This window comes from Streptomyces sp. NPDC047315 (assembly GCF_040643215.1).
Taxonomy (GTDB): Bacteria; Actinomycetota; Actinomycetes; order Streptomycetales; family Streptomycetaceae; genus Streptomyces.
The window spans coordinates 50,641-106,835 of the sequence record NZ_JBEYTZ010000001.1; the positions used below are offsets into that span (position 1 = coordinate 50,641).

53 protein-coding genes (1 of these 53 running past the window's edge) are annotated in these 56,195 nt (G+C 71.8%); 24 read left to right on the plus strand and 29 right to left on the minus strand.

Annotation, left to right across the window (positions count from 1 at the left end):
- Positions 1-224: 224 nt before the first annotated feature.
- On the minus strand, positions 225-497 hold the full coding sequence (locus ABZ842_RS00225; protein WP_361529032.1) for a hypothetical protein: 273 nt from the start codon (positions 495-497) through the stop codon (positions 225-227).
- Positions 498-603: 106 nt separating this feature from the next.
- Between ABZ842_RS00225 and ABZ842_RS00230 the strand changes: the two genes are divergently transcribed.
- A complete protein-coding gene (locus ABZ842_RS00230; protein WP_361529936.1) occupies positions 604-1,719 on the plus strand; it encodes a DUF5937 family protein in 1,116 nt (371 codons plus the stop codon).
- A 31-nt stretch (positions 1,720-1,750) separates the two neighbouring features.
- On the opposite strand, the gene ABZ842_RS00235 is transcribed toward ABZ842_RS00230, so the two are convergent.
- Entirely contained in the window at positions 1,751-2,434 is a 684-nt protein-coding gene (locus ABZ842_RS00235) for a response regulator transcription factor (RefSeq protein ID WP_361529035.1), read from the minus strand.
- A 112-nt stretch (positions 2,435-2,546) separates the two neighbouring features.
- On the minus strand, positions 2,547-3,740 hold the full coding sequence (locus ABZ842_RS00240; protein ID WP_361529038.1) for a sensor histidine kinase: 1,194 nt from the start codon (positions 3,738-3,740) through the stop codon (positions 2,547-2,549).
- A gap of 96 nt (positions 3,741-3,836) precedes the next feature.
- Between ABZ842_RS00240 and ABZ842_RS00245 the strand changes: the two genes are divergently transcribed.
- A complete protein-coding gene (locus tag ABZ842_RS00245) occupies positions 3,837-5,018 on the plus strand; it encodes an SAM-dependent methyltransferase (RefSeq protein ID WP_361529041.1) in 1,182 nt (393 codons plus the stop codon).
- 31 nt (positions 5,019-5,049) lie between these two features.
- Positions 5,050-6,192 carry an NADH-quinone oxidoreductase subunit D gene (locus ABZ842_RS00250; RefSeq protein WP_361529044.1) on the plus strand — a complete coding sequence of 381 codons (1,143 nt, stop codon included), beginning with the start codon at positions 5,050-5,052 and terminating at the stop codon, positions 6,190-6,192.
- Positions 6,193-6,431: 239 nt separating this feature from the next.
- On the opposite strand, the gene ABZ842_RS00255 is transcribed toward ABZ842_RS00250, so the two are convergent.
- From ABZ842_RS00255 to ABZ842_RS00270, 4 genes are all read right to left on the minus strand, one after another.
- Positions 6,432-7,616, minus strand: a complete 1,185-nt coding sequence (locus ABZ842_RS00255; protein ID WP_361529047.1) for a hypothetical protein — start codon at positions 7,614-7,616, stop codon at positions 6,432-6,434.
- Positions 7,617-7,902: 286 nt separating this feature from the next.
- Positions 7,903-8,901: an ABC transporter substrate-binding protein gene (locus tag ABZ842_RS00260; RefSeq protein WP_361529050.1), complete on the minus strand. Its 999-nt coding sequence runs from the start codon at positions 8,899-8,901 to the stop codon at positions 7,903-7,905.
- A 174-nt stretch (positions 8,902-9,075) separates the two neighbouring features.
- Positions 9,076-9,777, minus strand: a complete 702-nt coding sequence (locus ABZ842_RS00265) for an ABC transporter permease (protein WP_361529053.1) — start codon at positions 9,775-9,777, stop codon at positions 9,076-9,078.
- Positions 9,777-10,529, minus strand: a complete 753-nt coding sequence (locus ABZ842_RS00270) for an ABC transporter permease (protein WP_361529056.1) — start codon at positions 10,527-10,529, stop codon at positions 9,777-9,779. The genes ABZ842_RS00265 and ABZ842_RS00270 overlap by 1 nt, the downstream gene beginning before the upstream one ends.
- A gap of 143 nt (positions 10,530-10,672) precedes the next feature.
- Between ABZ842_RS00270 and ABZ842_RS00275 the strand changes: the two genes are divergently transcribed.
- The gene (locus tag ABZ842_RS00275; protein WP_361529059.1) at positions 10,673-11,860 is read left to right on the plus strand and encodes an ATP-binding cassette domain-containing protein; all 1,188 of its coding nucleotides are present in this window, start codon (positions 10,673-10,675) and stop codon (positions 11,858-11,860) included.
- A gap of 108 nt (positions 11,861-11,968) precedes the next feature.
- Here ABZ842_RS00275 and ABZ842_RS00280 read toward each other — a convergent pair whose 3' ends face one another.
- Positions 11,969-13,081 (minus strand): alpha/beta hydrolase-fold protein, encoded by a 1,113-nt coding sequence (locus ABZ842_RS00280; protein ID WP_361529062.1) that lies wholly within the window; start codon positions 13,079-13,081, stop codon positions 11,969-11,971.
- Positions 13,082-13,287: 206 nt separating this feature from the next.
- On the opposite strand from ABZ842_RS00280, the gene ABZ842_RS00285 reads away from it, so the two are divergent.
- From ABZ842_RS00285 to ABZ842_RS00310, 6 genes are all read left to right on the plus strand, one after another.
- Complete coding sequence (locus tag ABZ842_RS00285) at positions 13,288-15,243, plus strand: phosphatidylglycerol lysyltransferase domain-containing protein (protein WP_361529065.1); 1,956 nt, start codon at positions 13,288-13,290, stop codon at positions 15,241-15,243.
- A gap of 146 nt (positions 15,244-15,389) precedes the next feature.
- On the plus strand, positions 15,390-16,238 hold the full coding sequence (gene folP / locus ABZ842_RS00290; RefSeq protein WP_361529068.1) for a dihydropteroate synthase: 849 nt from the start codon (positions 15,390-15,392) through the stop codon (positions 16,236-16,238).
- Positions 16,235-16,852: a nuclear transport factor 2 family protein gene (locus ABZ842_RS00295; RefSeq protein WP_361529071.1), complete on the plus strand. Its 618-nt coding sequence runs from the start codon at positions 16,235-16,237 to the stop codon at positions 16,850-16,852. Before folP ends, ABZ842_RS00295 begins: the two co-directional genes overlap by 4 nt.
- 143 nt (positions 16,853-16,995) lie before the next feature.
- Positions 16,996-17,355 carry a dihydroneopterin aldolase gene (gene folB, locus ABZ842_RS00300; protein ID WP_361529074.1) on the plus strand — a complete coding sequence of 120 codons (360 nt, stop codon included), beginning with the start codon at positions 16,996-16,998 and terminating at the stop codon, positions 17,353-17,355.
- Positions 17,352-17,939, plus strand: coding sequence for a 2-amino-4-hydroxy-6-hydroxymethyldihydropteridine diphosphokinase (gene folK / locus ABZ842_RS00305; RefSeq protein ID WP_361529077.1), 588 nt, complete (start codon positions 17,352-17,354; stop codon positions 17,937-17,939). The genes folB and folK overlap by 4 nt, the downstream gene beginning before the upstream one ends.
- Positions 17,940-17,992: 53 nt before the next feature.
- Positions 17,993-18,505 (plus strand): DUF3180 domain-containing protein, encoded by a 513-nt coding sequence (locus tag ABZ842_RS00310; RefSeq protein WP_361529080.1) that lies wholly within the window; start codon positions 17,993-17,995, stop codon positions 18,503-18,505.
- A gap of 521 nt (positions 18,506-19,026) precedes the next feature.
- Here the strand turns inward: ABZ842_RS00310 and folE are convergent.
- The 6 genes from folE to dacB form a co-directional block, all read right to left on the minus strand.
- A complete protein-coding gene (gene folE / locus ABZ842_RS00315; protein WP_361529083.1) occupies positions 19,027-19,632 on the minus strand; it encodes a GTP cyclohydrolase I FolE in 606 nt (201 codons plus the stop codon).
- A gap of 142 nt (positions 19,633-19,774) precedes the next feature.
- Positions 19,775-21,799, minus strand: a complete 2,025-nt coding sequence (gene ftsH / locus ABZ842_RS00320) for an ATP-dependent zinc metalloprotease FtsH (protein WP_361529086.1) — start codon at positions 21,797-21,799, stop codon at positions 19,775-19,777.
- 195 nt (positions 21,800-21,994) lie between these two features.
- On the minus strand, positions 21,995-22,534 hold the full coding sequence (gene hpt, locus ABZ842_RS00325) for a hypoxanthine phosphoribosyltransferase (protein WP_361529939.1): 540 nt from the start codon (positions 22,532-22,534) through the stop codon (positions 21,995-21,997).
- 45 nt (positions 22,535-22,579) lie between these two features.
- On the minus strand, positions 22,580-23,806 hold the full coding sequence (gene tilS / locus ABZ842_RS00330) for a tRNA lysidine(34) synthetase TilS (protein WP_361529089.1): 1,227 nt from the start codon (positions 23,804-23,806) through the stop codon (positions 22,580-22,582).
- 206 nt (positions 23,807-24,012) lie between these two features.
- The gene (locus ABZ842_RS00335; protein WP_361529092.1) at positions 24,013-25,140 is read right to left on the minus strand and encodes a zinc-dependent metalloprotease; all 1,128 of its coding nucleotides are present in this window, start codon (positions 25,138-25,140) and stop codon (positions 24,013-24,015) included.
- A gap of 629 nt (positions 25,141-25,769) precedes the next feature.
- Entirely contained in the window at positions 25,770-27,185 is a 1,416-nt protein-coding gene (gene dacB / locus ABZ842_RS00340; RefSeq protein ID WP_361529095.1) for a D-alanyl-D-alanine carboxypeptidase/D-alanyl-D-alanine-endopeptidase, read from the minus strand.
- Between the two features lie 210 nt (positions 27,186-27,395).
- Between dacB and ABZ842_RS00345 the strand changes: the two genes are divergently transcribed.
- Both ABZ842_RS00345 and ABZ842_RS00350 read left to right on the plus strand, forming a co-directional pair.
- Positions 27,396-27,887 (plus strand): inorganic diphosphatase, encoded by a 492-nt coding sequence (locus tag ABZ842_RS00345; RefSeq protein ID WP_361529942.1) that lies wholly within the window; start codon positions 27,396-27,398, stop codon positions 27,885-27,887.
- Positions 27,888-28,162: 275 nt separating this feature from the next.
- Positions 28,163-29,905 (plus strand): threonine/serine exporter family protein, encoded by a 1,743-nt coding sequence (locus ABZ842_RS00350; protein WP_361529098.1) that lies wholly within the window; start codon positions 28,163-28,165, stop codon positions 29,903-29,905.
- 105 nt (positions 29,906-30,010) lie between these two features.
- On the opposite strand, the gene ABZ842_RS00355 is transcribed toward ABZ842_RS00350, so the two are convergent.
- Entirely contained in the window at positions 30,011-30,823 is an 813-nt protein-coding gene (locus ABZ842_RS00355) for a DedA family protein (protein WP_361529101.1), read from the minus strand.
- Between the two features lie 309 nt (positions 30,824-31,132).
- On the opposite strand from ABZ842_RS00355, the gene ABZ842_RS00360 reads away from it, so the two are divergent.
- The gene (locus tag ABZ842_RS00360) at positions 31,133-32,566 is read left to right on the plus strand and encodes a glutamate decarboxylase (protein ID WP_361529104.1); all 1,434 of its coding nucleotides are present in this window, start codon (positions 31,133-31,135) and stop codon (positions 32,564-32,566) included.
- Between the two features lie 43 nt (positions 32,567-32,609).
- Here ABZ842_RS00360 and ABZ842_RS00365 read toward each other — a convergent pair whose 3' ends face one another.
- From ABZ842_RS00365 to ABZ842_RS00380, 4 genes are all read right to left on the minus strand, one after another.
- Positions 32,610-33,239 (minus strand): SMI1/KNR4 family protein, encoded by a 630-nt coding sequence (locus ABZ842_RS00365; protein WP_361529107.1) that lies wholly within the window; start codon positions 33,237-33,239, stop codon positions 32,610-32,612.
- A 116-nt stretch (positions 33,240-33,355) separates the two neighbouring features.
- Positions 33,356-34,129, minus strand: coding sequence for an ABC transporter permease (locus ABZ842_RS00370; RefSeq protein ID WP_361529110.1), 774 nt, complete (start codon positions 34,127-34,129; stop codon positions 33,356-33,358).
- Positions 34,126-35,064, minus strand: coding sequence for an ATP-binding cassette domain-containing protein (locus ABZ842_RS00375; RefSeq protein ID WP_361529113.1), 939 nt, complete (start codon positions 35,062-35,064; stop codon positions 34,126-34,128). The genes ABZ842_RS00370 and ABZ842_RS00375 overlap by 4 nt, the downstream gene beginning before the upstream one ends.
- Positions 35,065-35,215: 151 nt before the next feature.
- Positions 35,216-35,860, minus strand: coding sequence for a PadR family transcriptional regulator (locus ABZ842_RS00380; RefSeq protein ID WP_361529116.1), 645 nt, complete (start codon positions 35,858-35,860; stop codon positions 35,216-35,218).
- 97 nt (positions 35,861-35,957) lie between these two features.
- Between ABZ842_RS00380 and ABZ842_RS00385 the strand changes: the two genes are divergently transcribed.
- Positions 35,958-36,704 carry a VOC family protein gene (locus tag ABZ842_RS00385; protein ID WP_361529119.1) on the plus strand — a complete coding sequence of 249 codons (747 nt, stop codon included), beginning with the start codon at positions 35,958-35,960 and terminating at the stop codon, positions 36,702-36,704.
- Between the two features lie 106 nt (positions 36,705-36,810).
- On the opposite strand, the gene ABZ842_RS00390 is transcribed toward ABZ842_RS00385, so the two are convergent.
- The 3 genes from ABZ842_RS00390 to ABZ842_RS00400 all read right to left on the minus strand — a co-directional run bounded on the left by ABZ842_RS00390 (position 36,811) and on the right by ABZ842_RS00400 (position 40,315).
- Positions 36,811-37,362: a DinB family protein gene (locus tag ABZ842_RS00390; RefSeq protein WP_361529122.1), complete on the minus strand. Its 552-nt coding sequence runs from the start codon at positions 37,360-37,362 to the stop codon at positions 36,811-36,813.
- 243 nt (positions 37,363-37,605) lie between these two features.
- Positions 37,606-39,063, minus strand: coding sequence for an aldehyde dehydrogenase family protein (locus ABZ842_RS00395; RefSeq protein ID WP_361529125.1), 1,458 nt, complete (start codon positions 39,061-39,063; stop codon positions 37,606-37,608).
- A 370-nt stretch (positions 39,064-39,433) separates the two neighbouring features.
- A complete protein-coding gene (locus ABZ842_RS00400; RefSeq protein ID WP_361529128.1) occupies positions 39,434-40,315 on the minus strand; it encodes a helix-turn-helix transcriptional regulator in 882 nt (293 codons plus the stop codon).
- 360 nt (positions 40,316-40,675) lie between these two features.
- On the opposite strand from ABZ842_RS00400, the gene ABZ842_RS00405 reads away from it, so the two are divergent.
- On the plus strand, positions 40,676-41,275 hold the full coding sequence (locus ABZ842_RS00405) for an ATP-binding protein (RefSeq protein WP_361529130.1): 600 nt from the start codon (positions 40,676-40,678) through the stop codon (positions 41,273-41,275).
- Between the two features lie 107 nt (positions 41,276-41,382).
- Here the strand turns inward: ABZ842_RS00405 and ABZ842_RS00410 are convergent, their stop codons facing one another.
- Together ABZ842_RS00410 and ABZ842_RS00415 are read right to left on the minus strand one after the other, a co-directional pair.
- Positions 41,383-41,622, minus strand: coding sequence for a DUF397 domain-containing protein (locus ABZ842_RS00410; protein ID WP_361529945.1), 240 nt, complete (start codon positions 41,620-41,622; stop codon positions 41,383-41,385).
- 549 nt (positions 41,623-42,171) lie between these two features.
- Entirely contained in the window at positions 42,172-44,244 is a 2,073-nt protein-coding gene (locus ABZ842_RS00415) for an FUSC family protein (RefSeq protein ID WP_361529133.1), read from the minus strand.
- Positions 44,245-44,405: 161 nt separating this feature from the next.
- Between ABZ842_RS00415 and ABZ842_RS00420 the strand changes: the two genes are divergently transcribed.
- The gene (locus tag ABZ842_RS00420) at positions 44,406-45,002 is read left to right on the plus strand and encodes a helix-turn-helix domain-containing protein (RefSeq protein WP_361529136.1); all 597 of its coding nucleotides are present in this window, start codon (positions 44,406-44,408) and stop codon (positions 45,000-45,002) included.
- Positions 44,999-46,339 (plus strand): MFS transporter, encoded by a 1,341-nt coding sequence (locus ABZ842_RS00425; protein WP_361529139.1) that lies wholly within the window; start codon positions 44,999-45,001, stop codon positions 46,337-46,339. Before ABZ842_RS00420 ends, ABZ842_RS00425 begins: the two co-directional genes overlap by 4 nt.
- Before the next feature lie 344 nt (positions 46,340-46,683).
- Here the strand turns inward: ABZ842_RS00425 and ABZ842_RS00430 are convergent, their stop codons facing one another.
- The gene (locus ABZ842_RS00430) at positions 46,684-46,908 is read right to left on the minus strand and encodes a DUF4287 domain-containing protein (protein WP_361529142.1); all 225 of its coding nucleotides are present in this window, start codon (positions 46,906-46,908) and stop codon (positions 46,684-46,686) included.
- A 111-nt stretch (positions 46,909-47,019) separates the two neighbouring features.
- Between ABZ842_RS00430 and ABZ842_RS00435 the strand changes: the two genes are divergently transcribed.
- From ABZ842_RS00435 to ABZ842_RS00445, 3 genes are all read left to right on the plus strand, one after another.
- Positions 47,020-47,475, plus strand: coding sequence for a GNAT family N-acetyltransferase (locus tag ABZ842_RS00435; RefSeq protein ID WP_361529145.1), 456 nt, complete (start codon positions 47,020-47,022; stop codon positions 47,473-47,475).
- 71 nt (positions 47,476-47,546) lie between these two features.
- Positions 47,547-50,906, plus strand: a complete 3,360-nt coding sequence (locus tag ABZ842_RS00440) for a S8 family serine peptidase (RefSeq protein ID WP_361529148.1) — start codon at positions 47,547-47,549, stop codon at positions 50,904-50,906.
- 207 nt (positions 50,907-51,113) lie between these two features.
- The gene (locus ABZ842_RS00445) at positions 51,114-52,040 is read left to right on the plus strand and encodes a toxin glutamine deamidase domain-containing protein (RefSeq protein WP_361529151.1); all 927 of its coding nucleotides are present in this window, start codon (positions 51,114-51,116) and stop codon (positions 52,038-52,040) included.
- 17 nt (positions 52,041-52,057) lie between these two features.
- Here ABZ842_RS00445 and ABZ842_RS00450 read toward each other — a convergent pair whose 3' ends face one another.
- The 3 genes from ABZ842_RS00450 to ABZ842_RS00460 form a co-directional block, all read right to left on the minus strand.
- Positions 52,058-52,450, minus strand: a complete 393-nt coding sequence (locus ABZ842_RS00450; protein ID WP_361529154.1) for a hypothetical protein — start codon at positions 52,448-52,450, stop codon at positions 52,058-52,060.
- Positions 52,451-52,558: 108 nt separating this feature from the next.
- On the minus strand, positions 52,559-52,765 hold the full coding sequence (locus tag ABZ842_RS00455; RefSeq protein ID WP_361529157.1) for a DUF397 domain-containing protein: 207 nt from the start codon (positions 52,763-52,765) through the stop codon (positions 52,559-52,561).
- Positions 52,762-53,601, minus strand: a complete 840-nt coding sequence (locus ABZ842_RS00460) for a helix-turn-helix transcriptional regulator (protein WP_361529160.1) — start codon at positions 53,599-53,601, stop codon at positions 52,762-52,764. The genes ABZ842_RS00455 and ABZ842_RS00460 overlap by 4 nt, the downstream gene beginning before the upstream one ends.
- A gap of 107 nt (positions 53,602-53,708) precedes the next feature.
- Here ABZ842_RS00460 and ABZ842_RS00465 point away from each other — a divergent pair, with 107 nt between their 5' ends.
- From ABZ842_RS00465 to ABZ842_RS00475, 3 genes are all read left to right on the plus strand, one after another.
- Entirely contained in the window at positions 53,709-53,930 is a 222-nt protein-coding gene (locus tag ABZ842_RS00465) for a hypothetical protein (protein ID WP_361529163.1), read from the plus strand.
- Between the two features lie 199 nt (positions 53,931-54,129).
- Complete coding sequence (locus tag ABZ842_RS00470; RefSeq protein ID WP_361529166.1) at positions 54,130-54,396, plus strand: hypothetical protein; 267 nt, start codon at positions 54,130-54,132, stop codon at positions 54,394-54,396.
- A gap of 4 nt (positions 54,397-54,400) precedes the next feature.
- Positions 54,401-54,694 (plus strand): hypothetical protein, encoded by a 294-nt coding sequence (locus ABZ842_RS00475; RefSeq protein WP_361529169.1) that lies wholly within the window; start codon positions 54,401-54,403, stop codon positions 54,692-54,694.
- Between the two features lie 23 nt (positions 54,695-54,717).
- On the opposite strand, the gene ABZ842_RS00480 is transcribed toward ABZ842_RS00475, so the two are convergent.
- Positions 54,718-55,989: a serine hydrolase domain-containing protein gene (locus tag ABZ842_RS00480; RefSeq protein ID WP_361529172.1), complete on the minus strand. Its 1,272-nt coding sequence runs from the start codon at positions 55,987-55,989 to the stop codon at positions 54,718-54,720.
- Between the two features lie 194 nt (positions 55,990-56,183).
- Between ABZ842_RS00480 and ABZ842_RS00485 the strand changes: the two genes are divergently transcribed.
- Positions 56,184-56,195, plus strand: the 5' end (the start) of a protein-coding gene (locus ABZ842_RS00485) for an SMI1/KNR4 family protein (RefSeq protein WP_361529175.1). Its footprint extends 678 nt past the window's final position; only the first 12 of its 690 coding nucleotides appear in the window; it begins with the start codon at positions 56,184-56,186; its stop codon lies beyond the right edge, outside the window.

The following is a 56,195-nucleotide window of genomic DNA, read 5'->3' on the forward strand; positions in this document are numbered from 1 at the left end:
AGGAGGTCCCCCGTGCCCGCAGGCACAGGGGTGGAGGTCCCCCGTGCCCGCAGGCACAGGGGTGGAGGTCCCCCGTGCCCGCAGGCACAGGGGTGGAGGTCCCCCGTGCCCGCAGGCACAGGGGTGGGGGTCCCCCCGTGCCCGCAGGCACAGGGGGAGGACGGCGCGACCAACCCGCCCCCGGCTGCAAAGACCAGCGTGCCTGCGGAGCAGCGGCGGGAGCGTCAGGTCGCGCTGGGGTCTTCCACGCGTTCCCCGAAGCGCGGGGTGGGTGTTCCTCGGGTCTGGCGGACGGTCGGTGGTCGGCCCGCCAGGCGGCGCAGTGCGGCACGCAGTCGGCGCCCGGGGCGAGGCGCCCGGGTGCGGGCCGGGGCCTGGGCCTGGGAGACGAGTTCGCGGGCGGCCTGCCAATCGTGGCGGCCCGGCTGCGGCGGGATCCGAGTGCCGTGCTGGGTCGCCCGGTAGGCGTCGATCATGTGCTGGTGCATGGCGTTCATGCCGTTCACGCTGCGACCCAAGCCCCGGGCGGGTCACGTCGATTGACGACCCTCGTCAACTGGCCTCGGGTCGCGGTCGGGGGACGCGCAGAATGGATGTGTGAGCGTGACCATAGACATCAGCGGGCTCCCCCAGGAGCGCATCGTCTTCGAGATCTCCCCCTTGGCGGAGCTGGGCCTCGCGCTGCACGCCCTCTCGGAGCCCGGGCACCATCCGGGCCTCCACGGCTGGGCGACCGCCACCGCGGCGAGCCTCAAGCCCGACCTGGCCGACCGGCTGCACGAGGCGGACTTCCTGTGGCGGACGACGCACTCCGACGTCCTCGCGCCGTTCGCCGGGCTGACGACCTGCGCCGGTGCGATGGGCAAGCCCGGGACGACGCTCAAGGAGGACCTGGACCTGCTCGACCGGCTCGACGACGAGCGCTTCGTGACGGCCGCCCTCGACTTCACCTGTGCCCTCACCTACGGGGACGCGGACGTGCTCGGCAGCGCGAGCATGCGGGAGCGGACGTTGGCGCTGGCCGCCACCCGCGGTCCGCACGTGATGGAGGCCGCCACCCGGCTGCTGGACGACCCCGGCCCGGTGCGGGTGTGGCTGCGCAGGCTGTTCGAGGACTGCGACGAGGCGTTCTTCGCGGACGCCTGGCGGCGGGTCGCACCGGAGCTCGCCGCCGACGCCCGGCACAAGACCGAGCTGCTGCGGCACAAGGGGGTCGCCGAGGCGCTGCACGCGGTGTCGCCGGCGCTCTCGGTGGACGAGGACCTGACCCGTATCACCGTCGACAAGCTCACGACCGGCCGGACGTCGGCCGTGGACCCGGACATGGGCGTCGGGTTGACGCTCGTGCCGTCGAGCTTCGGCTGGCCGCATCTGCTGGTGCTGCACGCGCCGGGCTGGCGGCCGGCGATCTGGTACCCCGTCGGCGCGCCGTCCCCCTCCGATCCCGCCTCCGTCGAGCTGTTGCAGCGCCGTATGGAGGCCCTGGCCCACCCGATGCGGATGAGGCTGTGCCGCAATCTGGCGCGCTCGCCGCACACCACCAGCGAGTTGGCCGACGCGTACGGCATCACCGCGCCGGAGGTCTCCCGGCACGTGGCGGTGCTGAAGAAGGCGGGACTGATCTCCACCCGGCGGCGCGGGCGCTACGTGCTGCACCAGTTGGACATCACCGCGGTCGCCCGGCTGGGCAGCGAATTCCTGGAGACGGTCCTGCGGTAGCGCGGCGGGCCCCGGGACGGGCCCTGGGGTGTCAGCGCGCGGGGCCCGCGCCGCCGCCCGCGCGGACCAGCCCGGACTCGTACGCGAGGACCACGACCTGCACCCGGTCGCGCAGCCCCAGCTTGGTGAGGATCCGCCCCACGTGCGTCTTCACGGTCGCCTCGGACAGCACCAGCCGGGCCGCGATCTCACCGTTCGACATCCCCTGCGCGACCAGCAGCATCACCTCGCGCTCCCGGTCGGTGAGCCGGTCCAGCTCCTTGCTGCTCGGCTCCCCGCCGGTGCTCGGCAGCATCGGCGAGAAGCGGTCCAGCAGCCGCCGGGTGGTCGAAGGCGCCACCACCGCGTCCCCGCTGTGCACGGAGCGGATCGCCGCCAGCAGCTCGGCGGGCGGCACGTCCTTGAGCATGAAGCCGCTGGCCCCGGCCTTCAGCCCGGAGAAGGCGTACTCGTCGAGGTCGAACGTGGTCAGGATGAGCACCTTCGGCGGGTTCGGCGCGGCGCAGATCCGCCGGGTCGCCTCCACCCCGTCCAGCCGCGGCATGCGCACGTCCATCAGCACCACGTCCACCGCCGTGGAGCGCAGGATGTCGATCGCCTCGGCGCCGTCCCCGGCCTCCGCGACGACCTCCATGTCGGGCTGGGCGGCGAGCACCATGCGGAACCCCGTCCGCAGCAGGACCTGGTCGTCGACGAGCAAGACCTTGATGGACATCTCAGCGGTTCCTTCATCTGTCGGGGCGGTCGGGGCTGTCGGGGTGGGTCGGGGTGGTTGAGGGCTTTCGGGGCTGCCGCGGGGGCCGCCGCAGGTGGTGCCGTGGTGCCGGTCAGGCCGTCTTGAGGGGCAGCAGGACGCTGATCCGGAAACCGCCGCCCGGCCGCGGTCCGGCGTCCAGCGTGCCGCCGACCATACCGACGCGCTCGCGCATGCCGATGAGGCCGTGGCCCTGCCCGTCCGCTCCCCCGTCCTCGTACAGCTCGTGCGCCGCGCCCCGGCCGTCGTCCTCGACGAGCAGCCCGAGGCCGTCGTCGAAGTAGACCAGCCGCACGCTGGCGCCGACGTCGGGCCCGCCGTGCTTGCGGGTGTTCGTCAGCGCTTCCTGCACGATGCGGTACGCGGTGAGCTCCACGCCGCTCGGCAGCGGCCGGGGCGTGCCCTCGATCTTGAAGTCCACGGTCAGCCCGGAGGTGCGCACCTGCTCCACCAGGTCCTCGATCTGCTGCACGTCGGGCTGCGGCACGTACTCGCCGCTCTCCGGTCCGTCACCGGTGCGCAGCACGCCCAGCAGCCGGCGCATCTCCGCCAGCGCCTGACGGCCGGTCGACGAGATCGTCTCCAGAGCCTGTTTCGCCTGGTCGGGGGCGGCGTCCAGGACGTAGGCGGCGCCGTCGGCCTGCACCACCATCACCGAGACGTTGTGCGCGACGACGTCGTGCAGCTCGCGGGCGATCCGGGCGCGCTCGGCGGCCACCGCGACCTTCGACTGCGCCTCGCGCTCCTTCTCCAGCCGCCGCGCGCGCTCTTCGAGCTGGGCGAAGTAGGCCCGGCGGGTGCGGACGGAGTCGCCGAGGGACCAGGCGAGGGCGAACGGCACCGTCAGGATGATCGTGATGAAGATCTGACGGAGCGCGCTCTGGTCGGGCGTGGGCCAGCGGATCTGTGCGCAGGTGGCCGCGGCCAGGCCGCCGACCAGGGCGGCCCGGGAGGCCCAGCGCGAGGTGGACTGCACCGCGACGGTGTAGATGATCACGAGCATCGCGAAGTTCGCCGCGCCCGGGGGCACGTCGAACACCAGCTGGGCGAGGCCGATCACCCCGGCGAGCACCAGCATCTTCTCCGGCATCCGACGGCGCAGCGCGATCACCGCACCCAGCCCGACGACCACCGGCACGGCGGCCCACAGGGGCCCGCTGTCCATGTCACCGACGAACCTCAGGGCGGCGAGGCCCATGACGAAGACCGCCCAGAAGCAGTCGACGCCCGTGGGGTGTCGGCGGATGAAGTCGTAGAGGCGCTGCACGTAACCCAGCGTAGGGAAAGTGGACAGGTGTATGGGTCAACCGCCAGAGCGATCCGAACGGCCGGTCAGTACTCCACAAGGTGGAGACTGATGGTCGTGACGGACGACACGGAATGCGCCGGGACGGATGAGACGCCTGGTCACGGTGGTGTGGCGGGGGACGACGGAACGGGCTGCGGGGGCAGCGCCCGCGCCGGTGCGGGCGGGGTTCAGGGGGCTGAAGGGGCAGCGGGTTCTCATGCGCCCGAGGCCGGTCCGGAGCACTCGGAGGACGGTGCGGAAGACGGCTGGCGGGGCTGGCGTGCCGCCACCGAGCAGGCCCTTTACGGCTCCCCCGACGGCTTCTACCTGCGGCCCGAGGGCCCCGCCGGCCACTTCCGTACCTCCGTGCACGCCTCGCCCCTCTTCGCATCGGCGGTCGCGACTCTCCTGCGCACCACCGCCGACGACCTCTCGGACGCCGGCCACGAGGGACCGGTCGCCTTCGTCGACATGGGATCGGGCCGCGGGGAACTGGTGTCCGGCGTGCTGGCGGCGCTGCCGGACGACTTCCCCGTACGTGCGTACGCAGTGGAGCGCGCCGACCGCCCGGCCGGCCTCGACCCCCGCGTCACCTGGCTCGCCGCACCGCCCGCCGGGGTCAGCGGCCTCCTCTTCGCGAACGAGTGGCTGGACAACGTGCCCGTGGACGTCGCCGAGGTCGACGAGGACGGGGTGGTGCGCCAGGTGCTCGTACGCCCCGACGGCACCGAACGCCTCGGTCCGCCGGTCACCGGGGCGGACGCGGAGTGGCTGGCGCGGTGGTGGCTGCTGACGGAGCCCGGCTGCCGGGCGGAGATCGGCCGCCCTCGCGACGAGGCGTGGGCGGCGGCGGTCGGCACGCTGCGGTCGGGGCTCGCGGTGGCGGTCGACTACGGGCACCTGGCGCAGGCGCGTCCGCCGTACGGCACCCTGACCGGGTTCCGGGCGGGGCGCGAGGTGGCGCCGGTGCCGGACGGGAGCTGCGATCTGACGGCGCACGTGGCGGTGGACGCGTGTGCGCTGCCGGGGGCGCGGTTGGTGCGGCAGCGCGAAGCGCTGTCCGCACTGGGTCCCTTCGCCGGGTTCCGGCGCCCGCCGCTGGCCCTGGCCAGCACCGACCCGGCGGCGTACCTACGGGCGCTGTCGGCGGCGGGGGAAGCGGCGGAGTTGACGGGACGCGGGGGGCTGGGGGACTTCTGGTGGCTGCGGCAGGAGGTGGGGCGGAGTCAGGGCCTGTCCGGGCCGACGGGGGGCTGATCGTGCAGTTCGCGCGGGGGATACTGATGACATGACGGAGACCACGTTCAGCGTCGGCGGGGCCGCGGAGCGGACCGACATGGTGCTCAACATCGGGCCCCAGCATCCCTCCACGCACGGGGTGCTGCGGCTGCGGCTGGTGCTGGACGGCGAGGTGATCCAGCACGCCGAGCCCGTCATCGGGTACATGCACCGCGGCGCGGAGAAGCTGTTCGAGGCGCGGGACTACCGGCAGATCGTCATGCTGGCGAACCGGCACGACTGGCTGTCCGCGTTCTCCAACGAACTCGGCGTCGTCATGGCCGTGGAACGCATGCTCGGCATGGAGGTGCCGGAGCGCGCGGTGTGGACGCGGACGCTGCTCGCCGAGTTGAACCGGGTGCTCAACCACCTGATGTTCCTCGGCTCGTACCCGCTGGAGCTGGGCGGGATCACCCCCGTCTTCCACGCGTTCCGCGAGCGCGAAGAGCTCCAGGCCGTCATGGAGGAGGTCTCCGGCGGGCGGATGCACTACATGTTCAACCGGGTCGGCGGGCTGAAGGAGGACCTGCCGGCGGGGTGGCTGGGACGGGTGCGGCACGCCGTCGCCGACGTGCGGTCGCGGATGGACGTGTACGACCGGCTGGTGCTCGGCAACGAGATCTTCCGGGGGCGCACCAGCGGCGTGGGCGTGCTGTCCGCGGACGCCGTGCACGCGTACGGCGTGAGCGGGCCCATCGCGCGCGCCTCCGGCGTCGACTTCGACCTGCGGCGCGACGAGCCGTACCTCGCGTACGGGGAGCTCGGGGACGTTCTCAAGGTGGTCACGCGGCCGGCGGGCGACTGCCTGGCGCGGTTCGAGGTGCTGTTGGAGCAGACGCACAACTCCCTCGACCTCGCGGACGCGTGCCTCGACCGGATCGCGGACCTGGCGCCCGGGCCGATCAACCAGCGACTGCCGAAGGTGCTGAAGGCCCCGGAGGGCCACACGTACGCCTGGACGGAGAACCCCCTCGGCATCAACGGCTACTACCTGGTGTCGAAGGGCGAGAAGACGCCGTACCGGCTGAAGCTGCGTTCCGCGTCGTACAACAACATCCAGGCGCTGGCCGTGCTGCTGCCGGGGACGCTCGTCGCCGACATGGTGGCGATCCTCGGCTCCCTGTTCTTCGTCGTCGGCGACATCGACAAGTAGCCCCGAGCAAGTCGGTTGGCGCGCTGGCGCCGTGGGTGGCTCAGCAAACGTGGCGACCTCGGCCCGGTGGTGGGTTACTCGCGCAGTTCCGTCCCCTATGCCCGCAGGGCATAGGGGACGGAACTGCGCGACAAGCCACAGACGGGCCGCAGAGACCAGACCTCCGCAGGGAAACCGCGGCTACGTCCCAAGCCGCAGGGAAGCGGGCGGGACCTTCCGGGCGCGCCCCAGCGCGTTCGTCAGGAGCTGAGCGCGTTTCGGAGGGGTGCCAAGTCCAGCTTCTCCGTGTCGTCGTGCGCGGTCAGGTCGATGACCTCGCCCGCCGCAGCGACCGGGGGGCGGACCTGGCTCGGGGCCGTCGGCTGGCGGCGGGCGTTCTGCTCGTGCTCGGCCAGGGCCTCTTCCCCGACGACGTCGGCGAGGTCCTCCTGCTGGGCCGCCTCGATGGCCTTCGCGGTGCCGCCACCGGACGCGTTCCCGTTCCCCGCCCCCTGGTGGCCGAAGAAGTCGAACGTCCCTTCCGGGCGGCGCTTCGCGGTGTCGGGCCGGTCGGTCCGCGGGCCGTACGGCACGATCGCGGCCGTCAGCGCCGCGGGCCGGGCGTCGGCCGCCGCGGTACGGTCCTCGGGGCTTCGGCCGCCGCCCGGGCCACCGCCGTCGCCCGGTCCTTCGGGGCCCTTGTCGCCCTGCTGGGGCGGGGCGGACACGGCTTCCCTGGCGGCCATGGCCCCCGCGACCCCGGCCACCGCGGCCGACTTGCCCGACTCGATCGCCTTCGCGGTCCCGGCCGCCTGGATCGCCTTCCGTGCGACTTCGACACCTTCGACACCGTCGGTGCCTTCGGTACGGGTCTGCTCGCCCGACCGCTGCGCCGCGGCGTTGCGCGCCAGGGCGTCCAGCGCCTGGGCGGCACGCAGATACGCCGCAGCCGTCGGCGAGACGCCGGCCCCCGGCAGCGCCTTGGGGTCGGCCACCTCGATGGCGAGCTGCCGGCGGCCCTCCAGCGCGCTCGCCCGCCCGGTCTCGGCGGCGGCGTAACGGCGCAGCAGTTCGGCGTGTTCGTTGCGCAGGGCGGCCAGCTCGACGCGCTTGGCCCGGAGCTTCGTCTCCAGCTTGCCGCGCAGCTCGCGCGACTCCTCGACGTCCGACTCCAGTTCGGCTATGCGCTCCTCGCTCTGCCAGGCGTCGCTGGCGCGGCCCCGGACGAGGTCGGCCACCCGGCGCCCCGCGGACCGGTCCCAACGGCGCATCAAGAACGCGCCGCTGAGCGCGGCTCCGGCCGCCACCGCGGTCAGGGTGCGCAGCAGGACCGGCTCCGTGAGGAACCACGCGCCGGCCGCGCTCAGGACCGACGCTCCGGCGACCGCCGACGGCGGCAGCAGCCTGTGCAGGGGAGGTGAATGGCGGTGACGTCCACGGGGCATGGCCCGAAATTTACCGTGCGTAGACGGCGAATGGGATGGCGGGTCAGCAAATAACCGGAACGGAACCCGGAAGGAGCGCGGAAACTCCCCAACATCTCCCGATCCGCGCTCTCTTACCCACTTCTTCAAGCCACTCACCGGTGATACGGGCGGGATACCCGTGACGGTAGTGGCCCCGGGGTACGACCGACCTCCGCCCCGACGCCCATCCGATCAGCTACCCGATCACCCACCTGAACAGGCACCTCAACAGGCACCTCAACAGGCAGGTGATCAGCTGCCCGAACTACTTCTTCGCCAGCCCCTTGGACTGGAGATACTCCTTCGCCGCGTCCTCCGGCTTCGCCCGCTCGGCATCCACCTTGCGGTTCAATTCGGCCAGGTCCTCGGTGGTGAGCACCTGCGTGAGCTTGTCGAGGGCGGCGACGATCTCCGGATCGCCGGCGTCCTTGGCATTGACGACCGGCAGGACGTTGTCCGCGTTCTGGAGCTTCTTGTCGTCCGCCAGGAAGACCAGCCCGTCCATGACCGCGTCGGTGGTGGTCGTCAGGACCAGTTGGACGTCGCCGTCGCGCACCGCCTGCTTGGACTGCGGGGTGCCGACGCCCTTGGGGTCGATGCCGGTGACGTCGATGCCGTACTTCTCCTTCAGCCCGGGTGCGCAGTACGGGCGCACCTCGCACTCGTCGCCGGCCGCGATCTTGACCTTGAGCTTTGCCTTCCCGAGGTCGGAAAGCGTCTTCAGACCGTTCTTCTCGGCGAATTCCCGGCTCACCGCGAAGGCGTTCTGGTCGACGGCTCCGCCGGGCTTGAGGACCTTCAGCCCGCGCGGCTCGGCCAGCGCGGTGAGCGCGTTGACGGTGGTGGTGACGTCGCTGGTCGCGACGGGCTTCTCGATGGGCGCCTTCGGGCCGTTCGCCTTCGCGTTCAGGAATTCGGCGAGGGTGGCGGCGTATTCCGGTACGACGTCGATCTCGCCCTTCTCCAAGGACGGTTCGTACAGCTCGCGGTTCTTCACGGTCGTCACGGAGGTCTTGTAGCCGGCGTCGGCGAGGACCCGGGCGTAGAGCTCGGCGAGGACCTTCGACTCGGTGAAAGCCGCGGCGCCGACGACGAGCGATCCCTTTCCGCCCGAACCACCTCCTGATCCTGATCCGTTCTTCGAATCCTCCAGGCTGTCGCCGTCACCGCAGGCGGCGAGGACACCGGCGAGGGCGACCACCGCGACGCCGACGCGGGCGGCCCGGGCAACGCGGGCGCCACGGGGGGACTTGGGCAGGGACATGAGGTGTCTCCGTTCGAACGTACTGCGGCTCTGAACTGAACTGCACTGCGATGAAGCGCCGGACTGCTCCCAACTGCGCCGAACTGCACTGCACTGCGCCGAACTGCGCTGATCCACGTGGAAGGACATGCGCGGCGAAATCGTCAGGTCTCCAAGGCTCCGGCGCCGGGACGCTCACGCCCGCGCCCCGGCGGCCCGCCCCTTCGCGGCGACGGACCTCCTGCGCGGGTCGACCAGCCGGTCCACCGCCACGAACAGGCCCTCCACCGCCAGCGCCAACAGCGCGGCGAGCAGCGCACCGGCGACCACCTGCGGGGTGTCGTACGTGTTGAAGCCGGCGGTGATGATCCGGCCGAGCCCGCCCTGGCCGACCATCGACGCGATGGTGGCGGTGGCCACCACCTGCACGGCGGCCGAGCGCACTCCGGTCATCAACAGGGGGTACGCCAGCGGCAGCTCGACGCGGCGGAAGAGCTGCCAGCCCGACATCCCCATCCCCCGGGCCGCCTCCACCACGGCGCGGTCGACCTCCTGCATCCCGACGTACGCATTGGTCAGCAGCGGCGGCACCGCGAACAGCACCAGCGCGATGATCGTCGGTGCGTACCCGGCGCTGCGCAGCGGGGTGAGCATGAAGAGCGCGAGGACGGCGAAGACGGGGATCGCCCGGCCGGCGTTGGAGATGTTGACCGCGAGGGCGCCGCCCCGGCCCAGGTGTCCGAGGTACAGCGCGATCGGCAGGGCGATCGCGGCGGCGACCGCGAGGGCGACCCCGCTCACGTACACGTGCTCGCCCAGCCGGTGCCAGGCGCCGCTCTCCCCCGACCAGTTCGCCCCGGTGGTGAGCCAGGTGAAGGCGTCGGCCACGACCTGCATCAGAGAGCCTCCCCCGAGGTCCGTATTCGAGCCGTGGCCCTACGGGCGCGGCTCGGCGCCCCGCCGGCGCGCAGCCGGGTCCAGGGCGTGAGCAGCCGCTGCACGGCGAGCAGCAGCAGATCGGCGACCGCGGCCAACAGCACGCACAGCACGGACGCGGTGAGCACCTGCGCCTTGAACGTCGTCTGCACGCCCTCGTCGATGAGGTTGCCGAGGCCGCCCTTGCCGACGAGGGCGCCGACGGTGGTCAGCGCGATCGTGGAGACGGTGGCGATGCGCAGGCCGGCCATCAGCGCCGGCAGCGCCAGCGGCAACTCGACCTCCCACAGCAGCCGCGCCGGGCCGTACCCCATCCCACGGGCGGCCTCCCGCGCCTCCGCGGGCACCGCTTCCAGTCCCGCCATGACGTTCCGCACCAGGATGGTGAGCGAGTAGAGCACCAGGCCGGTGACGACGAGGGCGGAGGAGAGTCCGAAGACCGGCAGCAGCAGCGAGAACATCGCCAGCGACGGGATCGTGTACAGCAGGGTGGTCAGGCCGAGGACGGGGCCGGCGAAGGCCGGCTTCGCCCGGGCGAGCAGGGCCAGCGGGAAGGCGACGGCCAGCCCGATCAGCACGGAAACGGCGGTGATCCAGACGTGTTCCACCGTCGCGTCCGTCAATTCCTGGCTACGGCTGCGGAGGTATTCCCCACAGATCCAGTCGTTCGCCGCCAGACAGCTCTGCGCGGCGACGCTCACACTCGCACTCATGCTCCCCCACCTCCCCACCCGCACCGAACGTATGACCGTATTCCTGAGGTTCTTCGACCCTAACCCTGACCACTGACAATCGCCGAGGACCGCCACACGGAGGCAACATGGCCTTCACACGACACCCGCCACAATGGGGACCCATGATCCGTTTCGAGCACGTCACCAAGCGCTATCCGGACGGGACGACAGCGGTCGACGACCTGTCGTTCGAGGTCGAGCAGGGCGAACTGGTCACGCTCGTCGGCCCGTCCGGTTGCGGCAAGACCACGACCATGAAGATGGTCAACCGGCTGATCGAGCCCAGCAGCGGCCGGATCTTCCTGGACGGAGAGGACATATCCACCGTCGATCCGGTGCAGTTGCGCCGTCGCATCGGCTACGTCATCCAGCAGGTCGGCCTCTTCCCCCACAAGACCGTCCTCGACAACACCGCCACCGTCCCCCACCTCCTCGGCTGGCCCCGCGCCAAGGCCCGCGCCCGCGCGGCCGAACTCCTCGACCTGGTGGGCCTGGACCCCGCCGTCCACGGCGAGCGCTACCCCGAGCAGCTCTCCGGCGGTCAGCGCCAGCGCGTGGGCGTGGCCCGGGCGCTCGCCGCCGACCCGCCCGTGCTGCTGATGGACGAGCCGTTCGGCGCGGTCGACCCGGTGGTGCGCGAACACCTCCAGAACGAGTTCCTACGCCTGCAGTCCCAGGTCCGCAAGACCGTCCTGTTCGTCACCCACGACATCGAGGAGGCCGTCCGCCTCGGTGACCGCATCGCGGTGTACGGGCACGGCCGCATCGAGCAGTTCGACGCGCCCGCCGCCGTCCTGGGCGCGCCCGCCACCCCGTACGTCGCCGACTTCGTCGGCGCGGACCGCGGCCTGAAGCGGCTCTCCGTCACCCCGATCGAGGAGAGCGACCTGGAGCAGCCGCCGGTGGTCCACCTCGACGACCCGCTGCCGCGGGAGTTGGGCTCGCGCTGGGCCGTCGTCCTGGACGGCGAGGAGAACCTGCACGGCTGGATCTCGTCCGAGCACGCCCGCTCCGGCCCGGCCGGGACCGTACGGGACAAGGCCCGCCGGATGGACGCCTGGCTGCCGCTGGGCGCCTCCCTCAAGCAGGCGTTCGCCACCATGCTCCAGCACGACGCCGGCTGGATCGCGGTGATCGACAAGGAGGAGACGGGACGTTTCCTCGGGGTCCTGACCCCGGGGCGGCTGCACGAGGCGCTGCGCCGCTCGATCGACGCGGACGGGCGGGACGTGCCCCGTACGGAGGTGGACCTGGAGTCCATCGAGACCCTGCCCGCACTGGCGGCGGACGGACCGCGCAAGCGCGGCTGAGACGTAGCCGAGGCCCTGCTGGGACGCGGCTCAGATCGCGCCGGGACGCACCGCGGATCACGCCGAGACGTGCGCTGGGACGCACCGCGGATCACGCCGGGACGCGGCTCAGGTCGCGCTGAGGCGACCGCTCAGCCACTCCAGCGTGGGCGGGATCTCCCGGCGCCAGGTCGTGAAGTTGTGCCCGCCGCTGTCCAGCGTGATCGACGAGACCCGGGCGGGCGCCTTCACCTTCTCAATGAAGCGGAGCGTGCCCTTCAGGTTCGACTCGCCCTGCTTCGACGTGGTGACCAGGAACGAGGACTTCGCCGCGGGCCGGTTGTCCAGGCTCCACAGCAGGTCCGCCCGGTTGCGCAGGGACTGGTCCCCCTGGAAGAGGTTCCCGGTCGTCGCGTCCTCCGCCGCCTTGTAGTACGCGGACAGCCCGGCGCCGGCCGCGAACCGGTCCGGGTGGTGCAGCGCCACCTTCAGCGCGCAGTAGCCACCGGTGGAGTTGCCGACGAAGCCCCAGTTCTGCGGCTTCGTACCGACCCGGTACGCCTGCGAGACCGCGGTGGGCAGGTCGTCGGCGAAGAAGGTCTCCGTCTGCGGACCGCCCGGGACGTCCACGCACTCGGTGTCCCTCGGCGGCGCCACCGTCGGCCGCAGCATCACCAGCACCATCGGCTGCGTCCGGCCCTTCTTGGCCAGTTCGTACGCCGTCCGCGGATACTTCAGGCCCTTGATCAGGTTCTCGGCCGTGCCGGGGTAGCCGGTGAGCACGACCGCGGCGGGGAAGTTCTTCTTCGCGTACGCCGGCTGGAAGTACTCCGGCGGCAGATAGACGTACGCCGGGCTGTCGATCCGCGACTTCGCGCCCGCGACCACCACCTTCTGGATCTGCCCGGCCCGTTCGGGGCGCTCGCCGCCCGGCACGTCCAACTGCTGCGTGCCGACGACCTTCACGCGCTTGCCGCCCGCCGAGTGGTCGACCACCACGCCAAGGTCCTGCTCCTGGCCGAAAAGGTCCGCCCACGAGCCGTAGAAGAGGAACGACTTGTTGGCCGCCAGGCCCACCGTGGCGAAGATCGCGAGCTGGGTCGCGAGCAGCAGGCCGACCCGCCCCACGAGTGGCCGCCAGCCGCGCCCGGCGAGCCGGGGCCACAGCCAGATCGTCGCCGCAAACAGCAACACCGCCGCGGCGACGGCGAAGGCCAGGACGGAAGTACTGGTCAAACCCATGGGGTGGGTGCTCCTTGTCTGGACCCGACGGGTCGGCCGGGGTGTGCGGGGTCTCCGAGAAACCCGAGGACTTTCTGGGCACGGGAGTGAACCGACGTCCCGGGACTCCCGTCCTAGAGGGCGCATATCGCCCGGAGCCGACCTGACCACCGGCTCGCGGACGAACACCCGACCTTCTCGCGGAAGCACGGAAACTCGACATCGCCATGCCTGCACCTGTAGATGGGGACAATTCAGGAAAGGTTCCGGTTCGGACCGGCCACGATCAGCCACCCGGGAACCGGGGGCTGCGGGATCGGCTGTCCGACCGGGTGCCCGAGGGCGTGCGCCGCGTGCTGCGCGGCCCCCGCCCCGAAGCCGTCCCGTCGGTGGTCGGCACCGCCTGCACCCTCGTCGGACTGATCGACGTCGCCGCCGGAGTCGTCCCCCGCTTCCGGCACAGCCGCGCGCACGCGCTCGTCGAGGTGCTCCCCGGCACCACCGGACCGCTCGCCGCCGCCCTCTCGCTCAGCGTGGGAGTCCTCCTGCTGCTGCTCGCGCACGGCCTCAAGCGCCGCAAGCGGCGGGCCTGGCGGGCCGCGGTGGTGCTGCTGCCCGTCGGTGCCGTCGTGCAGTTCGCGTACCGCAACTCCGTCGTCGGGGTGCTGGTCTCCCTGCTGGTGCTGGCCCTGCTGCTGCGCCACCGCGCGCAGTTCGCCGCGCTGCCCGACCCGCGCAGCCGATGGCGGGCACTCGCCAACTTCGTCCTGATGGGCGCCGGCTCGATCGGCCTCGGACTGGTCGTCGTCAGCGCGCACCCGGACAACGAGATCGGGGACCCCGGCCTCGTCGACCGCCTGGAGCACACCCTGTACGGGCTCTTCGGCGTCGAAGGCCCCGTCGACTACGCCGGCAGCGACGCCTGGACCGTCGGGTACTCCCTCGGGGCGCTCGGGTTGCTGACCGCCGTGACCACCACGTACCTCGCCTTCCGCCCCGAGCACCCCACCGCGCTGCTCACCGAGGACGACGAGCGGCGGCTGCGCGAACTCCTCGCGCTGCACGGCCAGCGCGACTCCCTCGGCCACTTCGCGCTCCGCCGCGACAAGGGCGTGGTCTTCTCGCCCAGCGGGAAGGCGGCGGTCTGCTACCGGGTCGTCTCCGGAGTGATGCTGGCCAGCGGCGACCCGATCGGGGACGTCGAGGCGTGGCCCGGCGCCATCGAGCGCTTCATGGACGAGGCGCGGGCGCACTCCTGGACGCCGGCCGTGATGGGCTGCTCGGAGACCGGCGGCCAGGTGTGGACCCGGGAGACCGGACTGGACGCACTGGAACTCGGCGACGAGGCGGTGGTCGACGTCGCGGACTTCTCGCTCTCCGGGCGCTCGATGCGCAACGTCCGCCAGATGGTCAAGCGCATCGAGCGCAACGGCTACACCACCCGCGTACGGCGCGTCCGCGACCTGTCGGCCGAGGAACTGGCCCAGGTCAGGCGCGCCGCGGCGGATTGGCGGGGCACGGACACCGAGCGCGGATTCTCCATGGCCCTGGGGCGGATCGGGGATCCGGCGGACGGGGACGCGGTGATCGCCACCGCGCACAAGGACGACACCGCGGACGCGGACGCGACGGCCCCCGACGGACCCGGGGAGGCCGGCGCGAAGCCGTACGGGGACCTGAAGGCGATCATCCACTTCGTGCCGTGGGGCGACGACGGCATGTCCCTGGAGCTGATGCGCCGCGACCGCTCGGCCGACCCCGGCATGAACGAACTGCTGATCGTGGCCGCGCTCCGGGCGGCCCCCGACCTCAAGATCACCCGGGTCTCGCTCAACTTCGCGATGTTCCGGGCGGCCCTGGCCCGCGGCGAGAAGATCGGCGCGGGACCGGTGCTACGGATGTGGCGGGGGTTGCTGGTGTTTCTGTCCCGCTGGTTCCAGATCGAGTCGCTGTACAAGTTCAACGCCAAGTTCCAGCCACGCTGGGAGCCCCGGTTCGTCGTCTTCCGCACCACCCGGGACCTGCCGCGCATAGGCTTCGCAGCCATGCGGGCGGAGGGCTTCGTCACCCTCGGACTGCCCCGCCCGTTCGCCGCCCGCCGCGCCCCGCGCCCGGCGCGTCCCTGCACCCACGCGATCTCCGGGCCCCCGCGCACCCCGTCCCGGGTGAGCCGCGCGGCATGAGCCGTGCCGCCGGAGCGGAGCCGTACCGTCCGCGCGGTGCCGTACGGGTCGTACGGGCGTACGGCGCCGGGCGCACCGCACGAGGCCGGCCATCCCCGGCCCCGGCCCCCGATCGCGTGCCGCGGGCGCGGGCCTACGCTGGGCGTATGAGTACGTTGCATGGGTTGCCGGAGTGGGGCCGCTGCGCGGTCATGGGAGTCGTCAACGTGACGCCGGACTCCTTCTCCGACGGCGGGCGCTGGTTCGACACCGCCGCCGCCGTCAAGCGCGGCATCGACCTCGTCGCCGACGGCGCCGACCTCGTCGACGTCGGCGGGGAGTCCACCCGGCCCGGCGCCAGCCGGGTCGACGAGGACGAGGAGTTGCGCCGGGTCGTCCCGGTCGTGCGCGGGCTCGCGGCGGAAGGCATCACGGTCTCCGTCGACACCATGCGCGCCAGCGTCGCCGAGCGCGCCCTCGCCGCCGGCGCCGTCCTCGTCAACGACGTCAGCGGCGGACTCGCGGACCCGGCGATGGTGCCCGCGGTCGCCGCCGCCGACGCCCCCTTCGTCGTCATGCACTGGCGCGGCTTCAGCCACGACATGAACGACCGGGCCGTGTACGCGAACGTGGTCACCGAGGTCGTCGACGAGCTGCGGGCCCGGATGGACGCCGTCGTCGCCGGCGGCGTCGCGCCCGAGCGGATCGTGCTCGACCCCGGCCTCGGCTTCGCCAAGGACGCCGAGCACGACCTCGCGCTCGTCGCCCACCTGGGGGACCTCAACGCGCTCGGCCGCCCGCTGCTCGTCGCCGCCTCCCGCAAACGCTTCCTCGGCCACGTGCTCGCACAGGACGCCAAGGACGGCCGGCCCCCGCGCGCGCGGGAGCGGGACGCGGCGACGGCCGCGGTGTCCGCGATCGCGGCGCACGAGGGCGCGTGGGCCGTACGCGTGCACGAGGTGCGGGCCACGGCCGACGCCGTACGGATCGCCCACGCCGTCGAGGCCGCCCGGTGAGCCGTTCCCGCTACGACGGCGACGACGACCAGCCCGGCGACGAAGAACTCGACCCCGTCGAAGCCGCGGCCCGCGCCGAGGTCGAGGCGGCGAACACGGCGTACTACGAAGCCATGGAGCGCGGCGACACCGTCGCGATGGCCGAGCTGTGGCTGCCCGCCGACGACGTCTCCTGCGTGCACCCCGGCTGGCCCGTGCTCCAGAGCCGCGGCGAGGTGCTGCGCTCCTACGCCGTGATCATGGAGCACACCGAGTACATCCAGTTCTTCCTCACCGACGTGCGCGCCAGCGTCGCCGCCGACACGGCGGTGGTGACCTGCACGGAGAACATCCTCAGCGGTGGCCCCGCGGAGGAGGCCGGCGAGCTGGGCCCGCTGGTGGGACAGCACGTCGTCGCGACGAACGTGTTCCGCCGCACGGCCGCGGGCTGGCAGCTCTGGTCGCACCACGGCTCCCCCGTGCTCGCGGAGGGGTACGCGGAAGAAGACGGTTTGGGCGGCGCCGACGGTGCGGACGGCGAGCGGGGCGGCGGTCCGGGGGCCGCCGGCGGCCCCGCGGACGGCCGCGGCCCGGGAGGGGGACCGGGAAGGGGACCGGGGGGCTTCACCCCGTGACCGCGGCCCCCGGCCCCCAGGACGACCCGTCCGTGAGGGCTGTCGGTGGTCGCAGGTAGATTCGAAGAGGGCAAGGAAGCCGTTGTGACACGGTCAGGTGCCCGTTCCGCCCGTCAGACTTTCGGACATCAGGAGTGATTCGCGTGGATCGTGTCGCGCTGCGCGGCCTCAAGGCCCGCGGGCACCACGGCGTCTTCCCCAGGGAACGGGAGGAGGGCCAGACCTTCATCGTGGATCTGGAGCTCGGACTCGACACCCGCCCCGCGGCTGCGGACGACGACCTGGCGAAGACCGTGCACTACGGCATCGTGGCGGAGGAGGTCGTCGCGATCGTCGAGGGCGAGCCCGTCGACCTGATCGAGACGCTGGCGGAGCGGATCGCCCAACAGTGCCTGAAGCACGACGGGGTGGAGCAGGTCCAGGTGGTCGTCCACAAGCCGGACGCACCGATCACCGTCCCGTTCGACGATGTGACCATCACGATCACGCGGAGCAGGGTATGAGCGATCCCACAGTGCAGCCGGTGCCCACGTCCGTGGTCGAGCAGGTCGACGCGGCCGACGTCACCCTCTCCAACCCCCGGCGGGCCGTCCTCTCCCTCGGCTCCAACCTGGGCAACCGCCTCGACACGCTCCAGGGCGCCGTCGACGCGCTGGAGGACACCCCCGGCCTCCGGGTCACGGCCGTCTCCCCGGTGTACGAGACCGAGCCCTGGGGCGTCGAGCCCGGCTCCCAGCCGACGTACTTCAACGCCGTGATCACGGTGAAGACGACCCTGCCGCCCGGCTCCCTGCTGGAGCGCGGCCAGGCCATCGAGGAGGCGTACGACCGGGTGCGGGACGAGCGATGGGGCCCGCGCACCATCGACGTCGACATCGTGGCGTACGCGGACGTGGTCTCCGACGACCCCGCGCTCACGCTGCCGCACCCGCGGGCCCACGAGCGCGCGTTCGTCCTCGTGCCCTGGCACGACATCGACCCGGAAGCGCAGCTTCCGGGCCGCGGGGCGGTCGCCGGGCTGCTGGCCGCGATCGGTCGGGAGGGCGTGGAGCCACGGCCCGACTTGGAACTGCGCCTGCCGGAGTAGTCGTTAGGCTGCTGACGGCGGTGTCGACGACAGTGGAAGGACGTGTGCTCCCGGTGAAGCAGCTACGCCTCGCGGTGCTGGCCGGTCTCTTCGTCGGGACGGGGGTGCTGTCCTGGGCCGCGGCGCGCTTGTGGGACGCCTTCGGGACGCTGCCGGCGGTGCCGCTCGCGGCGCCGATCGTGCTCGCCGTCATCGCGGTGATCCTCATGGCGACGGCGCTCTCCCTGCGCTCCCGGCTGAAGGCCCAGCGCGAGCGGCGGCCCGGCGCGAAGGGCGTGGAGCCGCTGATGGCTGCCCGAGCGCTGGTGTTCGGCCAGGCGAGCGCGCTGGTCGCGGCGCTGGTGAGCGGGGGGTACGGCGGCGTCGGCGTGTTCCTGCTCGGCTCGCTGGACATCCCGGCCCGCCGGGACCAGGCGATCTACGCGGGGTTCTCGGTGCTGGCGGGGGTGGCGGTGATCGCGGCGGCGCTCTTCTTGGAGCGGGTGTGCCGGCTTCCGGAGGACGGCGACGACGCGGGCGGCGGCGCGACGGGCGGCGCGGGCGGCCCAGGCCGCGCCCACGCCTAGCCGCCTGCGGCTGGCCCACCCGAAGCAACCTCCCCCACGCAGCGGCCTGTGGCCCCCTGTAGCGCGCCCCGACACACCCGCCATGGCCTTCCCGGCACATTGGCCTCTGCGACCCGGTGGTGGGCTTGTCGCGCAGTTCCGCCCTATGCCCAGGGACCTGGGGGGGGACCCCAGCGCCCCAGACACCCCCATCTGCCCCTGCGGGCCCATTGGTCTCTACCGGCCCGGTGTGTGGTTGTTCGCGCAGTTCCCCGCGCCCCCAAACTCCCTGGCCCCTGCCGGCAGGCAAGTGACGGGAGCAGCGAAACAGGGGCGCGGGGAACTGCGCGACAAGCCCACCACCGGGCCGCAGAGGCCAACGCTCCCGGCAGGGCAACGGCGGGCACGCCCGCACGGCAACGGCAACGGCAACGGCAACCAACCGCAGCGCTCCCGCAGCGGCAGCGCATCCGCAGCGCAACGGCGGGCAGTCAGCCCCCAGCTCACCCGCAGGGGCAACGTCAGGGGCGCGGGCCGGACGGTCAGCGCGCCATGATGAGACTCATCGCCTCGTTGCGGGTCGCGGGGTGCCGCAACTGCCCCCGCACCGCAGAGGTGATCGTCTTCGCGCCAGGCTTCCGCACACCCCGCATCGTCATGCACATGTGCTCGCACTCCACCACCACGATCACCCCCCGCGGCTCCAGGATCTCCATCAGCGAGTCCGCGATCTGCGTCGTCAGACGCTCCTGCACCTGCGGGCGGCGGGCGTAGACGTCGACGAGGCGGGCCAGCTTCGACAGGCCGGTGATCTTCCCGTCCGAGGACGGGATGTACCCCACGTGCGCGACCCCCACGAACGGCACCAGGTGGTGCTCGCAGGAGCTCATCACCTCGATGTCCTTGACCAGCACCATCTCGTCGTGGCCCAGGTCGAACGTGGTCGTCAGCACGTCCTCGGGCCGCTGCCAGAGCCCGGAGAAGATCTCCCGGTACGCCCTGGCCACCCGCGCCGGCGTCTCCCGCAGGCCCTCGCGGTCCGGGTCCTCACCGACCGCGATGAGCAGCTCGCGGATCGCGTCCTCCGCGCGCTTCTCGTCGAACTCGCCGATCGAGCCCTCGCCGTCCAGCGTCACCGGGTCGGTCATCTGTGCCTCGTTCCTCTTTGCTGCGCGCGGTCGTCCGAATGCGGTCGTCCGGATGCAGTCATACGAATGCCGCGTCCCCCCAGGCTAAAACCTGGGGGGACGCGGCAGCCATCCCGTTAGGGGTGTGACGCAGGAGACACCGTCAGGTGGTCTCCGGGCGCTCCTCCGGTGCGACCTCGATGCCGGGGACGGGGGTGTCCGTCGGCGTGCCGTTCGCTCCCACGGCGCCGTTCGTCAGGGCCAGCTCCTTGGGGGAGAGGACCGGCGGACGGGTCGAGGGGGTGCGGCGGGCGGAGCCGGTCCACGCGGGGCGGGCCGGGCGCTTGACGATGGGGGCGAAGATCTCGGCGATCTCCTCCTTGCCCAGCGTCTCCCGCTCCAGGAGCTGGAGGACGAGGTTGTCCAGGACGTCGCGGTTCTCGACGAGGATCTCCCACGCTTCGTTGTGCGCGGTCTCGATGAGCTTCTTGACCTCCTCGTCGACGAGCGCGGCGACTTCCTCCGAGTAGTCCCGCTGGTGCGCCATCTCCCGGCCCAGGAAGGGCTCGGTGTTGTCGCCGCCGAACTTGATCGCGCCCAGGCGCTCCGTCATGCCGTACTGCGTGACCATCGCGCGGGCCGTGGCGGTGGCCTTCTCGATGTCGTTCGCAGCGCCGGTGGTCGGGTCGTGGAAGACCAGCTCCTCGGCGGCACGACCGCCGAGCATGTACGCGAGCTGGTCCAGCATCTCGTTGCGCGTGGTGGAGTACTTGTCCTCGTCGGGCAGGACCATGGTGTAGCCGAGGGCCCGGCCGCGGGACAGGATCGTGATCTTGTGGACCGGGTCGGAGTTCGGCGAAGCCGCCGCGACCAGGGCGTGACCGCCCTCGTGGTACGCGGTGATCTTCTTCTCCTTGTCCGACATGATCCGGGTCCGCTTCTGCGGGCCCGCGACCACCCGGTCGATCGCCTCGTCCAGCGAGTGGTTGTCGATGAGCTTCTTGTCGCTGCGCGCGGTGAGCAGCGCGGCTTCGTTCAGCACGTTCGACAGGTCGGCGCCGGTGAAGCCGGGCGTGCGCCGGGCGACGGCGCCCAGGTCGACGTCCGGGGCGACCGGCTTGCCCTTCTGGTGGACCTTGAGGATCTCCAGCCGGCCCTGCATGTCGGGACGGTCGACCGCGATCTGGCGGTCGAAGCGGCCGGGACGCAGCAGCGCGGGGTCGAGGATGTCGGGGCGGTTGGTCGCCGCGATCAGGATGACGCCGCCCTTCACGTCGAAGCCGTCCATCTCCACCAGGAGCTGGTTCAGCGTCTGCTCGCGCTCGTCGTGGCCGCCGCCGAGGCCCGCGCCGCGGTGCCGGCCGACGGCGTCGATCTCGTCGACGAAGACGATCGCGGGAGCGTTCGCCTTGGCCTGCTCGAAGAGGTCACGGACCCGGGAGGCACCGACACCCACGAACATCTCGACGAAGTCGGAGCCGGAGATCGAGTAGAACGGGACGCCCGCCTCGCCCGCGACGGCGCGCGCGAGCAGCGTCTTGCCCGTACCGGGCGGGCCGTACAGCAGCACGCCCTTGGGGATCTTGGCGCCGACGGCCTGGAACTTGGCCGGCTCCTGGAGGAACTCCTTGATCTCGTGGAGTTCCTCGACGGCCTCGTCCGACCCCGCCACGTCGGCGAAGGTGGTCTTCGGGGTGTCCTTGGTGATCAGCTTGGCCTTGGACTTCCCGAAGTTCATCACTCGGGAGCCGCCGCCCTGCATCTGGTTCATCAGGAACAGGAAGACCAGCACGATCAGCACGAACGGCAGCAGCGAGAGCAGGATCGACAGGAACGGGCTCTGCTTGGAGGGCGAGACCGTGTAGCCCTTCTCGATGTCGCCGGCCTCGAACTTCTGCTGCAGCTTGTCGGCGAGGTCGGCGCCCTGGCTGCCGATGTAGCTCGCCTGGATCTTGGAGCTGCCCTTGATCTTCTGGCCGTCCTTGAGCTCGACCTTGATGATCTGGTCGTCGCCGGTGGTCAGCTTGACTTGTTCGGCCTGGTTCTTGTCGATCGCCTGAATGACCTGGCCGGTGTCCACCGTCTTGTAGCCGCCCGAGGAGCCGACGACCTGCATCACCACGACCACGGCAAGGACGGCCAGCACGATCCACATGACAGGCCCACGGAAGTATCGCTTCACGTCCATCCATACGGGGCGGATTCGCCCCGTTCCTCCTGCCCGTAGGTAAATGCTGCTGTGAGAAAAGACTGTTCTTCGGACGGTACCTCAGCTCGACAACCGTGACCGAACGGTACGGTCGACAAACCTGTCCTCCCATGCATCAACGGGGGGAGGGCCCGCTTGGTTCCCCGCCTCGAACCCGGGTCGCCCCCGGCGGGGTCAGCCGCCGTAGACGTGCGGCGCGAGCGTCCCCACGAAGGGGAGGTTGCGGTACTTCTCCGCGTAGTCCAGGCCGTAGCCGACGACGAACTCGTTCGGGATGTCGAAGCCGATCCACTTCACGTCGATCGAGACCTTTGCGGCATCCGGCTTACGCAGCAGGGTGCACACCTCGATGGACGCCGGCTCGCGCGACCCCAGGTTGGACAGCAGCCAGGACAGGGTCAGTCCGGAGTCGATGATGTCCTCGACGATCAGGACGTGCCGGCCCTTGATGTCGGTGTCCAGGTCCTTGAGGATCCGCACGACGCCGGAGGACTGGGTGCCCGCGCCGTACGACGAGACGGCCATCCAGTCCATCGTGACGGGGTTGGACAGGGCGCGCGCCAGGTCCGCCATCACCATGACGGCACCCTTGAGGACCCCGACGAGCAGCAGGTCCTTGCCCGCGTACTCCGCGTCGATCTTCGCGGCCAGCTCCGCCAGCTTCGCGTCGATCTCTTCCTTGGTGATGAGCACCGACTCAAGGTCGGTGCCCATGTCCTTCTCGTTCACGCGGTCGCTTTCTCTCGCCGGGGGCCCGGGTCAGGCTTGCCGAATGACAAGTCTGCCACTCTGCCGCCGCGCCTCGACGCGGCCCGGCAGATTGATGGCTCCCTGGCCGCGCCAGCCGGTGATCAGCCGGTCGACCTCCTCGACGTGGCGGGCGAAGAGCGACCCGGCGGGCGAGCCGGCGTCGATCACGGCCCGTCGCAGCACGCGGCGGCGCACCGCGGGCGGCAGCGCGTGGAGCTTGGCGCACTCCAGCTCCCCGGATTCGTCGCGTACGGCGGCGTCCGCGTCGGCGGCCCAGGCGTCGAGGGCGTCGGCGTCGTCCCGGGAGAGCTGTGCCGTGCGCGCCAGGGCCTCCACGACGCCCTTGCCCAGCGCCTTCTCCAGGGCGGGCAGGCCCTCGTGGCGCAGTCGGGAGCGGGTGTACGCGGGGTCGGCGTTGTGCGGGTCGTCCCATACGGGCAGTGCCTGGACCATGCACGCCTTGCGGGCGGTCTGCCGGTCGATCTCCAGGAAGGGGCGGCGGTAGCGGCGGTGGGCGCCGGAGACGGCGGCCATGCCGGACAGCGAGCGGATCCCGGAGCCGCGGGCGAGCCCCAGCAGCACGGTCTCGGCCTGGTCGTCGCGGGTGTGGCCGAGCAGGACGGCGACGGCGCCGTGCCGTTCGGCGGCGGCGTCGAGCGCGGCGTAGCGGGCGTCGCGGGCCGCGGCCTCGGGTCCGCCGTCGCGGCCGACGCTCACGGAGACGGCCTCGACGGGGTCGAGCCCCATCGCGGCGAGCCGGCCGGCGACCTCGGCGGCGCGCAGGTCGGAGCCGTCCTGGAGGCCGTGGTCGACGGTGATGCCGCCGGCGCGGACGTTGAGTTTGGGGGCCTCGAAGGCGAGGGCCGAGGCGAGGGCCATGGAGTCGGCGCCGCCGGAGCAGGCGACGAGGACGAGGGGGACTCGCGCGGTGTGGTGGCCGCCGGTGTGGCGCGCGGCGGAGGGGATGAAGGCGGTGGCGGGGCGGGGCGGGGCGGGGGCGGCGCTGGTGGCGCTCGCGGCGTTCGCGTCGCGGAGTCGGGCGGCGGGGGCGGTCCGGCCCGGGCGCACTGCCCGTTCGGGGAGGCCGGCCTCGGGGCGGCCGGCGGGTACTGCCGGTTGTCCGGTCTGCGCGGCGGAGGCCGCGTGGTCGGCGAGTTCGGCGTACTCGGTCAGGAGGTCGTTCAGGACGCGGCGGACCGCCAGGCGTATCGCCGCAACCGAAGGATGGGGACCCATGTCGGTGCCCTTCGTGGAGAGGTTCTTTTAGTGGCCTCTGCGTGGCTCGGGCGTCGTCACTCAGAGTGCGTCGATGGTGACAGAAGCGAGCCGTTCCCCGAGCATTGCACGCCTATCCCGACGCCTACGGTCCCTCGGACGGGTGATGCTGTGCCGTCCAGGGGGGCGCCTCCCGCCCACCTGGACGGCGTACGCCCCCCGAATGCTCACGGTTCCGCCCTGCGGTGCACCCGCGCCACCCAGTCCGCCGGTTTGGCGATCTCCGCCTTGGTGGGGAGGGTGTTCGGGGACGTCCAGACGCGGTTGAAGCCGTCCATGCCGACCTCCTCGACGACGGCGCGCACGAAGCGCTCGCCGTCGCGGTACTGCCGCAGCTTGGCGTCCAGGCCCAGCAGCTTGCGCAGCGCCAGGTCCAGTCTGCTCGCGCCGCGGGCCCGGCGCTGCTGGAACTTCTCCCGGATCTCGGTGACGGACGGTACGACGGCGGGGCCGACGCCGTCCATGACGAAGTCCGCGTGGCCCTCCAGGAGGGACATCACGGCGGTGAGCCGGCCCAGGATCTCGCGCTGTGCGGGCGTCTGCACCAGTTCGACGAGGGAATTGCCGCTCTCGTTCTCCTCGCCCTCCGGGCGGGCCCCGGACAGCGACTGGGCGGCCTCGCGCAGCCGCTCCAGGACGGTCATGGGGTCGACCTCGGTCTGGTCGAGGAACTCCTGGATCTCGCCTTCGAGGTGGTCCCGCAGCCACGGCACTCCGGTGAACTGGGTGCGGTGGGTCTCCTCGTGGAGGCTGACCCAGAGGCGGAAGTCGTGCGGGTCGACGTCCAGCTCGCGCTCGACGTGGACGATGTTGGGCGCGACGAGCAGCAGGCGTCCGCCGCCGTTGCCGGCGGGCAGCTCGCGGGTGGGCGGGGCGAAGGTCTCGTACTGGCCGAGCACGCGCGAGGCGAGGAACGACAGCAGCATGCCGAGTTCGACGCCGGTCACCTTGCCGCCGACGGCGCCGAGGACGGCGCCGGTGGGGCCGCCGGGGCGGCGGTCCTGCATCTTCTCCAGCAGCGGCTTGAGCAGCTGGCGGAAGCCGGCGACGTTCGCGCGGATCCAGCCGGCGCGGTCCACGACGAGGACGGGGGTGTCCTCGGGTTCGTGCCCGTCGGGGATCATCCGGGTGAAGCCCCGGACGTGCTCCTCGGACGCCTTGGCGTGCCGCCGCAGCTCGGCGACGACCGCGCGGGCCTCGTCCTTGCTCACGTCGGGGCCGGGCCGCACGAAGCGGGTCGCGGTCGCGACGGCGAGGTTCCAGTCGACCATCTCGGCTCCACCGATGCTCGTCATGCGTCAACGGTACGTGGTGCCCGCGTGCAGCGGGTGACCTCGCCCCTCGGGCCTGGACGCATCCGCCGTTTCCCCGCGGGAGCGTTGCCCCCTGCGACCTGGTGGTGAGCTTGTCGCGCAGTTCCCCGCGCTTGGCCCCGGGCTCCCTGACGTACCCGCCGTAGCCCTGCGGGCCCGTTGGTCTCCACCGGCCGGTGGTGGGTTGCCCGCGCAGTTCCCCGCGCCCCTGAAACCCCCGTCCGTCTGCAGACCGTGCATGGTTCTCGCTCCCCCAGACACCCCCGTCTGCCCCTGCGGGCCCATTGATCTCCACCGGCCGGTGGTGGGTTGCCCGCGCAGTTCCCCGCGCCCCTGAAACCCTCTGCCCCGCAGGTGGGTGACAAGGTGAGCGAAACAGAGGCGCTGGGGCCCCCATGCCCTCTGGGCATAGGGGGCGGAACTGCGCGAACAACCCTCCGCGGCCCGCAGACGAACAGGGGGTTAGGGGCGCGGGGAACTGCGCGACAAGCCCACCACCGGCCGGTGGAGACCGACGCTCCGCAGGGGTACGGCGGGCATGTCAGGGGTGCTGGGGGTCCCCCAGGCCCCCTGCGACCCGGTGGGGCAGCGCTCTCGCGAGGAAGTGGCGGCTACGTCGTCAAGGACGTCGCCAGGGCGTCGAGGGCGCGTTGGGCTTCCGTGGGGGAAGGGGTTTCCGACGCCAGGAAGGCGAAGGCGAGGACCCGACCGGTGGGGGTGACCGCCGTGCCCGAGAGGGCGTTCACGCCCGTCAGCGTGCCCGTCTTCGCGCGCACGACGCCCGTCGCGGGGGAATCGCCGCCCCGGTACCGGGACTCCAGCGTGCCGGTGAAGCCGGCGACCGGCAGTCCGGTGAGGACGGGGCGCAGGCCCGGGCGGGCGGGTTCCGCGGCGCGGGTGAGGAGGGACGTGAGCAGGCGCGCGGTGACCCTGCCCGCGCGGTCCAGCCCGCTGCCGTCCGCGAAGTGCGCGCCGGCCAGCGGGACCTTCAGCACGGCGAGTTGCTTCTGCACCGCCCGCCCCGCGCCCGCGAAGCTCGCCTCCTCGCCCAGGGCGACCGCGGTGTGCCGGGCGAGCGACTCTGCGATGTCGTTGTCGCTGTTGGTCAGCATGCGCTCGACGACCGCGGACAGCGGCGCGGACAGCACCGTGGTGAGCGGCTTCGCGCCGGCGGGCGGGCGCTCGTGCGCCGGCGCGCCCTCGACCCGTACGCCCCTGTCCCGCAGCAGCGCGGCGAACGCGCCGGCCGCCTCGCCCGCGGGGTCCGCGACGCGCTCCGCGGAGCCGGTGGACTTCGGGTCGACCCGGCCCTGGTCGACCATGAGCGGGGTGACCTTGGCGATGTTGCCGTTCACTCCGATGGGGTGGAGGTCGGGCCCGCGGTAGCGGGAGGTGTCGTAGCCCAGGCGCACCGAGGTGACCTTGCGGGATCGCAGGTCGGACGCGGTGCGGTCGGCGAGGGTGCCCAGCCGGGCGCGGTCGAGCGTGGCGTCGCCGCCGCCGACGAGGGTGAGGGTGCGGGCGTCCTCGGAGGCGACGACGGTGGTGGGGACGCGGTGGTACGGGCCGAGCGCGGAGAGCGCCGCCGCCGCGGTGGCGATCTTGACGGTGGAGGCGGGGACCACGGAGCGGGTCGCCTCCGCGCCGTACAACTCCCGCCCGGTCGCCACGTCCACGACGGACGCGGCGGGCAGCTTCCCGAGGCCGGGGGCGCGCAGCAGCGGGTCGAGTGCGCGGGCGAGGGTGTCGGGCGCGCCGCCGCCGACCTCGCCCCGGCCGGCCGCGTCGTCCGGAGCCGTACCCAGCGCGGAGAGCACTGCGGGGGCGCTCGGCGCCGGCGCGGGCCCCCGGTCGGCTCCCCCGCGCCGGCCGGCGGGCTCGCCCCGGTCGGCGTCCGCGGCCCAGGTGCGTTCGGCGGAGCGCTGTCCGGAGTCCCACGGGCCGGCCGCGGTGACGGCGCCGGCGGCGAGGGCCAGACCCAGGACGGCGGCACCCGCCGTGAGCTGCCAGGTTCCGAGCTGTCGCACCCGGCACCAGCCCCTTTCGCGATCACACACGTGCGTGAGGGACACTTAATCACCAGAACTGCGTCTTGCCGCGAGCATGGCACCCCGATCGGAGGCGATTGCCCACCGCCCGGGGGTCCGGGGTACCCCAGATAGCCACGGTGGGACACAGCTCGGCACAGCATGACCCTGACGTACCTGCCGTATGTGTTGATCTTGGAGGAGCCACCCGTGGAGTTCGACGTCACCATCGAGATCCCGAAGGGGTCGCGGAACAAGTACGAGGTGGACCACGAGACTGGTCGGATCCGTCTGGACCGTCGACTCTTCACCTCGACCAGCTACCCGGCCGACTACGGCTTCGTCGAGAACACCCTGGGCGAGGACGGCGACCCGCTGGACGCCCTGGTCATTCTGGACGAGCCGACCTTCCCCGGCTGCCTGATCAAGTGCCGTGCCATCGGCATGTTCCGGATGACGGACGAGGCGGGCGGCGACGACAAGCTGCTCTGCGTTCCGGCGTCGGACCCGCGCGTGGAGCACCTGCGCGACATCCACCACGTCTCGGAGTTCGACCGCCTGGAGATCCAGCACTTCTTCGAGGTCTACAAGGACCTGGAGCCCGGCAAGTCCGTCGAGGGTGCGGACTGGGTCGGCCGCACCGAGGCGGAGGCCGAGATCGAGGCGTCCTACAAGCGCTTCGAGGCGCACGGCAGCCACTGAGGCTTCACGCCTTCGCACCGTGCTGCGGGCGGGACACCCACCGGGTGTCCCGCCCGCAGTGCGTTCCGGCCGCAGTACGTTCCGGCCGCAGTGCGTTCCGGCCGCCGCGCGTTCGCAGTGCGTTCCGGCCGGCTTCCTCCGCCGTAGGTGTTCCGCGGGCGCCCTCGGGGCAGACGCGGACACGAAGTCGTACGCACGCGCGTCGCCGCACATACTGATCGAGTCACCAATCTGATGGGACACCGACAACAAGACGGCAGAGGAGCGAGCAGGAGATGGTGGCGGAGGAAGGGCCCGAGGAGCCCGAGCCGCAGGACGCGAAGCCCCGCTCGGACGAGGCACGCAGCGGATACGAGCTGCGCCCGTCCGGCCCGCGCCCCGACGTGCCCGCGGACGAGCACCCCTCCTCCGAGTTCGCCGTCCCCGACGGCATCGCACCGCCCGACGCCGTCGAGGAGGACCAGTCGACGTCGGAGTTCGCCGTCCCCGACGGCGTCGCCGAGCCGGCCCCTCCGGAGCAGGAGGGCTCCGCCTTCGCCACTCCGTCGACCTACCGGGCCCGCGAGTCGCCGGTCGCCTTCACCCCCGCCGAGGGCCTGCCGCAGATCAAGCTGACCAAGGACGCGCCCTGGCAGGACCGGATGCGCACGATGCTGCGCATGCCGGTCGGCGAGCGGCCCGTGCCGGAGGTCGTGCAGCGGCACGACGACACCGGCCCGGCCGTGCCGCGCGTGCTGGACCTGACCCTGCGCATCGGCGAGCTGCTGCTCGCGGGCGGCGAGGGCGCCGAGGACGTGGAGGCCGCGATGTTCGCGATCTCCCGCTCGTACGGCCTGGACCGCTGCGAGCCGACGGTCACCTTCACACTGCTGTCGATCACGTACCAGCCGTCCCTGGTGGACGACCCGGTGACGGCCAACCGGACCGTGCGCCGCCGGGGCACCGACTACACCCGACTGGCCGCGGTGTTCCGGCTGGTGCACGACATCAGCTCGCCGGAGACCGAGATCACGCTGGAGGAGGCGTACCGCAGGCTCGCGGAGATCCGACGCAATCGGCACCCCTTCCCCACCTGGGCGCTGACCGTCGCGGGCGGGCTGCTCGCCGGCTCCGCTTCCGTACTGGTCGGCGGTGACTACCTGGTGTTCCTGGCCGCGGCGATCGGGGCGATGGCCGGCGACCGGCTGGCGTGGCTGTGCGCCGGCCGCGGACTGCCGGAGTTCTACCAGTTCGTGGCGGCGGCGATGCCGCCCGCGGCCATGGGCGTGGGGCTGTCGCTGTCCCCGCTGGACGTGCGCGCCTCCGCCGTCATCACCGGTGGCCTGTTCGCGCTGATCCCCGGGCGGGCGCTGGTCGCCGGCGTGCAGGACGGCCTCACCGGCTTCTACATCACCGCCGCCGCCCGGCTGCTGGAAGTGGGCTATCTGGTCGTCGGGATCGTCACCGGCGTGCTGAGCGTGCTCTACCTGGGGATCGCGCTGGGCGCTGCGCTGACGCCGGAGACCGCGCTGCACACCGTGGAGCGCCCGGAGGTGCAGTTGCTTGCGGCGATGGGGCTCTCGCTCTGCTTCGCCGTACTGCTCCAGCAGGACCGGGACACGGTGCTGCTGGTCACCTTGAACGGCGGCATCGGCTGGTCGGTGTACGGGGCGCTGGCGCTCACCGCGGACATCCCGGCGGTGGCGGCGACGGCGGTCGCGGCCGGGCTTGTGGGCCTGTTCGGGCAGATGCTGGCGCGGGCGCAGCACCGGTCGGCCCTGCCGTACATCACGGCCGCGATCGGCCCGCTGCTGCCCGGTAGCGCCACGTACTTCGCGCTGCTGTCGATCTCCCGGGGCGAGCTGAACGCCGGTCTGGCGTCGCTGTCTAAGGCGGCGGCGCTGGCGCTGGCGATCGCGATCGGGGTGAACCTGGGGAGCGAGCTGTCCCGGCTGTTCCTGCGGGTGCCGCCGGTCGTGGGCGGGCTGCCGGGGCCGGCGCTGCGGCGCAAGGCGGCGAAGCGCACCCGCGGCTTCTGACCCGGCGACCGGGCGACCTGGCAACCCGAACGGCGAAGGAGCCGCGTCCACACGGGACGCGGCTCCTTCGCCGTTGCGTACGTCAATCGGTTCAGCCGGCGGGGCTCAGCGCTTGGCGTGCCGCCCGCGCGGGTCCTGCCCGTCGGCCGCCGCGGACCCGGCGTCGAGCTGCGCCGCCGCCCGCCCCTCGTCCGGATGTCCCGGGTGTTCCGGGTGTCCCGGGTGTTCCGGAAGCCCCTGGAGCGCCGCGCCCGGCCCGTCGCCCCCGCCGCCGTCCGTGCGCCCCTGCTGCTTCTTCGCCTGCGAACGGGCCCGCAGCAGCTCGATCACGATCGGCAGCACCGAGAGCAGCACGATCAGGATCAGGATCGCCTCGATGTTCTTGTGGACGAACTCCACGTTCCCGAGGGCCGCGCCCAGCAGGGTGACGCCCGCGCCCCACAGGACGCCGCCGACGATGTTGTACGTGATGAACGAGCGGTAGTTCATCCGGCTGACCCCGGCGATGATCGGGGTGAACGTCCGCACGATGGGCACGAAGCGCGCCAGCACCAGCGACTTGGGCCCGTACTTCTCGAAGAAGACGTGCGCCTTCTCCACGTTCTCCTGCTTGAAGAACCGGGAGTCCGGCTTCTTGAAGAGCGCGGGCCCGACCTTGCGCCCGAACAGGTAGCCGACCTGGTCGCCCGCGATCGCCGCCAGGACGATCAGCACGCACACCGCCCACAGGGGCAGGGTGTCCAGCTTGCCGCTGGTCACCAGCAGGCCGGTGGTGAAGAGCAGCGAGTCACCCGGCAGGAAGAAGCCGATGAGGAGGCCGGACTCGGCGAAGACGATGACCAGGACGCCGATCAGGCCGAAGGTGCCGATCAGATGGTCCGGGTCGAGCCAGCTCGGTCCGAGCGCAAGGGTAGTCACGAGGTCCGGGCTCCTGTGAGAGGTGGGAACGGACGGAGTCGAACGGCCTGCGGTCGAGGGGGCGGTGCGGTCGACCGGCCGTCTTCCAAAGCTATCAACGCATCGGCGCCGAGCCGGGTCTTCCCGCCCTCCGCCGGCCGCGCTGTGACGGCACTGGTACGTACGGACGACGCGTGTGGACGCTTACGGACGGGCACGGACGCGCGGCGCTCGCGTTGCGGGGTGCTGCGGCCCGTACGAGCCTGGGCACACGGCGACGGGCGCGGCCCGGCCCCACCCCGGCACGGACGCGGAAGGCGGCGACGGCGAATGCCACTCCACAAGGGCGCGGACCCCACGGACCGGGACGAACCGCGCGAGCGCGAGCGGCGCAGGCTGTCGATGAACCCCTTCTACGGGGAGGCCAACCCGGTCAGCGGAATGCAGGAGGCGCCGCCCACGCAACGGCTGCCGGACGGGCCGCTGCCGCCGATGACCGCGTACCAGCTCGTCCACGACGAACTGCTGCTCGACGGCAACTCACGGCTGAACCTCGCCACCTTCGTCACCACCTGGATGGAGCCCCAGGCGGGCGTCCTGATGGGCGAATGCCGCGACAAGAACATGATCGACAAGGACGAGTACCCGCGTACGGCCGAGTTGGAGCGCCGCTGCGTGGCGATGCTCGCGGACCTGTGGCACGCGCCGGCCCCGGCCGCCGCGGTGGGCTGTTCGACCACCGGATCGAGTGAGGCGTGCATGCTGGCCGGCATGGCGCTCAAGCGCCGCTGGGCGAAGCGGAACCCCGATCGCTATCCGGCGACCGCCCGTCCCAATCTCGTCATGGGCATCAACGTGCAGGTCTGTTGGGACAAGTTCTGCAACTTCTGGGAAGTGGAACCTCGGCTGGTGCCCATGGAGGGCGACCGTTTCCACCTCGATCCGCAGGCCGCGGCGGACCTGTGCGACGAGAACACCATCGGCGTCGTCGCCGTGCTCGGCTCCACCTTCGACGGGTCGTACGAGCCGGTCGCCGAGGTGTGCGCGGCGCTGGACGCGCTCCAGGAGCGCACGGGACTGGACGTCCCGGTGCACGTCGACGGCGCTTCGGGGGCGATGGTCGCACCCTTCCTCGACGAGGACCTGATGTGGGACTTCCGGCTGCCCCGCGTCTCGTCGATCAACACGTCCGGGCACAAGTACGGCCTGGTGTACCCGGGGGTGGGGTGGGCGCTGTGGCGGTCGGCGGCCGAGTTGCCGGACGAGCTGGTCTTCCGGGTGAACTACCTGGGCGGCGACCTGCCGACGTTCGCCCTCAACTTCTCCCGGCCGGGCGCGCAGGTCGTCGCGCAGTACTACACGTTCCTGCGGCTGGGGCGGGACGGCTACCGGGCGGTGCAGCAGTCGGCGCGGGACATCGCGACGGGCCTGGCACGGAAGTTCGGGGAGTACGACGACTTCCGGCTGTTGACGAAGGGGGACGAGCTGCCGGTGTTCGCGGTGACGACGGCGCCGGACGTGCGGGCGTTCGACGTCTTCGACGTGTCGCGGCGGCTGCGGGAGCAGGGCTGGCTGGTGCCGGCGTACACCTTCCCTAAGAACCGCGAGGACCTGGCCGTGCTGCGGCTGGTGTGCCGCAACGGCTTCTCCGCGGACCTCGCGGAGCTGCTGGTGGAGGACCTGGACCGGCTGCTGCCGGAGCTGCGGCGGCAGTCGGGCCCGCTGACGGACGACGCGACGAAGGCGACGGCCTTCCACCACTGAGCCGTACGGGCTACGGGCTACGGGCTACGGGTCAGGGTGCCCGTCACTCCTCAGGGCCGTCCTCGGGGGTGCCCGCCGCCACCAGTTCCGTCAACCAGCGGTCGAATCCGACGGGTCCGCCGTCCCGCTCCAGCGGGAGGATGGTCCCGCCGATCTTCCGGGCGTCGAGCCACATGGTGCCCCGTTCCGCTCCGGTGACCACCAGCAGCGTCGCCAGTCCGTACCCCTCGTCCCTGAGCACCACCGCGCCGGCCGTCCGCCGGTGCTCGAACGCCTCGGTCTCGGCGTCGGCGCCGGCGTCGGCGCCAGTCTCGGCCGGATTCGGGTAGGTGTCGGGGTGCGGGAAGTCGACGTCCAGCAGCCCGTACCGGGTCTTGTCGGCGTCGTCCCAGCGCCAGCGGCCCGCGGTGCGCTCCAGTGCGTTGACGGGGCCCACGGGCAGGGGGTGGAGCAGGTACGCGCGGTACTCGGCGGGGAAGGTGACGCCGTGCTCCGCCTCGGCCGCCCGGACCTCGTCCTCGGTGAGCAGGCGTTGGGGCTTGCGGTCGCGCCGCTTGCGGGGCTCGTCCTTCTCGTCGTCGCCCTCGAACAGGTCCAGCCACTCGACGAGTTCGACGGCCCCGCGGCCGACCCATCCGGCGGCCCGTACGACCGCCCCCACCAGCTCTTCCACGCTCTCGGCTCCCCGTTCCCCCGGAATGCGCCGGCCCCTCGGTCGGGGGGTCCGGACCGGTCCAGCGTATCCGGGGGTCGGGGCTTCCCGGCCGGCCGTGGGCAACGGCTCCCCGGCTACCGGCTGAGCTTCCGGAACCGGCCGACGGCCAGCGGGAAGAAGACCGCCAGCAGCACCAGCGGCCAGCCGACCGCGAGCAGCACCGCGTGTTCCGCGGGCCAGGAGCCTCCGACGGGCAGTCCGCCCAGGTCGCGCATGGCGTTCGCGGTCGCGGACAGCGGGTTCCACTCCACGACCGCGCCGAGCCAGCCGGGCATCGAGTCGGGCGAGGCGAAGGCGGTGGACAGGAAGCTGACCGGCCAGACGAGGATCTGGACCGCCTGGATCAGCTCCGGGCGCCCCGCCACCATCGCCAGGTGGATGCCGATCCACAGCATCGCGAACCGCATCAGCAGGAGCAGTGCGAAGCCGGCGACGAACGCCGGCCCGCTCCCGTCCCAGCGCCAGCCGAGCGCGAACCCGATGCCCGCCAGAAGCAGCAGCGACACCGTCGACTCCAGCATGTCGGCGAGGCTGCGGCCGACCAGGACCGCGGAGTCGGCCATCGGCAGCGAGCGGAACCGGTCGATGACGCCCTTGTTGAGGTCCTGCGTGACGTTCGTCATCGTCGATTCGAGCCCGAAGGCGACGGTCAGGGCGAGGATCCCGGGCATCAGATACGTGAGGTAGTCCCCCTGGACGCCCCGTCCGCCGCCCATGAGGTAGGCGAAGATGAAGAGCATCATCACCGGGAAGACGAGCGCGATCGCCACCTGCCACGGCATCCGGGCCCAGCGGGCGAGCTCGCGCCTGGTCATGGTCCAGGAGTCGGTCAGGAACGTCGACGTCATGCGGTGGCCTCCTTGGTGAGGTGCAGGAACACCTCGTCGAGCGTGGGGCGGCGGACGGTGATGTCCTCGGCTTCCAGCGACGCCCGCTCAAGGGCCCGTACGACCTCGGTGAGCGCGGCCATCCGGTCGGGGACGGGCGCGCTCAGCAGCCGGCGGTCCTCGTCGAGGGTCAGCCCGGCGTCGAAGGGCAGCAGGGCCGCGAGGACGGCGAGGTCGGCGGCGTCGCGCAGGACGACGTCGATGCGGTCGCCGCCGAGTTCGGCCTTGAGCTGGTCGGCGGTGCCCTCGGCGATCACGCGGCCGGAGTCGACGACGCTGATGCGGTCGGCGAGTTGATCGGCCTCCTCCAGGTACTGGGTGGTCAGCAGGACGGTCGTGCCGCCGCCGACCAGGGAGCGGACCGCGCCCCACACCTCGGTCCTGCCGCGCGGGTCGAGCCCGGTGGTGGGCTCGTCCAGGAACAGCACGTCGGGGTCGGTGATCAGGGACGCGGCCAGGTCGAGCCGGCGGCGCATGCCGCCGCTGTACTTCTTCACCGCCTTGGCGCCGGTGTCGGCGAGGCCGAACCGCGCCAGCAGCTCGTCCGCCCGCGCTCCGGCCCGGCGCGCGCCGAGGTGGTGCAGGCGGCCGAACATCTCCAGGTTCTGCCGGCCGCCCAACTCCTCGTCCAGCGCGGCGTGCTGGCCGAGCAGCCCGATCCGGCGGCGCACGGCGCCGGCCTCGGTCCGTACGTCGTGGCCGGCGACGCGCACCGTGCCCGCGTCGTGGCGCAGCAGGGTGGACATGATGCGGACGGCGGTGGTCTTGCCCGCGCCGTTGGGGCCGAGGACGCCGTGGACGGTGCCGCGGGCGACCGCGAGGTCCAGGCCGTCGAGGGCCTGCTTGTCCCCGTACCTCTTGCGCACTCCCTCGACGGTGATCACGTCGCCTGTCATGCGTCCGTACGTCCTTCCGGCAGGTGGCGGCGGTCCGCGCCGGCCAAGTAGTCAAACTTGACCAGCGGCGCACACCGTAACTACCCGAGGGGCTTCTAGTCAAACTTGAATAGAGAAAATCCCGGGATCGCCACCCGCTGCTGCTGCTTGACTACTTGTCGTCACCCTCGTGCGGAACGCCCGTCGCGTACGGGTTCACTTCGCCGTCGCCGAGCACCCCGACGAAGGGTTCGCCCTCACCTTTGAAGCTGTACGCGCCGCCTTCGATGCGTGCGATCAGATCGAGGGTCCACTCCTTGCCGAAGTCGGCGGAGGCCAGCCAGAAGTTCATGATCTCGCCGATGTGCCCGAACTGGCCGGGGCCCTTGGTCGGGTCGTAGTAGTCGGTCACCGAGGACCGCCAGCCCTCCATCGTCTCGATGCGCTTGCGCAACAGCGCCACGGCCTCGGCGCGCTCCAACTCGACGATGAAGCCCAGGGCCGCACTGAGGGACTCCTGCCTCTGGTTCCCCCAGTCGACCAGGGACTCGCGCAGCAGCCGGAAGAACTCCGCGGCGCCCTCGTCGGTGACCTCGTACTCCGTACGGGGCGGGCCGCCGGCCGTGGAGGGCGCGACCTCGTGGGCGAGCAGCAGCCCCTGCTTCGCCATCTGCTTGAGCGCGTGATAGATCGACCCGGGCTTGGCGTTGGACCACTCGTGCGCCCCCCAGTACTCCAGGTCGTTGCGGACCTGGTAGCCGTGGGCGCGTCCGTGCTGACGCACCGCCCCGAGGACCAGCAAGCGGATCGCTGACATGACGGACACCTTCTCCCCGAGCCTCGGGCCGGTCGCGGACCACCCAGGAGGCTCTTCAACTTTGACTAATCTATTCAATTTTGACTAGGGTCAGTCTATGGCCGAGAAGACGATCCCGCTGCTCCCATGTCAGGCGACGCTCCTCCCCACGGTGGTCGATTTCTACACCGCCCTCGGATTCACCACGACCTTCCGCCAGGACAAGCCGTACGCGTACGCCGTCGTCGAGCGCGGCGACGTCGAGCTCCAGTTCTTCGGGCTCAAGGAGTACGACCCGGCGGCCTCCTACTCCGGCGCCTACGTCCTGACGGACGACGTGGACGCGCTGCACACGGCCTTCCGGGCCGGGCTCAAGGCGGCTTACGGCAGGATCCCGACCCGGGGGCTGCCGCGCATCGGGCCGTTGAAGGACATGAGCTACGGGCTGCGGCAGTTCCTGGTCACCGACCCGACCGGGAACTCCCTGCGCGTCGGACAGGCGATCAGCGACGACCAGCACCACTCCCCCGTGCCCAAGGAGCGGTACGCCCGGGCGCTGCACCAGGCGGAGCTGTACGCGGACTCCAAGGAGGACCTGCCCGGCGCCGCACGGATCATCGACCGGGCCCTGGACCGGGCCGACGGCGCCAGGGAGGGTGCGGGTGCGGGTGACGGTGAGGAGGCCGGCCCGACTCCGGTGCAGCTGCTGCGGCTGCTGGTGCTGCGGGGCGACGTCGCGCAGCGGCAGGGCGAGGCCGGGCTGGCGGCGGAGCTGCTGACGCGGGCGGCCGGGGTCGCGCTGACGGACGACGAGCGGGCGAGTGCGCGGGACGCCCTGGCCAGGCTCGCCGATCTGACCGAGTGACGGACGCCGCCACGGACGCCGTCACGGACGCCGTCACGGATGCGGGCGAGCGGGCGGGGTCTCCCCCTGCCCGCTCGCCCGCGTTGGCATACGGCGCTGCGCGCGGCTACGCGGCTTCGCCGCCCTGCCCGTGCTCCAGCGCCACCAGGTCGAACGCGCCCTTGCCGTCCAGCGACTCCCGGATGATGTCGGCGTGCCCGGCGTGCCGGGCGAACTCCTCCACCAGGTGCAGCAGCAGCCAGCGCATGGACACGTCGCCCTTGGGGAACCACGGCGCGTCGGGCAGCGGGAAGGTGTCGTCCAGGCTGCCCACCGACCCGATGAACTCGGTGGTCTCCGCGGCGACCTCGTCCCAGAAGGCGAGCACGCCGGGGACGGTCTCGCCGTCCAGGAGCCGGAAGCTGTCGGCGTAGTTCTCCGGGGTGCTCTCCTGCTCGTCGGGCCGCTGCTGGGCCAGCCGCAGCCAGTGCCGCTCGGCCCCGGCGACGTGCTTCACCAGGCCGGACAACGACAACTCGCTCGCACTCGGCCGACTCGCGGCCTGCTCCTCGCTCAAACCGATGACGGAACGCCGCAACGCACCGCGCTGGGCCTCCACAAAACCGAGGAGCGCACCGCGCTCGTCTCCGTGAGCTTCCGCGGGAACGTGGGTGACCATGGTTTGTCCGCCTTCCGAACGCGACGATGAGCAGAGGTGGGCAGAGATGGGCAGCCGAGCCAAGGACGAGGCTTTCGCCCCCGTCGCGACACCGCAAACGCTATGCACCGTCTAGGTCAGGACATGGCCTAATGGCCGGCGGGTGGTGGCGGCGGCGGTCGCAGGCTGCCGCGGCGCCTGCTCTGCGGCGCGGGCACCGCCCGGAGTCCCGCAGAAGTTTCGCGAAGCAGCCCGTCCCGCCGCTCAGAAGGGGAACTGCGACCGGCCGTGCTGCACCGAGATCCACTTCTGGGTGGTGAACGCCTCGATCATCGACTCGCCGTTGAGGCGTCCGCTGCCGGAGTGCTTCTCGCCGCCGAACGGCACGATCGGCTCGTCGTGCACGGTCGAGTCGTTGATGTGGATCATGCCGGTGTTGATCCGCTTCGCCAGCGCCACCCCGCGCTCGATGTTCGCGGTGTGCACGGCGCCGCTCAGCCCGTACGGGGTGTCGTTGGCGATCCGCACCGCCTCGTCGTCCCCGTCGAACGGCACGATCAGCGCCACCGGCCCGAAGATCTCCTGCCCGAGCACCGGCGAGTCCGTCGCGAGGCCCGTGATCACGGAGGGCTCGACGAGGTTGCCGTCCGAGCCGCCGTGCAGCAGCGCGGTCGCGCCGGCCGCGAGCGTCTGGTCCACCAGCGCGGTGACGGCGTCCGCCTGGCGGGAGTTGATGAGCGGGCCGATGTGGGTGGTGGGGTCGGCCGGGTCGCCCACCTTCAGCGTCCGCACCTTGGCCACGAACTTCTCCGTGAACTCCTGCTCGACGCTGCGCGCGACCAGCACCCGGTTGGCCGCCATGCACACCTGCCCCTGGTGGACGAAGCGGCTGAAGACGGCGGCGTCGACGGCGTAGTCCACGTCGGCGTCGTCGAGCACGATCAGCGCGCTGTTGCCGCCCAGCTCCAGGATCGCGCGCTTGAAGTTCGCCGCGCACACGGTGGCGACGTGCTGTCCGACCTTGTCCGAGCCGGTGAAGGAGATCGCCTTGGGCACCGGGTGCTCGATCAGCGCGTCGCCGATCTCCGCGATGTCCGTGATCACCACGTTCAGCAGCCCGGGCGGCAGGCCCGCGTCCTCGAAGACCTTGCCGACCAGCGAACCGCCGCAGATCGGCGTGTTCTGGTGGGGCTTGAGGACGACGGCGTTGCCGAGCGCGAGCGACGGCGCGACGGACTTGATCGAGAGGAGGAAGGGGAAGTTGAAGGGGCTGATGACCCCGACCACGCCCACTGGCAGCCGATAGACCCGGTTCTCCTTGCCGTCGACGGGCGAGGGGAGGATCCGGCCCTCCGGCCGCAGCGCGAGCTGGATGGCCTCGCGCAGGAACTCCTTCGCCAGGTGCAGCTCGAAACCGGCCTTGATGTACGTGCCGCCCAGCTCGGCGATGATCGCCTCGGTGATCTCCGCCTCGCGCTCCTCGATGATGCGCAGCGCGTTCTCGAACACCGCCCGTCGGGCGTACGGATTGCTCTCGCCCCATGCCACCTGCGCACGCTCCGCAGCGCGATACGCCTGGTCCACCTCGGCCGCCGTGGCGACGGGGATCGAGGCGAGCTTCTCTCCGTTGAACGGATTGAAGTCGATGATGTCCCAGGAACCGCTCCCGGGCCTCCACTCGCCGTCGATGTACTGGTGGGCCAGCTCGGTGAACAAGGACATGGTGATCCGATTCCTTATCCCTCAGTTACCTCGGAAGCGCATGACTGGTGCGGTGCGGCGCGGTGCTGATGTGACGTCACTATACGGGCGCTTTAATCAAGTTGGAGTAGACCACGGCGATAAAAACTGTGGTGGACCAGACCTGTCGCGGTGTGACGAGGGGCGATGCGAGGAGGGGGGTGGCGACCCGCGGCGTGGCGCGGGGCTCAGCGGTCGACGGTGAAGCCGCTGCCGGAGGGCGAGGGCACCCGCCGACGGTCGGACGAGCCGTGACGACCGGACCGGCTCGGTTGCGTGGATCAGGGATACGGGAGACGAAGGCAGGAAAACGGGAATCGCGAAACGGGGAACGGGGAACGGGGAACGGGGATCAGGTGAGCTGGAGCAGACCGCGCAGCACGTCCCGGCTCTCCTCCGAGTCCGGGCTGTCCTCCTGGAGTCGGTGCAGCGCCCGCTCGTACTGGGCGACCTCCTCGCGCTTGTCCAGGTACAGCGCGCTGGTCAGCTGCTCCAGATAGACGATGTCGGAGACGTCCGACTCGGGGAACCGCAGCATGGTGAACGCGCCGCTCTCGCCGGAGTGCCCGCCGAAGCTGAACGGCATCACCTGGAGCGTGACGTTCGGCATCTCCGAGATCTCGATGAGGTGCTTCAACTGTCCCTGCATCACGGCCCGGTCGCCGTACGGCCGGCGCAGCGCCGCCTCGTCGAGCACCGCGTGCAGATGCGGCGCGCGCTCGGACACGAGCACCTTCTGCCGCTCCAGCCGCAGCGCGACGCGTCGGTCGACGTCGTCCTTCGGGGCGTCCGGGGTGCCGCGGGTGACGACGGCGTGTGCGTACGACTCGGTCTGGAGCAGACCGTGGACGAACTGGACCTCGTAGATGCGGATCAGCGAGGCCGCGGCCTCCAGTCCCACATATGTCTGAAACCAGCCGGGCAGCACGTCGCCGTACCGCTGCCACCAGCCCGCCACGTTGGCCTCCTTGACCAGGGCGAGCAGCGCTTCCCGCTCGGTCTCGTCGGCGACCCCGTAGAGGGTCAGCAGGTCCTCGACGTCCCTCGCCTTGAAACTCACACGTCCCAACTCCATGCGGCTGATCTTCGACTCTGATGCGCGGATCGAATAGCCGGCCGCCTCACGGGTGATGCCTCGCGATTCGCGCAGTCTCCGCAGCTGCGAACCCAACAAGATGCGCCGCACCACGGACCCGCCACCCGGGCCTTGCGCCCACGACTCGCCTGCGGTCACGACTCCGCCCCTCCCCTTCCATCGGTCTCTGCCTGTCGCCCAACGCGTCCGTCCGCACGTGTCGGCCCTCCGGTTCTTCAGTACAGCGTGGAGCATGCCCTAACCCCAAGTGCGGGATTCTGCCACCAAAACACTCCACCCTGTACTCGTTCGGTTACTGAAATGGGAAGCACTTGGGAAGCCGATGGAGCAGATGAGAGGAAGATATCGGCAGGAAACCTGATGAAAGCTGACACGGCAGGCACGTGCACGTGCATCTGCCCTTGCATCTGCCGTAAGCATTGGGAACCATGGTCCCGCGTACAGCGTGCCCGTTCGTGTTGAAGCGTCACAGCTGCGATTCCCGGGGGAGTGCCTCGCATGGGGACGAATGGATCGACCATGCTCAAGCCCTTAAGGCAGGGGCTTCCCCCCATTGATTCCGCACGGGCCGTCAGCTCGGCGTCCTGCTCGCTGCCCGGCCGCCACGAAGCGGTGCGCGCGGCACGGCAGTTCGCCAGCGCGACCCTGCGGGACTGGGAACTCCAGGAGCGCTACGACGACATCGCCCTGGTCGTCTCCGAACTCGTCACCAACGCGCTGCGGCACGCCCTGCCGGACGAGCCCGCGCACGAGACGTACGAGACGTACGACGCACCCGTGCGGCTGCATCTGATGCGCTGGCCGGGCCGGCTGGTGATCGCGGTGCGCGATCCCAGCCCCAAGAGCCCGGGGGCGCACTTCGAGACCGACGCCGCCACCGTCGCGTACGACTTCGACACGGACGGCTTCGGCGCGGACGGCGCTGCGCCACAGGGGCTGGCGTCGCAGGGCCTGGCGCTGCTCCCCGAGTCGTGCGACACCGCAGAGTCTGGCCGGGGGCTGTTCCTGGTCGACTCGTTCAGTGACAGCTGGGGATGGCATCCGCTCGCCGGAGCGCTGCACGGCAAGGTCGTGTGGGCGCTTTTCAGGCTGGCTTGAGCGGTTGGGCCGGCGGCGCGAGCCGACCGGCCGAAGCGGGCCCGCCCCCTGGGGAGCGGGCCCGCTTCCTTGTCCGAGTGGGCGGTCAGTACGCGGCCGGGCCGCCGTCAGTCCGCCATCAGGTGGTCGAACTCCCCGTCCTTCACGCCCAGGATCATCGCTTCGATCTCGGCGGGCGTGTAGATGAGCGCGGGCCCCTCCGGGTGGCGCGAGTTGCGCACCGCCACGCCGCCACCGGGCAGCTTGGCGAACTCCACGCAGGAGCCCTGGGAGTTGCTGTGCCTGCTCTTCTGCCAGACGACCCCGGGAAGCTCCGTGGCCGCCATGCCGTTGTACGCGTGGTGCACGTGTAGCTCCCGAGGTACAAGGTGCATGTGTCAACTGTCGGGGATCATAGCTGTGTTTCGCGTGCGAATGCGCGAGCATCCGCACGCGCAGATGCACGTGCACGCGGGGTATTGCCTCGGTTACGCATCGAACGGTCCCGCTCGGCGCTCGAAGCGCCGGCCGGTGGAGCCCCCGTGCACTGGATGAGACGCGGAGCGAGCCCCGCAGGCTCCAGTTTCCACGTAATAGTCGACGACGAGCACGACGACGCGCGACGAGAGGCCGCCGAGTGTGGTCATTCCACCAACACCCGTCACGACAGCCTCAGCGTGCTTCTCAGGCCGCAGGGGAAAGCGCTTGTGCATCGACACGGGCCGATGCTTTCCGACTGCGGCATGTGATCCGCACACGGAGTGGTGATCTGAGTACGCCGACGGATGCCGACCCCTCCCCCGTGCCGCAAACTGCCGATGACACCGGGCAGGTCGGGCACGTCGAGCACGTCGAGCGGGTGCTGGTCGGCCGAAGAGACGGGCTGAGCCTGGGCTGAGCCCCACCAACCACGCCCCCTATCTCTTCGCCTCCGCCGCGAACACCTCCGTGAACTCCTCCAGCGCCCGGCCGATCTGCGTCGTCGCCGTGTCCAGTACGTCGTGGCCGTCGTCCTCTTGTTGGGGCGGGGACTGTGCCGCCCACTGCGTCAGGGCGTCCTCCACCCCGTCCCAGCGCGGCACCCGGCGTTCGCGGATCGCTCGGGCCGCGCGCTCGCCGTCGTGGCGCAGCGCCTGTGCGAGGGTCGCGGCGGCGGGGACGGGGGCGTCTTCGTGGGCGGGTAGGTGGGCCTCCAGCAGCATGGCGCCGCGGCCCAGTTGGGACAGGGCTTCGCCGGCGGCGTCCGCGGCGGTTCGGGACAGGCCGCGGCTGCGGACGGGTTCGTTGGCGGCCCGCTTCAGGGCGTCCTGCCAGGCCACCCGGGCGTCCCGGGCGGCCAGCAGCGCCTGTCGGATGTCCTGCTTCGCCTCGTCCGTCTCGGCGGGGCGGGCGTAGTGGTCGACGACGGCGGCGACGTACCGGCAGTCCGCCTTCAGCCAGTCGGCGAGGCGGTTGCGCAGCCGCGGCGTCTCCCAGGCCGGGTAGACGGCGTACGACAGCATCGCCAGCAGCCCGCCGATGAGGGTGAGGACGATGCGTTCGGGCACGGTCTGGCCGGCCTCCTCGCCCCCCATGTGGAGCAGGAAGACGACGTAGGCGGAGATGCCGACGTTGGCGGCGGCGTAGCCGGTGCGCAGGACGAGGTAGGTGGCGAAACCGCAGGCCACGGCGAGGGCGGCGGACTGGTAGGGGCCCGGGTTCGCCGCTTCCGCGACGGCGGTGGCGAGGCCGACGCCGACGAGCGTGCCGCCGAAGCGGGCGACGGAGCGGGCGTACGTCTGGGAGAAGTCCGGCCGCATCACCATCACCGCGGTCATCGGCGCCCAGTAGCCGTGGCCGAGGGGCAGCGCGGCGCCGGCGAGGTAGCTGGCGACGACGACCGCGGCCGAGCGTTCGGCGTGCCGCAGCACCGGTGAGCCGCGGCGCAGTTCGGCGCGGACGGTGCGCAGTGCGGACGGCAGCAGGCGCAGCAGGGAGGGGCGGGCGCGGTGCCCGTCGGCGGTGCCCTCGCCGCGGGCGGTCTCCGTGACGTCCGCGAGCAGCGCGGCGAGGCGGAGCGCGGCCCGGCGCGGCGGGCCGGTGAGCACGGCGCCGGTGTCGGGGGTGCGCAGCGCGGCGAGCGCGGGCGCGGGCAGGCGTACGGGTTCGCCGTGCCGTACGGCCTGGGCGGCGGCGTCCAGCACGGTCGCGGCGGCGGCGAGGAGTTCGCGTACCCGGGCCCGTTCGGGGCCCTCCTCCGGGACGCCGACGCAGGGGTCGGCGAGTGAGGCCAGTACGGGCCGGATGCGTTCGGCGATGCCGCGCGTGCCGTGCAGTTCGGCGGGGCGGCGGCGGGCCTGGCGCGGACTGACCGCGGCGGCGCTGCGGGCCAGCATCAGCGGCGCCGGGTCGAACGGGGCGACGGGGTCGTGGCGCAGCCGGCGCGCGTAGTCGGCCTCCGCGGCGAGGGCGTCGGCGAGCGCGTCGCGCTGCGCGCCCCAGGGGCGTACGGGGAACAGCAGGATCAGCGCGGCCTGGACGAGCCCGCCGGCGGCGATCACCGCGGCGTGGCCGGCCGCGGCGGCGACGGAGGTGGGCAGGGTGATGGTCACCAGCATGATCGCGACGTTGGAGGAGGCGATGATGCCGACGGTGGGCCCGAGCGCCCAACCGAGCCCGGCGCCGAAGGTCCACACGGCGATGAGCGCGCCGAAGAGCGCGGGGTGGCCGGCCGCGAGGTAGCCGACGAAGGTGGAGACGGCGAGGCTGCCGCCGGACGCGAGCGCGAGCACCGGCCGGGGCCGCCAGGAGCGTTGGAAGGTCGCGATCACGGCCTGGAAGGCGCCGAAGGCGGAGCTGACGGCGACGAGTGGCCCGAAGAGCGCGAGGGTCCCGATGACGACGATCGCCAGACCGGCCGCGCCGCGCAGCGCGACGAGCGGTTCGAGCCCCTGTCGTTCGACGGTGAGTCCCAGGCGCGCGGTCTCCTTCAGCGCGCGAAGCCAGGTCATGGAGGGAGGCTATATCGGGGCATACGGTACGGGTCGCCCTGGCGGCGCCGTGTGCGGTGACGGCGTCCGCGGCGTCGTCCATGACGCCGTGTGTGATGGTTTGCGACCAACCCCAAAATAAGTGTTGGACAGTGACGGGCGGAGGGCACAGACTGCCGGGCATGTCAGGTGCCGATCAACATTCGCCCCTCAGCGGGCTGCGCGCCCTCGCGCACCCCCTCCGGCTGCGGCTGCTCTCCCTGCTCACGGGTGCGCCGATGAGCTCCGCGGAGGCGGCCCGGGAGCTCGGGGAGTCCCAGGCGAACGTCAGCTATCACGTCCGTCAGCTGCACGCCGCCGGGCTGCTCGACCTGGTCGAGGAGGCGTCCGTACGGGGCGGGCGCGCGAAACGGTACCGGCACCTGCCCGACAGCGGTGAGCGTCTGCCCGTCGGATCCGGCGCGGACCACCGCGCCGTCGCGGCCGTCCTCGCCGACGAGCTGGTCCGGCGCAGCCGCGAGCGACTGCCGGGCGCGGCGGGCGACTTCACCGACGCCGAGCTGACGATGGCGCCGCAGTCGTGGGAGCGGGTGAAGGCGCTGGCGGCGGAGTTGGGCCGGGTGATCCACGAGGAGGCGCTGGCGCCGGGGACGGCGGGGGCGGTACGGGTCAGCGCGACGGTGATGCTGTTCCCGATGGTGGGACGGGGCGACGAACGCGACACGCCCGAACCGGACGACCCGGACGACGAGGCGGCGCCCCGCGGTGGCGCCCGATGAGCGACTCCCCCGCCCCCACGGCCGTGACCTCGGTGTTCGCCCCGCTGCGGCACCGCCCCTTCCGCTGGCTCGTCACCGGCCGCACCCTCACCCAGCTCGCCAACGCGATGGCCCCGATCATCCTGGCCTTCGCCGTGCTCGACCTGACCGGCTCCGCGATCAGCCTCGGGCTGGTCGTCGGCGCGCGGTCCGTGGCGACGGTCGTCCTCGTCCTCTTCGGCGGGCTGCTCGCCGACCGGCTGCCGCGGCCCCTGATCCTCCAGGGCACCAGCGCCGCCGCGGCGCTCTCCCAGGCCGCCGTCGCCGCGGTCCTGCTGCTCGGCACGTCCTCCGTACCGCTGCTCGTCGTGCTCAGCGTGGTCAACGGCGCGATGTCCGCGATGTCGATGCCGGCGACGGCGGCGCTCGTGCCGCTCGTCGCGCCGAAGGACATGCTGCGCAGCGCGAACGCGGTGACCCGCATGGGGGTCAACCTGGGCATGATCGTGGGCGCCTCCTTCGGCGGAGTGCTCGCGTCGCTGCTCAGCCCCGGCTGGGGCATGGCGGTGAACGCGGCCGTCTTCGCCTGCGCCGGCCTCGCGTACCACGGCATACGGCTCCCCCGCCGCCCGGCGGACGACGCCGGGCCCGAGTCCGAGCCGGCGCCCCAGCGGGCCCGTCCGCTGGCCGAACTGGTCGAAGGCTGGCGCGAGTTCACCTCCCGCACCTGGGTGTGGGTGATCGTCGCCCAGTTCTTCGTCGTCAACGCGGTCGCCTCCGGCGGCATCCACGTCCTCGGCCCGACCATCGCCGACGACACCTTCGGCCGCACCGCGTGGGGGCTCGTCCTCGCCTCGCAGATGGTGGGCGCGTTCATCGGCGGCTTCGTCGTGGCCCGCTCGCGCTCGCGCCACATGCTGCGCATCGGCGTCGCCGTGATCGCCCTCGACGTGCTGCCGCTGATCGCCCTGGCCGAGGCGGCGCCGGTCGCGCTGCTCGTCGTCGCGATGTTCGTGAACGGCATGGCGATCGAGCAGTTCACCGTCGCCTGGGACCTCTCCCTCCAGGAGAACGTCCCGCCGGACCGGCTCGCCCGCGTCTACTCGTACGACATCCTCGGCTCCCTCCTCGCCCTCCCTGTCGGCGAGATGGCCGCGGGTCCGCTCGCCGAGCGGTACGGGATGCGCGCGACGCTGCTGGGCGCGGCGCTGCTGAGCCTGGCGGCGACGGGGGCGGCGCTGTGCAGCCGCGACGTCCGGCAACTGACGGTGCGGCCGGCGCAGGTGGTGGCACAGGGCGCGCCGCAGGCTTCGCCGGCGAAGCCTGCGGAGCCGGCCGCGGAGCCGGACCGCCCGTGACGTCGCGGGCGGGCCCGCGCCCCCCTGGCGCCGCGGTTTCCCTGCGAGAACATTGGCCTCCGCAGCCCGGTGGTGGGCTGATCGCACAGTTCCCCGCGCCCCTAAACCCACCCGCCGTTGCCCTACAGGAGCACTGGTCTCCACAGCCCGCCTGCAGTTGCTCGCCCACGATCCCGCAGATGGGCGACGGGGGAGGCACAACAGGGGCGCGGGGAACTGCGCGAGAACCACCCACCGGCCCGCAGCAAGCAACGTGCCTGACGGACTACGGCGGGTGGGCTTTGGGGGCGCGACGAGCTGCGTGAACGGCACACCACCGGGTCGCAGAGGGCGCGGCGCCGGGGCTACTCGGGGCGCGGCTCCTTCAACACGTACGCGACCAACGCGTTGGCGTGGCCGTGGCCCAGGGTGTGGTCGGTCTTGAGCCAAGCGACCAGTTCCGAGTGCTTGGTCAGAGGGGAGGCGCGGATGAGTTCCAGCCACTCCTCAACCGGACGTCCGTACTTCTTCTCGATCGACGGGAAGTAGCTCGCGGGGCCCTTGGGCCCTCCCGTGGTGTTCTCGCTCATCGCGCTCCTCACTCCTCATTCCGTCGCCCCGGCAATCGCCGCGTGATCACCCGATATGACACGTGTCACGAGTCGAACTCATCGATGTTTCCGAGTGTCACACTGTGCGACATGTCACACGATCACGCCAGCAGCAGCCCGGTTCTCAGCGTGGGCGAGCGCGACGCCGAGTTGAGCCGGCGTCTGTCCGACGGGCTCGACGAGGTGAACTACCCCGCGACCGGGACGACCGCCGCCGACCAGACGAGCCTGTCGGTGAAGGTGGTGGACGCGGCCGGGGACGTGGTCGCCGGGTTGACCGGCTGGACGTGGGGCGGGCTGCTCGGCATCGAGATGGTGTGGGTGCGCGAGGACAGCCGCGGCGACGGCTGGGGCAGCAGGCTGCTCCTCGCCGCCGAGGAGGAGGGGCGCCGGCGCGGCTGCGACCGGGCGTGCGTGTCGTCGTTCACGTTCCAGGCGCCCGGGTTCTACCAGCGGCACGGCTACGTGGAGACGGGGCGGACGCTGGGCTTCCCGGGCGGCGCGGAGGACGTGCACATGTTCAAGGAGTTCGACCGGTCCGCGTGATACGAGCATCACCGTGTCGCCCCGGGGCGGCCCGGGGATGACCACCTCTCCGACGATTCCGGGGAGGCACGTTGAGACGCGGCAGCAGCAAGGTCGTGGCATTGGCCGCGGTGGTGGCGACGGCGGCGGTGGGGCTCAGTGCTCCGGTGACCGCCGCGGAACGGCCGACCGCCGCGGAACGACCCACCGAACGGCCCTCTGACCAGGCCCGCGCCGCCGAAGCCGGCCCGCGCGGCGACGGCACGCACGGCGACGGCCCGCGGATCGTCCTCGTCACCGGGGACACCGTCGTCCTCGACCGCAGCGGCGGGGTCGCGGAGATCGAGCCCGGCCCGGGCCGCGAGCGTATCCCCGTGCAGGTCAGCCGGCACGCTGACCGTACGCTCGTGATACCCGCGGACGTCGAACCTCTCATCCGTACGGGCCGGTTGGACGAACGGCTCTTCGACGTCACGGAGTTGAGCCGCCCCGAGTACCGCGAGCTGGGCCCGGGGCTGCCGTTGATCATCCGCCACCAGGGCGAGGCGAAGGCGTCGAAGGCCGCGCTCAGCAAAGCACTCGGCAAGGCACTCGGCACCGCCGACCGGCTGGGCCGCGAGTTGCCCGTGGTGAACGCGCGGGCCGTACGGGTCGCGGACGCGGCCGGCGCCGCCCGCGTGTGGGCTGCGCTGACGGACACCGCCGGCGCCCAGCGACGGGCCGCGCCGGGCGTCGAGAAAATCTGGCTGGACCGCGTGCGGCGAGCGGGGCTGGACCGCACCACCACGCAGATCGGCGCGCCGGCCGCCTGGCAGTCCGGTCTTGACGGCCGGGGCGTGAAGATCGCCGTGCTCGACTCCGGAGTGGACGACACCCACCCTGACCTCGCCGGCCGCCAACTCGCCGAACGGAACTTCACCGGAGCGCCGGATGCCGTGGACCGCCTTGGCCACGGCACGCACGTCGCGTCCATCGCCGCCGGCACGGGCGCCAAGTCCGGCGGCAAGTTCAAGGGCGTTGCCCCCGCGGCGAGTTATCTGGACGGGAAGGTGCTCCATGACAGCGGCTACGGCGTCGACTCCGAGATCCTCGCCGGCATGGAGTGGGCGGTGGCGCAGGGCGCGGACGTGGTGAACATGAGCATCACCGGCAATGACTACCCGGGGCTCGACGTGTTGGAGGAGGGCGTCAACCGACTCACCGCCACCAGCGGAGCCCTCTTCACCACCATTGCCGGCAACAACTACGACGACGGCATCGACTCCCCCGGCAGCGCGGAGGCCGGCCTGACCCTCGGCGGGGTCGACCACTCGGACGTCCTGATGCCCATGTCCGACCGCGGCCCGGCCCGCGGCGACGGCGGCTTGAAGCCCGACGCCACCGCACCCGGCGACAACGTCGTGGCCGCGGCCGTCGGCGCGGGCGACCCCGCGGCACCGGGATACGTCGCCAAAACGGGTACGTCCATGGCTGCACCGCACGCGGCCGGCGCCGCCGCGCTGCTGAAGCAGAAGCACCCGACGTGGCGGGCCGGGGCGCTGAAGGGCGCCCTCGCCGGCTCGGCGAAGCCCGGCCCGTACACCGTCTTCGAGCAGGGACACGGCCGGATCGACGTGGCCGCGGCGCTCGCCCGGACGGTGCTCGTGGAGAGCCCGCCGCTCTCCTTCGGCCGGCAGTCGTGGCCGCGGCACGACGACGCACCGGCGACGCGGAAGGTGACGTACCGCAACACCGGCACCGCGCCGGTCACCCTGGATCTCGCGCTCACCGGCGCCGGACCGGACGGGAAGCCCGCGTCGCCGGGCGTCTTCACGGTCTCCGCGGACCAGGTCACCGTCCCGGCCGGCGGCACCGCGAGCGTCGACGTGACCGCGAACGGCAAGGTGAGCACGGCCGACGGACTCTTCACGGTGCAGCTCGCGGCGACGGGCGGCGGCCAGACGGTCCGCGCGCTCGGCTCCCTGGACCTGGAGGTCGAGTCGTACGACGTCACCGTCAAGCACATCGGGCGGGACGGTCAGCCGAGCCTGAACCACCAAACCGCTTTGACCGGCCTCACCGGACTCGCGCGGACCAAGCGTTTCCGCGTCGACGAGTCCGTACTCCGGCTGCCCCGCGGGAACTACTTCCTCGACGGCCAAGTGCGCACCGGCACCGGGCCGTGGTCCTACGACCTGATCAGCCAGCCCCGGCTGGTGGTCGACCGGGACACCACGGTGACCGTGGACGCCCGCACCGCCCGGCCGGTGCGGATCACCGTGCCGGACACGGCGGCGACGCTGGCGCGCGCGGAGCTGAGCCGGTCGATCGACGTCGACGGGCAACAGATCAGGGACAAATGGGATTTCGGCTCCTTCGACGACGTGCGCACCGCGCACCTGGGCCCCGCGCTGCCGAGCGGCGACCGCGCGGCGTTCGGCTTCCACGGCGTGTGGCGCAAGGGCCCCGCGGAGGCGTACCAACTCGCCTTCGCCGCCGGCGGATCCACCCTCCCCGCCGGCTTCACCCAGGACCTGAAGCCCGCCGATCTCGCCACCCTGCGCGGCGAGTTCGGTGCGTCGACGGCCGGGCTGTACGGCGTCCCGCGGTCCGATGCGGTCCTCGACGGCGGCAGCCGGGACCGGTTCTACCACTACCTCGACGGGTTCGACCTGCCCGGCCCGTACACCCTGCACGTCAACGCCCGCGGCGTCCGCTGGAACCTCTCGCTCCGGCAGTACGACCCGCAGGACCGCGGCGCGGACCTGCACACCGGCCTGCGCCGGTACGCCCCCGGCAAGGCCACCCCGGTCCGGTTGGGCGTCGGCGTCTTCGGCCCGGGCGTCGCCCCGAACCCGTCCCGGCCGGAGGTACGCAGCGGGCTCACCCGGACCGGCGACGTGATCAGCGGCTGCCTGCCGATGTTCGCTGACGGGCCGGGCCGTTGGGGTCAGGCGCCGGCGGACGCGTACGTCACGACCCTGCACCGCAACGGCACTTCGGTCTTCGACGGCCCGGGCTCGCTCTGCGACACCCCGCTGACCGTGCCGGCTGACCGCGCCGAGTACCGGCTGAGCACGACGGAGACCCGCAGCGGCTTCACCTCCGTGTCGACGAAGGTCACCACCGAGTGGACGTTCGCCTCGCAGCGCGCCGCGGCCACCGTCGACCTGCCCGTCTCCACGGTTCGCTTCGCCCCCGCGCTCGCCGCGGACTCCACCGCACCGGCCGGCGCGACGGCCCGCGTCCCCGTCACCGTCGAGGGCGCGGCGGCGGACGTCGGCGTACGTTCCCTGACGGTCCGCGTCAGCTACGACGACGGGCGTACGTGGACGAAGGCGCCGCTCGCCGACGGAGCCGTGACCGTCACCAACCCGGCGGCGGGGCGGGGCGTCGCGCTCCAGGCGGAGCTGGTCGACAAGGCCGGCAACACGCTGAAGCAGACCATCCACGACGCGTACCGCGGGCGCTAGGCCGTGTCTGACAAATCCCGTCTGGGCCGCGGCCCCCGCTCTCAGGGGCGGACGACGCTATTTGTCAGACACGACCTAGAGGGCCTGAGGGGGGGTCCGGCGGCGTGGCCCGGAAGGGTGCCCTTCCGGGCCTCCCGCCGCCTTGGCCCCTCTGATGGACTGGGCCACGACCAGACCTGACGAGGTCGACCGGAAGTTGGTGCCGCGGTGCATGAGAACGAGCCGTCGAAACGCTCCCACGCCCTTGCCCGCGCGCCGCTGCGCCCGCCCGCACCGACCAAGGACCCGGCGGGCCCGGCGGCCCCCGGCCTCCCCCGCGGCGCCGCCGACGTCCTGGCCCTCCAGCGCTCCGCCGGCAACGCGGCCGTGACCCGGGCGCTGGAGGCTGGGCGGCCCGCCCGCGCCGCCGCGCCCGGACACGACCTGCCCGTGCAGCGGGCGCTGGCCGAACACGACCGGGAGTTCGGCCCCGGTCGGTTGGACCACCCCAGGTCGGCGGACCAACAGAACCTGGAAAGGGTCTTTCCCAAGAACAAGGACGGCAGCTACGAGCAGTTCCCCGACCCGACCACGATCACCAACCACCTCACGTCCCTCATGGGCTCGCTCAACCAGCGCCTCAGCAAGGTCCCTCAGCCTCAGGGCCCGCAGGCCGGCTCCGGCGGCGCCGCGGACTGGGTGGTGGCGATCAACAGCCAACGCGACGTGGACGACCGCTACAAGCGCAACTGCATCGACGCGGCACGCAGCTTCCTGGCGTCCTGGTCTGGCACCCCCACGGTGGCCGCCCCGGTCTACGACCCGACGGGTGTGGAAGAGGGCGGCACCGGCCGGACAAAGGAATGGCTGAACGCCGAGTGGAAGACCAGCAAGGTGACCCCGGGAGTACACCCCCTGGGCCGGGAAGACTGGGACTCGGTGGCCAGCCGCCTGAAGAGCGCGGGGCACGGCTCCTCAAGCATCGTGGTGTTCATGCGCAAACAGTCGGGGAACGTCCACGCCGTCAACGGCGTCAACATCCACGGCAAGGTGAAGTGGATCGACCCTCAGTACGGTGTGGTCAGTTCGCAGCCGCTGTACGACGGTCTCTCGTTCATGACGATCACGCTCGACCCCCAGGCCAACCCGGTGTGACCCCGCCACGGGGACGGTCAGCCGTTGGGCGTCGCCGGAGCGTGGCCCGGCAGGCTCGCGACGGCGCGCAGCTCGTCCCGCAGCCGCGTGACGTACGCCTGCCGCTCCGTCCGCTCCTCGTCCGGCAGCCCGCCGCCGCCGTCCAGGAGGTGCACCCCCAGCCACATCCGACCTGCGATGTGGGCGTGCACCTCCCACAGCTCCTTGTGCGTAAGCCCTCGCACCCGCGACGCGACAACGGCAGCCCGCCCGGCCTCGACGACGTCCTCCGCGAGCGCCCGCTCCTCGGGCGTCCCGGCCCGGGACGTGCTCGCGACGCCGTCCCGGGCGCGCAGCGAGTCGTACGTCTCGCGGTCCAGCCCGTACGGGAAGAACCAGACCCCGTCGTCCTGACCGGGCGTGCTGCTCATGTACGACTCCCCTTGAGTTCGACGACGCGGCTCGCAAGAGGATGCCCCACCGAGCCAGAGAATGGGACTCGGCGGGGCACCCTCGTGCTGTTGCTGCCGTTTCGGTCGTCAGACCGTGCCGTGCTTGATGCCTTCCACGAACGTGGCGAAGGCGGTTGCGGGGACGCGCAGGACAGGGCCGGCCGGGACCTTCGAGTCGCGGACGGGGACGACGCCGGTTGCGGACGCGTGCGCGGGGGCCCACTCGACGCAAGCTCCGCCGTTGCCGCTGTACGAGGACTTGATCCAGTTCAGGGGGTCGATCGTGGTCGTCACGGGGTGCCCTTTCGTACCTGGTCGATCATGGCTAGAGAATCCGCTTGCGAGAGTGCGTACTTCTGTAGCTGATAGTAGGCGGATAGTACGGGCCCCACGAAGCGACTATCTCGCTCAACGTGTCCGCGGTGAGCGCTCTCCGCATAGGACACCAGAGAGCGGTCCGGCAACGTCAGCACGTACAGCGGCAAGTTGAAGGGCCTGCGTTCTCCCATCGTGAACGGCGCGACCTGGAGCAGCACGTGTGGCTGGTCCGCAAGCGCCAACAGCCTGTCGTACTGCGCTCGCATGATCTCCGGGTTACCCACCCGCCGGCGGATGCAGCCCTCATCCATGACCGCGTGGATCAGCGGCCGTGGAGTCCGCTCCAGGGCCGCCTGCCGGTCCGCAACCGTCGTGACTCGCTCTCTGGCTTGCTCCGACGTGATCGCGCCACGTCTCACGCTGTGGTCCTCGATGGTGGCTGCGTACTCCAGCGTCTGGAACACCCCGGGGATCACGCCCACTTCGTACAACCTGATCTCCAGGGCCCTGCTTTCGTACCCGATGAACGCTGGGAATCCCTCCATCAGCGCGCCGTACTTCATCCCTAACCACTCGCGCTCGAAGGACTTGTCGGTCCCTGTCAGGTTGAATACGGCGTCGACGCGCCGGCAGAACGGCAATGTCGCAACCTTCAGGCCAGTTTCAACGTGTGAGACCTGCGTCGGTGAGTACTCCATGCGTTCGCCTAACTCGCGCTGCTTCCAACCGCGTTGCTCTCGCTCGCGTCGGAGCCGCGCTCCCAAAGCCGCCTGCGGGCTTGCGTCGGGGTTCAGTTCCTTCCGGTTCACCATGCGTCGCGCCCCAGTTTTGCTTGCGAATTCTCCTCGTTGAACTGCCCTTGGACTCTAGGCCAACCTGACAGCCCTTGGTAGTGAAACCGCTACGGAGAGGAGTCGTCGTGCATGGCGAACTCTCGGTCGGCGAACTCGCGTACGACACCGTCGAGAAGAGGTGCGGGGTGGTCATGGACGTCTACGGGTCCCTGGTCATGCTCCGCCCGCGGCACGGCGGATGCGAGTGGGACGCACGGCGCGAGCACATCCGCGCCGCAACCCTCGACGACCGACTCGGCTCCGCGCTCGCCGAGTTGAACGCGATCAGCAGCAACCGCACGCCCTAACCACCCACAGCTCCGCCTTCGCGCATCAGCGTTTCCCTGACGCTGAAGAGAATTGCGCGACGGCGGTAAAGGGGGGCGGGGAGCAACGGTCCCTCCTCGTCCCCCTTTTGGTCCCGGCCGCCCCGCGGGCACGCCCCTGCCCCGGCGCGCGGCCGGGACCACCCACCCCCACACCCCACCCCTCCACAGGAGGAACCGCATGATCGAGCGAGGCCAGTACAAGGGCTGGCGATCCGTACGCATGCTCGGCGAGGACATCGTCGTGTCCGCCGTGTGCATCACCGGCACACCCGAGTGCGGGGCCCGCATGCCGGAGCCTCCGGACGGCCACGGCGAGCGCGTCGGGCACGACGACGTCGACGAGTGGATGGAGTTCCACCTCCGCACCACCGGCCACGACCTCTTCGCCGAACTCCACCGCGAACCCGTCCGCTGGGGACCACCCACCCCACACCCCGAGCCGTAAAGCGATGACGCTCAACGCCGAACCCACCCACGCCATGCCCGACGGCACCCGCATGGTCCGCCTATGGGACAGCAACGCACCCCACCGCGTCATCGTCACCCCACGCGCCGCGTTCACCCACTTCATCGGACTCGCCATGGACGACGGCTACCGCGACCTCGAAGCCACCGACGAAGAAATGACCACCGCAGCCCACACCGAACGAACCACCGTCGACCACCAATACGGCATACTCCCCGACCCACCACCCCCCACCCACTTCCCCCTCACCCACCACGAAACCGAAGACCAACCATGAGGCGGCCCGCCGGCACGAGGGGGTCAGGGTCGGCCGGTGACGGCCTGGATTTCCTGTTGGATGATCTGCGGGAACGGGACGTCGTCGTAGTTGCCGACGACGATGCCGACCCAGCCGGTGTACGGGTAGATGTTCCAGCTCGCGACGCTGCCGGGGTTGACGCCGGCGCGGCCCTTCACCCACTGGCCGTTCACCAAGGCGACCGGCATGGTGTACGTCGCGAAGGACGCGTCCGCGGGAGTCGCCCGGGTGGTCAGGCCGCCGCCCTGGGGGGCGAGAGGGGCCTTGGGGGCGGTGGCCACCTCGGCGTAGGGGCGGTCCAGGAGGGTGCCGTCGGTCAGGGCGTGGGCGAAGCGGACGAGGTCCGGCGCGGTGGCGAAGCCGGCGTCGCCGGGCGGGTCGATGAAGTAGCGGCCCGGGTTCTTGCCGAGTTGGTGCGGGTCCGGGCTGCCCTTGTCGAGGTTGCGGACGGCGTCGACCCGGCTGCCGTCGGACTGCCGCATGTAGGAGTGCGCGATGTGCGGGTCGGTGAGCCACTGGGGCCGGGTGTAGAAGCCCGTACCGGTCATGCCGCACCGCGCGAAGACGTGTTGTTGCACGTACTCCCAGTACGTCGTGCCGGTCACGGCCTCCACGATCAGCGCCGGGATGGCGACCTCGGCGCCGGCGTGGTCGGTGGGGGTGCCGGGCGGGGCCACCAGCTTCGACCGGCGGGCCCACTGCCCGTAGAACTCGCGCACCTCCTCCCGGCTCTGGAAGACGCGTTGCAGGTCCTCCGGCGGGGTGTGCAGGCCGGAGGTGCCGGAGAGGAGGTGGTGGACGGTGACCTGCTCGGCGATCTCCTTGGGGAAGCCCGTCAGGTGCGTGCCCACCGTGTCCCAGAGCCTGACCTTGCCCTGCTGCACGAGCTGGAGGATCGCGACCGCGCCGAACGGCTTGCCCGCGGAGGAGAGGTTGAAGGCGATCCCCTCGTGATTGCGGATGCCCTTCTCCTTGTCGGCCATGCCGTAGCTGCGTGACAGCACCGTCCGGCCCTTGTGCGACAGCATCACCACGCCGGAGAACTTGTCCTCGGCGGCCAGCTTCGCCACGTACCGGTCATAAGCCCCACCGGGCCGGGTCTCCGGCGGTACGGCGTCGGCAGCGGCAGCAGCCGGGGCCACGGCAGCGTGGCCGGGCCCGGCGCCGACCAGGTGCGCGCCGGCCGCCGTCACGCCGGCCACCCCCAGCCCGCCCCACCCCAGCAGCCGCCGCCTGTCGACACCTCGTACGTCCGTTAAGTCGCGTCGATTCATGGCTCCCACTGAAGACGGAGCGCCGTTACGGTGGCGTGAGCGGAACGCTCGGCTTCGGCGGAACGCCGCCGTCGCCGTCGCCGTCGCGACGAACGACCGCACCAGCGGGTTCGCGTCGCCTTCGTTCCACGCCGCGTACCTCCGTCAAGTGCGTCTGTTCGGAACCGCTTTGGCATGCGGCATAGGCTCGGCCCATGGATGACTCG

Bases quoted from the DNA above. Each gene is read 5' to 3' on its own strand.
- ABZ842_RS00280 (WP_361529062.1), bottom strand. From the start codon at position 13,081: ATGGGTTTGACCAGTACTTCCGTCCTGGCCTTCGCCGTCGCCGCGGCG.
- ABZ842_RS00265 (WP_361529053.1), bottom strand. From the start codon at position 9,777: ATGCAGGTCGTGGCCGACGCCTTCACCTGGCTCACCACCGGGGCGAAC.
- ABZ842_RS00390 (WP_361529122.1), bottom strand. From the start codon at position 37,362: ATGGTCACCCACGTTCCCGCGGAAGCTCACGGAGACGAGCGCGGTGCG.
- ABZ842_RS00480 (WP_361529172.1), bottom strand. From the start codon at position 55,989: ATGAATCGACGCGACTTAACGGACGTACGAGGTGTCGACAGGCGGCGG.
- ABZ842_RS00370 (WP_361529110.1), bottom strand. From the start codon at position 34,129: ATGACGTCGACGTTCCTGACCGACTCCTGGACCATGACCAGGCGCGAG.
- ABZ842_RS00395 (WP_361529125.1), bottom strand. From the start codon at position 39,063: ATGTCCTTGTTCACCGAGCTGGCCCACCAGTACATCGACGGCGAGTGG.
- ABZ842_RS00255 (WP_361529047.1), bottom strand. From the start codon at position 7,616: ATGCCCCGTGGACGTCACCGCCATTCACCTCCCCTGCACAGGCTGCTG.
- ABZ842_RS00470 (WP_361529166.1), top strand. From the start codon at position 54,130: ATGATCGAGCGAGGCCAGTACAAGGGCTGGCGATCCGTACGCATGCTC.
- ABZ842_RS00385 (WP_361529119.1), top strand. From the start codon at position 35,958: ATGGCCGAGAAGACGATCCCGCTGCTCCCATGTCAGGCGACGCTCCTC.
- ABZ842_RS00450 (WP_361529154.1), bottom strand. From the start codon at position 52,450: ATGAGCAGCACGCCCGGTCAGGACGACGGGGTCTGGTTCTTCCCGTAC.
- ABZ842_RS00285 (WP_361529065.1), top strand. From the start codon at position 13,288: ATGCCTGCACCTGTAGATGGGGACAATTCAGGAAAGGTTCCGGTTCGG.
- ABZ842_RS00475 (WP_361529169.1), top strand. From the start codon at position 54,401: ATGACGCTCAACGCCGAACCCACCCACGCCATGCCCGACGGCACCCGC.
- folP (WP_361529068.1), top strand. From the start codon at position 15,390: ATGAGTACGTTGCATGGGTTGCCGGAGTGGGGCCGCTGCGCGGTCATG.
- folK (WP_361529077.1), top strand. From the start codon at position 17,352: ATGAGCGATCCCACAGTGCAGCCGGTGCCCACGTCCGTGGTCGAGCAG.
- ftsH (WP_361529086.1), bottom strand. From the start codon at position 21,799: ATGGACGTGAAGCGATACTTCCGTGGGCCTGTCATGTGGATCGTGCTG.
- ABZ842_RS00360 (WP_361529104.1), top strand. From the start codon at position 31,133: ATGCCACTCCACAAGGGCGCGGACCCCACGGACCGGGACGAACCGCGC.
- ABZ842_RS00335 (WP_361529092.1), bottom strand. From the start codon at position 25,140: ATGACGAGCATCGGTGGAGCCGAGATGGTCGACTGGAACCTCGCCGTC.
- ABZ842_RS00415 (WP_361529133.1), bottom strand. From the start codon at position 44,244: ATGACCTGGCTTCGCGCGCTGAAGGAGACCGCGCGCCTGGGACTCACC.
- ABZ842_RS00420 (WP_361529136.1), top strand. From the start codon at position 44,406: ATGTCAGGTGCCGATCAACATTCGCCCCTCAGCGGGCTGCGCGCCCTC.
- ABZ842_RS00430 (WP_361529142.1), bottom strand. From the start codon at position 46,908: ATGAGCGAGAACACCACGGGAGGGCCCAAGGGCCCCGCGAGCTACTTC.
- hpt (WP_361529939.1), bottom strand. From the start codon at position 22,534: ATGGGCACCGACCTTGAGTCGGTGCTCATCACCAAGGAAGAGATCGAC.
- ABZ842_RS00225 (WP_361529032.1), bottom strand. From the start codon at position 497: ATGAACGCCATGCACCAGCACATGATCGACGCCTACCGGGCGACCCAG.
- ABZ842_RS00375 (WP_361529113.1), bottom strand. From the start codon at position 35,064: ATGACAGGCGACGTGATCACCGTCGAGGGAGTGCGCAAGAGGTACGGG.
- tilS (WP_361529089.1), bottom strand. From the start codon at position 23,806: ATGGGTCCCCATCCTTCGGTTGCGGCGATACGCCTGGCGGTCCGCCGC.
- folE (WP_361529083.1), bottom strand. From the start codon at position 19,632: ATGACCGACCCGGTGACGCTGGACGGCGAGGGCTCGATCGGCGAGTTC.
- ABZ842_RS00250 (WP_361529044.1), top strand. From the start codon at position 5,050: ATGACGGAGACCACGTTCAGCGTCGGCGGGGCCGCGGAGCGGACCGAC.
- ABZ842_RS00460 (WP_361529160.1), bottom strand. From the start codon at position 53,601: ATGGTGAACCGGAAGGAACTGAACCCCGACGCAAGCCCGCAGGCGGCT.
- ABZ842_RS00425 (WP_361529139.1), top strand. From the start codon at position 44,999: ATGAGCGACTCCCCCGCCCCCACGGCCGTGACCTCGGTGTTCGCCCCG.
- ABZ842_RS00350 (WP_361529098.1), top strand. From the start codon at position 28,163: ATGGTGGCGGAGGAAGGGCCCGAGGAGCCCGAGCCGCAGGACGCGAAG.
- ABZ842_RS00380 (WP_361529116.1), bottom strand. From the start codon at position 35,860: ATGTCAGCGATCCGCTTGCTGGTCCTCGGGGCGGTGCGTCAGCACGGA.
- ABZ842_RS00435 (WP_361529145.1), top strand. From the start codon at position 47,020: ATGTCACACGATCACGCCAGCAGCAGCCCGGTTCTCAGCGTGGGCGAG.
- ABZ842_RS00260 (WP_361529050.1), bottom strand. From the start codon at position 8,901: ATGTCCCTGCCCAAGTCCCCCCGTGGCGCCCGCGTTGCCCGGGCCGCC.
- ABZ842_RS00405 (WP_361529130.1), top strand. From the start codon at position 40,676: ATGGGGACGAATGGATCGACCATGCTCAAGCCCTTAAGGCAGGGGCTT.
- ABZ842_RS00270 (WP_361529056.1), bottom strand. From the start codon at position 10,529: ATGAGTGCGAGTGTGAGCGTCGCCGCGCAGAGCTGTCTGGCGGCGAAC.
- ABZ842_RS00235 (WP_361529035.1), bottom strand. From the start codon at position 2,434: ATGTCCATCAAGGTCTTGCTCGTCGACGACCAGGTCCTGCTGCGGACG.
- ABZ842_RS00275 (WP_361529059.1), top strand. From the start codon at position 10,673: ATGATCCGTTTCGAGCACGTCACCAAGCGCTATCCGGACGGGACGACA.